General features: G+C 67.4%; 49 protein-coding genes (1 of these 49 running past the window's edge). 21 read left to right on the forward strand and 28 right to left on the reverse strand.

Annotation, left to right across the window (positions count from 1 at the left end; all coding sequences use genetic code 11):
• On the forward strand, positions 1-1,171 hold the 3' portion of the coding sequence (locus tag HBF32_RS14445) for a family 20 glycosylhydrolase (protein ID WP_166700297.1). The gene continues 1,106 nt to the left of window position 1, outside the view; only the last 1,171 of its 2,277 coding nucleotides appear in the window; the start codon falls outside the window, past its left edge; it ends in the stop codon at positions 1,169-1,171.
• A gap of 84 nt (positions 1,172-1,255) precedes the next feature.
• Here HBF32_RS14445 and HBF32_RS14450 read toward each other — a convergent pair whose 3' ends face one another.
• Entirely contained in the window at positions 1,256-5,545 is a 4,290-nt protein-coding gene (locus tag HBF32_RS14450) for a DEAD/DEAH box helicase (protein ID WP_166700298.1), read from the reverse strand.
• 146 nt (positions 5,546-5,691) lie between these two features.
• Here HBF32_RS14450 and HBF32_RS14455 point away from each other — a divergent pair, with 146 nt between their 5' ends.
• Positions 5,692-7,902 carry a glycoside hydrolase family 3 protein gene (locus HBF32_RS14455; protein WP_240147998.1) on the forward strand — a complete coding sequence of 737 codons (2,211 nt, stop codon included), beginning with the start codon at positions 5,692-5,694 and terminating at the stop codon, positions 7,900-7,902.
• A 321-nt stretch (positions 7,903-8,223) separates the two neighbouring features.
• Here the strand turns inward: HBF32_RS14455 and HBF32_RS14460 are convergent, their stop codons facing one another.
• The 3 genes from HBF32_RS14460 to mprF all read right to left on the reverse strand — a co-directional run bounded on the left by HBF32_RS14460 (position 8,224) and on the right by mprF (position 11,843).
• Entirely contained in the window at positions 8,224-8,400 is a 177-nt protein-coding gene (locus HBF32_RS14460; protein ID WP_166700299.1) for a hypothetical protein, read from the reverse strand.
• 126 nt (positions 8,401-8,526) lie between these two features.
• Positions 8,527-9,309: a virulence factor family protein gene (locus HBF32_RS14465; RefSeq protein ID WP_338039787.1), complete on the reverse strand. Its 783-nt coding sequence runs from the start codon at positions 9,307-9,309 to the stop codon at positions 8,527-8,529.
• 20 nt (positions 9,310-9,329) lie between these two features.
• Positions 9,330-11,843, reverse strand: a complete 2,514-nt coding sequence (mprF, locus tag HBF32_RS14470) for a bifunctional lysylphosphatidylglycerol flippase/synthetase MprF (protein ID WP_338039788.1) — start codon at positions 11,841-11,843, stop codon at positions 9,330-9,332.
• A 325-nt stretch (positions 11,844-12,168) separates the two neighbouring features.
• Between mprF and HBF32_RS14475 the strand changes: the two genes are divergently transcribed.
• On the forward strand, positions 12,169-14,130 hold the full coding sequence (locus tag HBF32_RS14475) for an LTA synthase family protein (protein WP_166700302.1): 1,962 nt from the start codon (positions 12,169-12,171) through the stop codon (positions 14,128-14,130).
• Positions 14,131-14,208: 78 nt separating this feature from the next.
• On the opposite strand, the gene HBF32_RS14480 is transcribed toward HBF32_RS14475, so the two are convergent.
• Together HBF32_RS14480 and HBF32_RS14485 are read right to left on the reverse strand one after the other, a co-directional pair.
• A complete protein-coding gene (locus tag HBF32_RS14480) occupies positions 14,209-15,645 on the reverse strand; it encodes a nicotinate phosphoribosyltransferase (RefSeq protein ID WP_166700303.1) in 1,437 nt (478 codons plus the stop codon).
• A 35-nt stretch (positions 15,646-15,680) separates the two neighbouring features.
• The gene (locus tag HBF32_RS14485) at positions 15,681-16,382 is read right to left on the reverse strand and encodes a pirin family protein (RefSeq protein ID WP_166700304.1); all 702 of its coding nucleotides are present in this window, start codon (positions 16,380-16,382) and stop codon (positions 15,681-15,683) included.
• 147 nt (positions 16,383-16,529) lie between these two features.
• On the opposite strand from HBF32_RS14485, the gene HBF32_RS14490 reads away from it, so the two are divergent.
• Both HBF32_RS14490 and HBF32_RS14495 read left to right on the forward strand, forming a co-directional pair.
• On the forward strand, positions 16,530-17,525 hold the full coding sequence (locus HBF32_RS14490) for an LLM class flavin-dependent oxidoreductase (protein ID WP_166700305.1): 996 nt from the start codon (positions 16,530-16,532) through the stop codon (positions 17,523-17,525).
• Between the two features lie 4 nt (positions 17,526-17,529).
• Positions 17,530-17,958 carry a putative toxin-antitoxin system toxin component, PIN family gene (locus HBF32_RS14495; RefSeq protein ID WP_338039789.1) on the forward strand — a complete coding sequence of 143 codons (429 nt, stop codon included), beginning with the start codon at positions 17,530-17,532 and terminating at the stop codon, positions 17,956-17,958.
• An 81-nt stretch (positions 17,959-18,039) separates the two neighbouring features.
• Here the strand turns inward: HBF32_RS14495 and HBF32_RS14500 are convergent, their stop codons facing one another.
• A complete protein-coding gene (locus HBF32_RS14500; protein WP_166700306.1) occupies positions 18,040-18,687 on the reverse strand; it encodes a DUF6348 family protein in 648 nt (215 codons plus the stop codon).
• 38 nt (positions 18,688-18,725) lie between these two features.
• A complete protein-coding gene (locus HBF32_RS14505) occupies positions 18,726-19,556 on the reverse strand; it encodes a DUF72 domain-containing protein (RefSeq protein ID WP_166700307.1) in 831 nt (276 codons plus the stop codon).
• Between the two features lie 98 nt (positions 19,557-19,654).
• Between HBF32_RS14505 and HBF32_RS14510 the strand changes: the two genes are divergently transcribed.
• Positions 19,655-20,275, forward strand: coding sequence for a response regulator (locus tag HBF32_RS14510; protein ID WP_166700308.1), 621 nt, complete (start codon positions 19,655-19,657; stop codon positions 20,273-20,275).
• Between the two features lie 96 nt (positions 20,276-20,371).
• Here the strand turns inward: HBF32_RS14510 and HBF32_RS14515 are convergent, their stop codons facing one another.
• Both HBF32_RS14515 and HBF32_RS14520 read right to left on the reverse strand, forming a co-directional pair.
• A complete protein-coding gene (locus HBF32_RS14515) occupies positions 20,372-20,869 on the reverse strand; it encodes a hypothetical protein (protein ID WP_166700309.1) in 498 nt (165 codons plus the stop codon).
• 68 nt (positions 20,870-20,937) lie between these two features.
• Complete coding sequence (locus tag HBF32_RS14520; RefSeq protein ID WP_166700310.1) at positions 20,938-21,912, reverse strand: GlxA family transcriptional regulator; 975 nt, start codon at positions 21,910-21,912, stop codon at positions 20,938-20,940.
• Positions 21,913-22,009: 97 nt separating this feature from the next.
• Here HBF32_RS14520 and HBF32_RS14525 point away from each other — a divergent pair, with 97 nt between their 5' ends.
• The 4 genes from HBF32_RS14525 (at position 22,010) to bla (ending at position 27,005) form a co-directional block, all read left to right on the forward strand.
• The gene (locus tag HBF32_RS14525) at positions 22,010-22,657 is read left to right on the forward strand and encodes an HD domain-containing protein (RefSeq protein ID WP_166700311.1); all 648 of its coding nucleotides are present in this window, start codon (positions 22,010-22,012) and stop codon (positions 22,655-22,657) included.
• Positions 22,658-22,807: 150 nt separating this feature from the next.
• The gene (locus HBF32_RS14530; protein ID WP_166700312.1) at positions 22,808-25,024 is read left to right on the forward strand and encodes a TonB-dependent receptor family protein; all 2,217 of its coding nucleotides are present in this window, start codon (positions 22,808-22,810) and stop codon (positions 25,022-25,024) included.
• 1 nt (position 25,025) lies between these two features.
• Positions 25,026-26,120, forward strand: coding sequence for a PepSY-associated TM helix domain-containing protein (locus HBF32_RS14535; RefSeq protein WP_166700313.1), 1,095 nt, complete (start codon positions 25,026-25,028; stop codon positions 26,118-26,120).
• Between the two features lie 90 nt (positions 26,121-26,210).
• Positions 26,211-27,005 (forward strand): subclass B3 metallo-beta-lactamase, encoded by a 795-nt coding sequence (gene bla / locus HBF32_RS14540; protein WP_166700314.1) that lies wholly within the window; start codon positions 26,211-26,213, stop codon positions 27,003-27,005.
• Here the strand turns inward: bla and HBF32_RS14545 are convergent.
• Positions 27,002-27,910, reverse strand: a complete 909-nt coding sequence (locus HBF32_RS14545; protein ID WP_166700315.1) for an acyltransferase — start codon at positions 27,908-27,910, stop codon at positions 27,002-27,004. The two genes, bla and HBF32_RS14545, sit on opposite strands and share 4 nt — an antisense overlap.
• A gap of 41 nt (positions 27,911-27,951) precedes the next feature.
• A complete protein-coding gene (gene ligD, locus HBF32_RS14550) occupies positions 27,952-30,501 on the reverse strand; it encodes a DNA ligase D (RefSeq protein WP_166700316.1) in 2,550 nt (849 codons plus the stop codon).
• Positions 30,502-30,637: 136 nt separating this feature from the next.
• Between ligD and HBF32_RS14555 the strand changes: the two genes are divergently transcribed.
• The 3 genes from HBF32_RS14555 (at position 30,638) to HBF32_RS14565 (ending at position 34,166) form a co-directional block, all read left to right on the forward strand.
• Complete coding sequence (locus HBF32_RS14555; protein WP_166700317.1) at positions 30,638-31,582, forward strand: fimbrial protein; 945 nt, start codon at positions 30,638-30,640, stop codon at positions 31,580-31,582.
• Between the two features lie 83 nt (positions 31,583-31,665).
• A complete protein-coding gene (locus tag HBF32_RS14560; protein ID WP_166700318.1) occupies positions 31,666-33,351 on the forward strand; it encodes a copper resistance system multicopper oxidase in 1,686 nt (561 codons plus the stop codon).
• Positions 33,348-34,166 carry a copper resistance protein B gene (locus HBF32_RS14565; protein ID WP_338039790.1) on the forward strand — a complete coding sequence of 273 codons (819 nt, stop codon included), beginning with the start codon at positions 33,348-33,350 and terminating at the stop codon, positions 34,164-34,166. The genes HBF32_RS14560 and HBF32_RS14565 overlap by 4 nt, the downstream gene beginning before the upstream one ends.
• Here the strand turns inward: HBF32_RS14565 and HBF32_RS14570 are convergent.
• Entirely contained in the window at positions 34,123-35,700 is a 1,578-nt protein-coding gene (locus tag HBF32_RS14570) for a DHA2 family efflux MFS transporter permease subunit (RefSeq protein WP_166700319.1), read from the reverse strand. The genes HBF32_RS14565 and HBF32_RS14570 overlap by 44 nt on opposite strands.
• A gap of 114 nt (positions 35,701-35,814) precedes the next feature.
• Between HBF32_RS14570 and HBF32_RS19520 the strand changes: the two genes are divergently transcribed.
• The 3 genes from HBF32_RS19520 to HBF32_RS14580 all read left to right on the forward strand — a co-directional run bounded on the left by HBF32_RS19520 (position 35,815) and on the right by HBF32_RS14580 (position 37,847).
• Complete coding sequence (locus tag HBF32_RS19520; RefSeq protein WP_275690420.1) at positions 35,815-35,949, forward strand: hypothetical protein; 135 nt, start codon at positions 35,815-35,817, stop codon at positions 35,947-35,949.
• A gap of 76 nt (positions 35,950-36,025) precedes the next feature.
• Positions 36,026-37,483 carry an alpha-L-fucosidase gene (locus HBF32_RS14575; RefSeq protein ID WP_205287741.1) on the forward strand — a complete coding sequence of 486 codons (1,458 nt, stop codon included), beginning with the start codon at positions 36,026-36,028 and terminating at the stop codon, positions 37,481-37,483.
• Positions 37,484-37,580: 97 nt separating this feature from the next.
• Complete coding sequence (locus HBF32_RS14580) at positions 37,581-37,847, forward strand: DksA/TraR family C4-type zinc finger protein (RefSeq protein ID WP_166700320.1); 267 nt, start codon at positions 37,581-37,583, stop codon at positions 37,845-37,847.
• A gap of 135 nt (positions 37,848-37,982) precedes the next feature.
• On the opposite strand, the gene HBF32_RS14585 is transcribed toward HBF32_RS14580, so the two are convergent.
• Entirely contained in the window at positions 37,983-38,693 is a 711-nt protein-coding gene (locus HBF32_RS14585; protein WP_166700321.1) for a DUF899 family protein, read from the reverse strand.
• A gap of 18 nt (positions 38,694-38,711) precedes the next feature.
• Positions 38,712-39,371 carry a glutathione S-transferase family protein gene (locus HBF32_RS14590; protein ID WP_166700322.1) on the reverse strand — a complete coding sequence of 220 codons (660 nt, stop codon included), beginning with the start codon at positions 39,369-39,371 and terminating at the stop codon, positions 38,712-38,714.
• Between the two features lie 232 nt (positions 39,372-39,603).
• Here HBF32_RS14590 and HBF32_RS14595 point away from each other — a divergent pair, with 232 nt between their 5' ends.
• Genes HBF32_RS14595 through HBF32_RS14600 form a run of 3 tightly spaced genes read left to right on the forward strand, consistent with a single transcriptional unit; the run spans position 39,604 to position 43,660 of the window.
• Positions 39,604-41,799: a TIR domain-containing protein gene (locus HBF32_RS14595; protein WP_338039791.1), complete on the forward strand. Its 2,196-nt coding sequence runs from the start codon at positions 39,604-39,606 to the stop codon at positions 41,797-41,799.
• 29 nt (positions 41,800-41,828) lie between these two features.
• On the forward strand, positions 41,829-41,957 hold the full coding sequence (locus tag HBF32_RS19525) for a hypothetical protein (RefSeq protein ID WP_275690421.1): 129 nt from the start codon (positions 41,829-41,831) through the stop codon (positions 41,955-41,957).
• Between the two features lie 17 nt (positions 41,958-41,974).
• Positions 41,975-43,660: a hypothetical protein gene (locus HBF32_RS14600; RefSeq protein WP_166700323.1), complete on the forward strand. Its 1,686-nt coding sequence runs from the start codon at positions 41,975-41,977 to the stop codon at positions 43,658-43,660.
• A 9-nt stretch (positions 43,661-43,669) separates the two neighbouring features.
• On the opposite strand, the gene HBF32_RS14605 is transcribed toward HBF32_RS14600, so the two are convergent.
• From HBF32_RS14605 to HBF32_RS14615, 3 genes are read right to left on the reverse strand one after another with little or no spacing between them, the layout of a single operon-like run.
• On the reverse strand, positions 43,670-44,434 hold the full coding sequence (locus tag HBF32_RS14605; RefSeq protein WP_166700324.1) for an SDR family oxidoreductase: 765 nt from the start codon (positions 44,432-44,434) through the stop codon (positions 43,670-43,672).
• Between the two features lie 17 nt (positions 44,435-44,451).
• Entirely contained in the window at positions 44,452-45,321 is an 870-nt protein-coding gene (locus tag HBF32_RS14610; RefSeq protein WP_166700325.1) for a hypothetical protein, read from the reverse strand.
• Positions 45,246-46,157, reverse strand: a complete 912-nt coding sequence (locus tag HBF32_RS14615; protein WP_166700326.1) for an ATP-binding protein — start codon at positions 46,155-46,157, stop codon at positions 45,246-45,248. Before HBF32_RS14615 ends, HBF32_RS14610 begins: the two co-directional genes overlap by 76 nt.
• A gap of 202 nt (positions 46,158-46,359) precedes the next feature.
• On the opposite strand from HBF32_RS14615, the gene HBF32_RS14620 reads away from it, so the two are divergent.
• Positions 46,360-46,860 (forward strand): OsmC family protein, encoded by a 501-nt coding sequence (locus HBF32_RS14620; protein ID WP_166700327.1) that lies wholly within the window; start codon positions 46,360-46,362, stop codon positions 46,858-46,860.
• Positions 46,861-46,897: 37 nt separating this feature from the next.
• On the opposite strand, the gene HBF32_RS14625 is transcribed toward HBF32_RS14620, so the two are convergent.
• The gene (locus tag HBF32_RS14625; RefSeq protein ID WP_166700328.1) at positions 46,898-47,476 is read right to left on the reverse strand and encodes a DUF4865 family protein; all 579 of its coding nucleotides are present in this window, start codon (positions 47,474-47,476) and stop codon (positions 46,898-46,900) included.
• Positions 47,477-47,493: 17 nt separating this feature from the next.
• Positions 47,494-47,892: a tautomerase family protein gene (locus HBF32_RS14630; RefSeq protein ID WP_166700329.1), complete on the reverse strand. Its 399-nt coding sequence runs from the start codon at positions 47,890-47,892 to the stop codon at positions 47,494-47,496.
• A 106-nt stretch (positions 47,893-47,998) separates the two neighbouring features.
• Here HBF32_RS14630 and HBF32_RS14635 point away from each other — a divergent pair, with 106 nt between their 5' ends.
• A complete protein-coding gene (locus HBF32_RS14635; protein WP_166700330.1) occupies positions 47,999-48,901 on the forward strand; it encodes a LysR substrate-binding domain-containing protein in 903 nt (300 codons plus the stop codon).
• Between the two features lie 6 nt (positions 48,902-48,907).
• Here HBF32_RS14635 and HBF32_RS14640 read toward each other — a convergent pair whose 3' ends face one another.
• The 8 genes from HBF32_RS14640 to pdxR form a co-directional block, all read right to left on the reverse strand.
• Positions 48,908-49,873 carry a GlxA family transcriptional regulator gene (locus HBF32_RS14640; RefSeq protein WP_166700331.1) on the reverse strand — a complete coding sequence of 322 codons (966 nt, stop codon included), beginning with the start codon at positions 49,871-49,873 and terminating at the stop codon, positions 48,908-48,910.
• 57 nt (positions 49,874-49,930) lie between these two features.
• Positions 49,931-50,335, reverse strand: coding sequence for an MAPEG family protein (locus tag HBF32_RS14645; protein ID WP_166700332.1), 405 nt, complete (start codon positions 50,333-50,335; stop codon positions 49,931-49,933).
• A gap of 165 nt (positions 50,336-50,500) precedes the next feature.
• The gene (locus HBF32_RS14650) at positions 50,501-50,905 is read right to left on the reverse strand and encodes a hypothetical protein (RefSeq protein ID WP_166700333.1); all 405 of its coding nucleotides are present in this window, start codon (positions 50,903-50,905) and stop codon (positions 50,501-50,503) included.
• Between the two features lie 83 nt (positions 50,906-50,988).
• Positions 50,989-51,567, reverse strand: a complete 579-nt coding sequence (gene dsbG, locus HBF32_RS14655) for a thiol:disulfide interchange protein DsbG (RefSeq protein ID WP_166700334.1) — start codon at positions 51,565-51,567, stop codon at positions 50,989-50,991.
• Positions 51,568-51,656: 89 nt separating this feature from the next.
• Positions 51,657-52,370, reverse strand: coding sequence for an alpha/beta fold hydrolase (locus HBF32_RS14660; protein ID WP_205287742.1), 714 nt, complete (start codon positions 52,368-52,370; stop codon positions 51,657-51,659).
• A 211-nt stretch (positions 52,371-52,581) separates the two neighbouring features.
• Entirely contained in the window at positions 52,582-52,872 is a 291-nt protein-coding gene (locus HBF32_RS14665; RefSeq protein ID WP_166700335.1) for a hypothetical protein, read from the reverse strand.
• 92 nt (positions 52,873-52,964) lie between these two features.
• Positions 52,965-55,184: an alpha-N-acetylglucosaminidase gene (locus HBF32_RS14670; RefSeq protein ID WP_166700336.1), complete on the reverse strand. Its 2,220-nt coding sequence runs from the start codon at positions 55,182-55,184 to the stop codon at positions 52,965-52,967.
• A gap of 47 nt (positions 55,185-55,231) precedes the next feature.
• Positions 55,232-56,695: a MocR-like pyridoxine biosynthesis transcription factor PdxR gene (gene pdxR, locus HBF32_RS14675; protein ID WP_240147845.1), complete on the reverse strand. Its 1,464-nt coding sequence runs from the start codon at positions 56,693-56,695 to the stop codon at positions 55,232-55,234.
• Positions 56,696-56,834: the final 139 nt, after the last annotated feature.

A 56,834-nucleotide genomic window follows, 5' to 3' on the forward strand; every position in this document is an offset into this window, starting at 1 on the left:
CGATTACCTGGAGAAACACGGCAGGCGACTGATCGGCTGGGACGAGATCCTCGACGGCAAGGTGCCGGCCAGCGCCACGGTGATGTCGTGGCGCGGGACCGACGGTGCCATCAAGGCCGCGAACGCGGGGCACGACGTCGTGCTGGCACCGTCGCCGACGCTGTACCTCGATCGCCTGCAATCGACGCTGCCCGACGAGCCGCCGGGCCGGCCGTCGGGGCAGACGATGAAGACCATCTACGATTTCGATCCGGTGCCGGCCGACATCGCGCCCGACAATGCGCAGCATGTGCTCGGCGCCGAAGTGACGGTATTCACCGAGTACCTCCCGAACTGGTATCGCACGCAACATGCGATCTTTCCGCGCATTGCCGCGCTGGCGGAGCGGACCTGGTCGCCGAAGGCCGACTGGAACGGCTTCCTCTCGCGCATTCCCGTGCAGATGTCGCGCTATCGGGCCGCGGGCATCGTGCCCTCCGACGGCGCGTTCGCCGTGGCCATCGCGGCGGAGCCGGCCGGCAACGACACGGCGAAGGTCACGCTGTCGAACCAGACCGGCTACGGCAAGCTGCGTTACACGACGGATGGCTCCGCGCCGACCGCGCAGTCCACGGCGTACGGAGGCCCGTTCGACGTGACCTTGCCCACGACGGTGCGGGCGAACGCCTTCGACGGCGGCTTCGGGCTGGCGGGTCCGCGCGATCGCGCGATCGACGCGAAGTCCCTGCTACGGCGTAGCAGCGACGAACTCGACACGTGCAGCGACAAGCTCGTGCTCAGGCTGGAATCCCCGCGCGCGGTGAACGGCCAGCGTCCTGTGTACAAGGTGGACATCATGGACACCTGCTGGATGTGGAAAGGCGTGAAGCTCGACGGCCGCTACGGCGTCGCGGTGACCGTCGACCGCCTGCCGTTCAATTACGCGCTGTGGAAGGATGCCAAGGGCGTCGTCTCGCGCAAGGCGCGTTCCGCGGCCGGCGAACTGGAAGTGCGTCAGGACACCTGCGACGGTCCGAAGTTGACCACGATCCCGTTGGCGAAGGCGAAGGACGGCCGCGCGACGCTCGACGGCATCCTGCCCAAGCGCGAAGGCACGCACGACCTGTGTTTCGTGATCACCGGGAAGCCGGGGCCGAAGATGTGGGTGTTGGGCGAGGTGCAGCTACGCTAGCCCACTGTAGGAGCCGCTATAGCGGCGAGAAGCCCATGAAGCGATGAAGCGGCGAGGCAGGTCCCCTCGCCGCCATAGCGGCTCCTACAGCGTTGCGGAGGCCCGCATATCCGCCTTGCGTTGCAAGGCCGAGCGCGCCTCGCGCTCGTCGTCGCCTTCCAGCGGCACCAGCGTCACGAACTTGCCGGCGACCATTGCCGCCAGCGGCACGCCGTCGCGGATCGCGATGCGGTTACCGAGGGTGGAGGGCACCTTCGCGCCGGACATGACGGTGCCGACCAGGTTCAGCGGATCGGTGCCGGCGATGCAGACGATCTCGCCATCGTGCGCGCGATGACGGATCTGCCGCAGCGCGGGCAACGCCTCCGGCAGCGCGAATTGTTCGCCGACGAGCCCGTCCACGAAGCGGCCGCCGCGGATCTCGCCGCGCGCCTCGAGCCGGTGGTAGACGCGGCGCAGGTCGCGCCAGGGCGGCAACCAGGCAGCCTCGCGCTCCAGGATCCGCCAGCTCACCACGCCGTACCGACGCAGCAGCGTGCGCGCGATGTGCTCCAGGCCGTCCGCGTCGTTGCGCTGTTCGCTCGGACGCCGTGCCAGCGACCAGCGGCCCGCATCCTCGATACCGCTCAGCATGTGGCGCCGTGTGCGGCGGTGACGGCTGCCGTTGCGCTTCGATGCAGGCAAGAGCAGCGCGCGCAATCCGGCGAAGCTGTCCGCGGTCACCCGGCCGGCGGCCACGAGTTCGCCGAGGGCGTCCTCGAGTTCCGTGCGCAGCAGGCGCGTGGCGGACGCCAGTTCGTCGAAGAACGAGGCGCCTTCGTCGCGCAGTACGTCCGCGACCGCCTCGGCACGCGAGGACAGCGATACCTCCCCGGCCGCGACCGGTGCCGCCGCCGACCATATGGGCAGCTGACGACGCGGCAGCAGCACGATGGGCGTCGCGCGGACAGGGCCGCCGCTGCCGGAACCCAGGCGCAGGCGACTCCACACGACGCGTCCGGCGCGGCAGAGATCGTCGAGCCAGCCGATCCCGTAATCGTTGACACGTGCCGGGAGCAGTTCCGACTCCCACGCACCGGCTGCCGCCTCGTAGCCTTCCAGTTGGGCGATCACGCCGGCCAGTGCGTCCGGACCCGATACCTGGGTGGCGTGCGTCACGTGCTGCCAGTCGAGCAGGAAGCGGTAGAAGTCGCGGCGCGTCACCGGCTCGATCTCGCGGCGCAAGCGGCCGATGGTGTAGCGGTGGATGCGCGCCAGGAGGTGCCGTTCGCACCATTCGGTTTCCGTCACGCCCGGCGAGAACGGACCGCGCATGACGTAGCCCTCGGTCTCGAGCGCGGTCAACGCCAGGCCGACATCGGCCCCGGACACGCCCAGCGCCGTCGCGATCGCCGCCGCGGGTACCGGGCCAAGACCGCCGAGCCGGCCGCGGACGATGTCCACCAGGGCCGATTCGACCGTCCATGCCTGCGCCTCGAACTCCGCCGGAGCCGCGATCGCCGGAGCCATCGAAAGCCCGGGACGGATCGCGCGCCATGCCGGCAGGCGCTCGGCGGCCACCCAGACAGGCGCCGCCGAATCGCTCCCCAGCAGGGTCGCGCGCGCGTCCCTGGACAACGTCTCGAGCAGCGTCGCCCAGCCCGGGTTGTCGCGCACCTCGCCGGGTGTGACCGCGCCGAGCTGGAGCAGGGCCTCGTGCATCTCGTCGGCGCTGCGCGCCTCCGGCCATGCCTCGCCCCGCACCGCGTCGATCGCTTCCGCATCGAGGCGGCCGAGGTCGTCGGCACTTTCCGCCTCGTTCCAGCGACGCGACTGCACGGCGTGCGTGCGACGTTCCTCGAGCGGGGCGTCGTCGAGGAAGGTGTAGGGCGCGGCGCTCAACACCTCGGCCGCCAGCGGCGAGGGGGTGGCGAGATCGCGCGCGACCATCGCGATGGTCCCGGATTCCAGGCCGCGCAGCACATCCAGCAGGCCTTCGCAGTCCAGCGCCTCGTGCAGGCAGTCGTCGAGGGTCTGCCGTACCAGCGGGTGATCGGGCACCTCGCGCTCGCCCACGAGGTTCTCCGCGCATGCCACCTGATCCGGGAACACGGTGGCGAGGAGGTCCTCGCTCTTCATGCGCTGGAGCGGCGGCGGCACCTTCTTGCCGCCGTTGAAGCGGGGCAGGGCCAGCGCGGTGGTGGCGTTCCAGCGCCAGCGCACGCCGAACAGGGGCGCATCGAGCAAGGCCTGGATCAAGACGTGTTCGGCCGAATGGGAATGCAGGTAACGCGCGACCTCCTCCAGCGGGAAGCTGTGGCTGGTGGACAGCGACAGCACGATCGCGTCCTCCGTGGCCGCGGCTTGCAGTTCGAAGTTGAACTTGCGGCAGAAGCGCTTGCGCAAGGCCAGGCCCCAGGCGCGGTTGATCCGGCTGCCGAACGGTGTGTGGATGATGAGCTGGGTGCCGCCGGATTCGTCGAAGAAGCGCTCCATCACCAGCGTCTCGCGCGTGGGCAACGCGCCGAGCGCGGCATGGGCGCGGAAGAGGTAGTCGACGATCTGCTCGGCCGCGGCCTTCGCCAGCCCCAGCTCGCCCGTGAGGTGCGCGAGCGCCGCCTCGCGACCGCCGGCGGAGAGGGCCGCCGCGACCTCGGTACGCAGGCGCGACACGCCGAGCGACAACTCGTTCGTCCGTCCCGGCGCCTCGCCCAGCCAGAACGGAAGGTTCGGCGGCGCGCCCTGGGCGTCCTCCACGCGCAGGCCGCCCATCTCCACGCGCAGGATGCGATAGGAGCGGTTGCCGAGCTGGAAGACGTCGCCCGCGAGACTTTCGATGGCGAAATCCTCGTTGACCGTGCCGATGAGGGTCGCCTGCGGTTCGAGCAGCACGTTGTAGTCGCCGGTGTCGGGAATGGTGCCGCCCGAAGTCACGGCCGTGAGGCGCGCGCCGCGCCGCTCGCGCAGGCGGCGGTTCACGGCGTCGCGGTGGATGTATGAACCGCGCGGGCCCACGCGCGTGGTGAAACCGTCGGCCAGCATGCGTACGCTCTCGTCGAAGGTCTCGCGCGTCAGTCGACGGTAAGGGTATGCGCGGCGCATGAGATCGTAGAGCGCGTCCTCGTCCCATTCCTGGCACGCCACTTCGGCGACGATCTGCTGGGCCAGGACATCGAGCGGTGCCTCGGGGACGACGAGCGTGTCCAGCTCGCCGCGCCTCACGCAGTCGAGCAGGGCGGCGCATTCGACGAGATCGTCGCGCGAGGTGGGGAACAGGCGCGCCTTCGGTGTGCCGCCCACGGCGTGGCCCGCGCGTCCCGCGCGTTGCAGGAAGGCCGCGATCGAACGCGGCGAGGCGATCTGGCAGACGAGGTCCACGTCGCCGATGTCGATGCCCAGTTCCAGCGACGCCGTGGCGACCAGCGCGCGCAGTTCGCCGCGTTTCAGGCGCTGCTCCGCGTCCAGGCGCTGTTCGCGCGAGAGGCTGCCATGGTGCGCGGTGACCGCGTCCTTGCCGAGCCGCTCGGACAGGTGTCGCGCGGCGCGCTCCGCCATGCGCCGCGTGTTCACGAAGACCAGCGTGGTCCGATGTTCCTCCACCAGGTTGGCGAGCCGGTTGTAGACCAGCTCCCACATGTCGTTCGACATGACCGCCTCGAGCGGCACCGGCAGCACCTCGAGTGCGAGGTCGCGACGGCGCGCATGGCCGATGTCGACGATCGCGCAATCCTCGCGTTCGCCGCCGGTCAGGAAGGCGGCCACCTTCTCGATGGGTTTCTGCGTGGCGGACAGGCCGATGCGCGTGATCCGCCGCTGCGCGATGGCCTCCAGGCGCTCCAGCGACAGCGCGAGGTGGCTGCCGCGCTTGCTGGCGGCCACCGCGTGGATCTCGTCGACGATCACCTCGCGGATGTCGCGCAGGATCGCGCGCCCGGATTCCGAACCGAGCAGCACGTACAACGATTCGGGCGTGGTGACGAGGATGTGCGGCGGCCGGCGTTTCATCCTTTCGCGCTCGGACGACGGCGTGTCGCCGGTGCGCACCGCGGTGCGGATCTCGAGGTCCGGCAGGCCCTGCTCGCGCAGTTGCGCGCGGATGCCCGCCAGCGGCGCCTCCAGGTTGATCCGGATGTCGTTCGACAGCGCCTTGAGCGGCGATACGTAGAGGATCGTGGTGCGATCGGGCAGGCCGCCCCGCTCGACGCCCTCGCGCACGAGCGCGTCGATGGCCGACAGGAACGCCGTGAGGGTCTTGCCCGAGCCGGTCGGCGCGGCGACGAGCGTATGCCGCCCCGACCGGATGGCCGGCCATGCGGCCACCTGCGCCTCGGTGGGCGCGGAAAACGCGCTGGCGAACCAGGCGGCGACGGCGGGATGGAAGGCGGCGAGCGGCATCGACTTTTGTGAATTCGTTGAATCACTTAAGTGGGGGCTGGCGGCCCCGGTGGCAAGCAAGGCTACTCCCTCACGGTCTCGTGGGTTGCGATAAAAGCGGGACTTGGCGAAGGTGTGTGCCTTTCTCACCGGATCGAGACGTGACCATGCCCCCTATCGCCCGTCGCAGCGCCCTCGCCCTCGCCCTCGCCCTCGCCACCGGGCTTGCCGGCTCCGTCCAGGCGGCGCCACCCGCCGAACGTCCCTGGATGGACCGCTCGCTCTCGCCGGATCGCCGCGCCGAACTGATCGTCGCGGCGATGACCGACGACGAGAAATTCCGGATGATCCGCGCCGATTTCGGCCAGGTGAAGGAGAAGGGCCCGAATCCGCCGGGCGCGCTGAACGGCGCCGGCTTCATCCCGGCGATACCGCGCCTCGGCCTGCCCGTGCTCAACGAGACCGACGCCGGGCTCGGCGTGACCCGCGACGGTAACGACGGGCTGGGCGCCATCTCGCTGCCGGCCGGCCTTGCCACGGCGGCCAGCTTCGATCCGGCCGTGGCCCACGCCGGCGGACGCATGATCGGCGGCGAGGCTCGCGGCAAGGGATATGGCGTGCTCCTCGCCGGCGGCGTCAACCTCACCCGCGATCCGCGCAACGGCCGCAATTTCGAATATGCCGGCGAAGACCCGGTGCTCGCCGGCACGATCGTCGGCGCGACCGTCAAGGGCGTGCAGGAACGCAAGGTGGTCGCCACGGTGAAGCACTTCGTCATCAACGACCTCGAATCGGGCCGCAACACGCTCAGTTCGGATATCGATCCCGTCGCGCTGCGCGAGTCCGACCTGCTGGCGTTCCAGCTCGCGATCGCCAAGGGCGACCCCGGCTCCGTCATGTCGTCGTACAACCGGATCAACGGCACGTATGCGGGTGAGCACGACTGGCTGCTCAACCAGGTCCTGAAGCAGGAATGGGGTTTCAAGGGTTACGTCATGTCCGACTGGGGCGGCGTGCACAGCGGCGCCAAGGCGGCACTCGCCGGCCTCGACCAGGAGTCCGCCGGTGAGTTCTTCGACAAGGAGGTGTACTTCGACAAGCCGCTGCGCGCCGCCTATGCGTCCGGCGAGTTCCCGAAGGCGCGGCTCGACGACATGGTGAAGCGCATCATGCGCAGCCTGTTCGCGCACGGCGTGATCGACGAACCGTTGAAGAAGAGCAAGGTGCCGTACGAGGCCGATCGCATCGTGGCGCGCGATGCGCTCGAGGCGGGCGCGGTGCTCCTGCGCAACGAAGGCGGGCTGTTGCCGTTGTCGGCGAAGCAGTCGGTCGCGGTCATCGGCGGGCATGCCGACAAGGGCGTATTCGCCGGCGGCGGTTCCTCGCTGGTGACGGACGTGGCGGGGGATCCGGTGCCGGGCCTCGAGCCGCAGAAGTGGCCCGGCCCGATGAAGTACCACGCGTCGGCACCCCTCGGCTTCATGCAGAAGCTCGGCGGCAAGGTGAGCTTCGATCCGGGTACCGATCCCGCGGCGGCGGCGAAGGCCGCGGCCGGCGCGGACGTGGCGGTGGTCTTCGTGACCAAGTGGGCGGCGGAGTCGTTCGATGCGCCCGACCTCGCCCTGCCCGACGGCCAGGACGCGCTTGTCGAAGCCGTAGCCAAAGCGAATCCGAAGACGGTGGTGATCCTCGAAACCAACGGGCCGGTGAAGATGCCGTGGCTGGCACATGTCGGCGCGGCGATGGAGGCCTGGTATCCGGGGTCGGGTGGCGGTGACGCCATCGCGCGACTGCTGTATGGCGTCGCGGCTCCCTCGGGCCGCCTGCCGCTGAGCTGGCCGAAGGACGAATCGCAGCTGCCGCGCGCGACCATCCAGGGCGCGGGGCTGTATGCGAAGGCGAAGCCGGCCGACAACGTCGACTACGACATCGAAGGCGCCGACGTCGGCTACCGCTGGTTCGAAAAGACGAAGCGCGAACCGCTGTTCCCGTTCGGCTACGGCCTCACGTATACGAACTTCGCCTATAGCGACTTCGCGGTGGACAAGGACGCGAAGGGCCGTCCCGTCGCCCACGTCACCGTGAAGAACACCGGCAAGGCCGCCGGCGCCGACGTGCCGCAGATCTACGTCACGGCTCCCGGCGCCGCCACGCGTCGCCTGGCCGGCTGGTCGAAGGTCGCACTGAAGCCCGGCGCAAGCCGCCGGGTCGACATCCCGCTGGAGCCGCTCGCCCTCGCGCGCTACGACGATAAAGCCGGAGGCTGGCATGTCGCGGCGGGGAGCTACGCGATAAAGCTCGCACGCTCCGCGTCCGACGTGGTCGAGGAGACGAACGTGACCCTTGGCGAAAGCTTCCCGGTAGTGAAGGCCCCGTAATCGCGTCCTGCCAGCCAAAAAAACATGGCCCTCGCGCTCACGCGGAGGGCCATGGCGACCGTCCCTGGGGTCCAGTGGCCTGAGCCACCCTACGCGGCCCGGCAAAGCCGGCGCAGCGTCATCGCCGATGAAGGGGGGATCGATCCTGAAGCTAAGGGACGGACGGCATCCTGCCGTCGGATCGGTCACCGGCGATTGCTTGGCCTCGCCCAGGTGACCGGGCGGGGCTGGACCTCATCTTGCGTAGGTCGGCCGCCGGCGGATATAGGAGGATTCTTAAAATTGGTGCGGATTTACCTCGATCGCGTCGAAAGGCCGTTTTCAGGCGGGCGCGTGGCTGTCCTGGGGGCTGCGGCGGCGCTCGGAACGCGGGCGGTCCGGGTGCGCCTGGCGCGGCGGCTTGGCCGGCTGGGGAACGATCACCCCCCGACTGGCCAGACTGCGCAGGTAGGCACAGTCGAAGGAGCCGTAATCGCGTTTACCGGGTTCTCTTTGCATCGTCTTTCTCCTGCCGTGCCTAGCCCGCCCCGAAGGTACAGCGTGGGCGTCGGAGGAGAAATTTTCGGTGGCACGCCGGTGAACGTTCCGTGACAGTCCTTCACGTTCGTCGGACCCCTGGCGACGTTAAGGCCGCGTGGACGTCTCCGGCGGCTTTCCGGGCATGCGCTGGATGAGTTCCGTCGCCAGCGTTTCGTAGTTTTCGTCGAAGTGGTGCGAGCCGGGTTTGCGATAAACCTCAACGAACGAGGGCAGCTTCGGGTCGGTGCAGCCGCTCTCGTCCGCGTCTTCCGCGCCGTAATAGCAGGCCATCGGCGGCCTGCCGCTCAACGCGGCTATCGGTGGCATGGCATCCGTATGCACCACGGGATTCAGCCATTGCAGGAAATTGTGCGTGTGGGTGGTCCACCAGCCCTGCTGCATGTAGCCCTCGAGCTCGATCTCGAAGTTCACGTCGCGGCTGGCGGAAAGCAGCACGAGCTGGCTCAGGCGCGCACGGTTGGAAGGCCTCAGCCTGCCAACGATGGTGGGCAGCACGTCGGCGCCGAACGAGTAACCGATCAGCAGCACGCGGGTCTTGTTCCACTGGCGCGTATAGCGGTCCAGAAGGCCGTCCAGGTCGTGCGCGGATTCCTCCGGCGAGCGATAGCGCCAGAAATACTTGAACGTGCTGACACCCGCGACGGGGATCCCGCGTTCCGTGAACACGGCACCGAGGCGCTGGTCGAGGTCCCACCAGCCGCCGTCGCCGGAGTAGATCACCACCAGCAGGTCTTCCTCGGCCGCCGGGGCCTCCTTCAGGGCCGGAAGCTCGATGGTGGATTTCTCCATGGACGCATGGGTCCATGGATGCCATGCGAGGATACCCAGCAGCACAAGCGCCAGGACGGACCACAGGGTGTACCGCACCCCCTTCCTTATCGCGGGCTTCATCGACGCATCACCCCGCCGATGCCGCCGGAGATCAGGCTGGCGACATTGGCCAGCGCGAGCGGAAGGGCGATGCCGCCGGGCACCGCGATGTACCGCGGTTCCCACTCGGGATCGAACTTGTCCTTGTAGCGGTGCAGGCCGCGGAAGTTGTAGAAGCGTTCGCCGCGGCCGAACACGATGGCGCCGAAGCGGCTCCACAGGGGTGCCGCGCGGCGGTTCCGCAGGCCCGAAAGGGGGGCCATGCCGAGGTTGAACCAGCGATAGCCCTCGGCTTTCGCCCAGACCATCAGTTCGATGAACAGGAAATCCATGATGCCGGAAGGGCCCTCGGGAACGTGACGCATGAGATCGACGGAGGCTTCCTCCTTCGTCGCGGTAACGAAAACGTTGGCGAAGGCCACGGGCTCGTCGCCCTGCCAGACCACCGCCATGGGCGTGCGCGAGAGATAGCGCTCGTCGAACAGGCCGAGCGAGAAGCGTTTTTCGCGTACTTTCTTGTCGCGCATCCACGCGTCGGAAATGACCTTCAGTCTCGGCAGCAGCGCCGGGACGTCCTCGACGGGAACGATTTCCATGCGCAGGCCTTCGCGCGACAGCTTGTTGACCGTGCCCCGCAAGGTCTTCTTCGACTTGCCGTCGAGGTTGAAATCGGCCAGGCGTACGCGCGCCTCCTCGCCCACCTTGAGCAGCGTCATGCCGACTTCGAGATAGAGGTCGAGGTCGCGCGGCCGCACCTGGTAGAACAGCGGCCAGCCGCCCGCACGCTCGCAGCCCTCGCGGAACGCCCAGACCATCTCGCGCCGGGCATCCTCGTCGGTGCCCACGGGATCGCCCATGGCGACCCAGCTGCGCCCTTCCACGTCGTACATGATGAAGGCGCGGTCGCCCGGCGCGAACATCAGCATCTTGTCGCCGACGAGCGCGAGGTGCGCCTGGGCCGAATCGAACCCCTTCACCAGGGGCATGGCGCGGGCCAGTTCGGCTTCGCCGGGGAGCGCGCGGCGCGGCCGCGCAGGACGGATGAGGTTCGCCAGCGCGAACAGCATCACGACGGCGGTAGCGCCGACCAGCGCGCGCAGCGCACGCGGTGCCCCGCCGTGACGGAAGCTGAATTCCCACCAGAGGTTGTTGCTGTATTCGACGTGCTTGAAGCTGAAGAACACCAGCCAGGTGGCGCAGGCCAGCACGGAGGCGATCGCCAGCACCCAGCCCGGCGAGAATGTGGCGCGGAACAGCGAGGCCCGGCGGTAGAAGTGCCGGTGCGCCGGGGCCAGGGCGAGGGCCAGCAGGGCGAGGAGTGTCGCTTCCTCGTAGTCGATGCCCTTGAGCAGCGAGAAGACCGCACCGAGGATCAGCAGCACCAGCGTCAGCACATAGGCCGCATCCAGCCGCCGTTGCAGGCCGCGCGAGAGGATCAGCAAGAGCATGCCCACCACGCTGGACAGGAAGTGCGATACCTCCACCAGCGGTAACGGCACGAAGCCGCGAAGGATCTCCATGCGGCCGGGAATGGCGAGCGTGGCGCCGGAGAACAGCAGTACGGCGCCGCAGACGAGCGTGAGCCCGGCGAAGAACGGCGGAAGCAGGCTGCTGAACCACGGGGTGATCAGTGCGGCGTGACGCAGGGCACGCACCTCGCGCCCGATCACCAGGAGCGTGGCCACGCCCAGCGGCAGCAGGTAATAGACAAGGCGGAAGGCGGCGAGCGAACCGAGTATGGGTGCCTCGAGGCCGTGGTTGCCGGTGGCGCCGAAGCCGGCCAGCATCACCGCCTCGAACACACCCAGTCCGCCGGGTACGTGGCTGATCAGGCCGGCCATCTGCGCCAGCACGAAGATCGCAAGGAAGTGCCCGAAGCCGCCCGCGATCGCCTCCGGCATCAGCACGTAGAGCACGCCGGCGGCCAGGCCCCAGTCGAGCGCGCCGACGACGATCTGGCGTGCCGCGGCGGCGGGTGTGGGCGTGTTGATCGACCAGCGCCAGAGCCGCACCGGATGGCGCACCGCCACCGCGATGCCGAACCAGGCCAGCGGCACCAGTGCGAGGACGATCGCCAGCGGAAGGCGCAGCCCGGAGAAAGGCACCTCGGGCGGGATCGGCACCAGGAGCAAGGTGACGCCGGTAAGCGCGGCAAGCCCGAGCCAGAAACTCAGCGTGGTGTACAGGACCACGCGCGCCACCTCGCCCGTGGTCAGCCCCGCCTGGACGTAGAAGCGATAGCGGATCGAGCCGGAGACCAGCAGCGACATGCCCAGCGCGTTCGAGAACGCGTAACTGATGAAGGAGATGAAACCCACCCGGGGCGCGGGCAGGCGCTTCCCGATGCTGGTCAGGCCGAACCAGTCGTAGAGCGTCATGACCGCAAAGCCCCCGGCGGTCAGCAGCACGGCCACGACGATGTCGGTATTCGGCAAGGAGTGCACATAACCGGCGATCTGCCGGTAGGTGACCTCGCTGGCCATGGCATGCAGCGCCCATAAGGCCAGGCAAAGGAGGACGACGGACAGCACCGGGCCCCCCGCGCGCCGCAGGAGGGTCGCGTAAAGGGCTCGCCGGGTACTGGCAGGGTCGGTCGACGGGAGCTCCGTCCGGGTCTCGTGCTCCACGTCCGCCGTGGCTCCGATGGGTTCGTAAGGCCGTGTAGGGTGCCACAGAGCGAAGGCCGGCGGCATACCGCGATTTCTTGCCGGACCGTCGCCGTAGGAGCCGCCATGGCGGCTGCTTCCCAGGAACGAAAGCTTGCGCTAAGGAAGAGGAAAGCTTGATGTAAGCACCGGTTCTTACCCTGCCATGACGCCGTGCTCCATTCCGAAGCCGGCCTGCCCGTGAGGTTTCATGCATTCCGCTTCCCCGGCCGCCGGCGCTCTCCGTCAGCGCTTCAGGCCCCTGCTCTGGTTCGGCGTTCTCTTCGTCGGTGTCGCCTTCCTGGTCCGTCTGATCCTCCTGGTGAAGACGCGCCACGAGGTGCCTTTCGACCTGGGGCAGTGGGCGTACCTGTTCGCCGTCGGCTTCGGCTACGACGTCGTCACCTTCATCTACTTCTCCTGGCCGCTGGTGCTGGCGCTATGGCTGCTGCCCCGCCGTGCCTACCTCTCGCGCTGGGGGCACGGGATCTTCTTCGGCCTGTGCGCCGTGCTCGCATTCGCCGTCCTCTACCTGGCGGCGGCGGAGCTCGTGTTCTGGGGCGAGTTCAGCGCGCGCTTCAACTTCATCGCGGTGGACTACCTGGTCTATACGCACGAGGTCGTGGGCAATATCCGCGAGTCCTACCCCATCGTCACCTGGACGGCGCTGCTGGTGGCGGCCGCCGTCGCCGTGATGTGGTTCAGCCGCCGCGTCCTCGCGGCCCGCGACGACGGTTCGCGGTTCCTTGGCCGCAGCGCCGTGGCCGGGGTCTGGCTGGTGCTTACCGTGGCCGTGAGCTTCGCGGTCAGCGGTTCCATGAAGGACCGTTCCAGCAACAACTACGTGAACGAACTGGCCGGCAACGGCATCTACCAGTTCTTCGCCGCCTTCCGCGACAACGAGCTGAACTACGCGAAGTACTACCCCACCCTGCCCGACGACCAGGCCTTCGCGAACCTGCGCGGCCTGCTGAAGACACCCGACGCGACCTTCACCAGCGACGATCCGCACGACATCACGCGCACGATCGTGGCCGACAAGCCGGAGCAGAAACTCAACGTCGTGCTGATCAGCGTCGAGAGCCTGTCCGGCGACTACGTGGAAGGGCTGGACGTCAGTAAGCACAAGCACCTGATGCCGAACCTCGACGCGCTGGCGTCGAAGAGCCTGTTCTTCACCCAGCTGTATGCGAACGGCACCCGCACGGTGCGTGGCCTCGAGGCCTTGTCGCTATCCGTGCCGCCGACGCCCGGCGAGTCGATCGTGAAGCGGCCGGACGACGAAAACCTCTGGTCGCTTGCCGACGTGTTCAATGCGAAAGGCTATGTCTCCGAGTTCCTCTACGGCGGCTACGGCTACTTCGACAACATGAACCACTTCTTCGCCAGCAACGGCTACACGGCGGTGGACCGCAACGCCATCGCCGACAAGGACATCCACGCGGAGAACGTGTGGGGCGTGGCCGACGAGGACCTTTTCACGCTCGTGATGAAGCGGATGGACGCGGCTTACGCGAAGGGCAAGCCGTACTTCGGTCATGTGATGACCACCTCCAACCACCGCCCATACACGTTCCCGGAGGGCCGGGTGAAGCTGCCGCAGGGTTCGCGCCGCGCGGCCGTGCAGTACACCGACTGGGCGATCGCGGATTTCCTGAAGCGCGCGGCGACGAAGCCGTGGTTCGACGACACGATCTTCATCATCACCGCCGACCATTGCGCCACCAGCGCGGGCAAGACCAGCCTGCCGGTGGACCGCTATCACATTCCGCTGTTCATCTACTCGCCCAAGCACGTGCAGCCGGGTCGGGTGGACCGCCTGATGAGCCAGATCGACATCCCGCCGACGCTGCTCGGCATGCTCGGCTTCAGCTACACCTCGCGGTTCTACGGTTACGACCTGTTCCGCCTGGAGCCGGGCCGCGAGCGCGCGTTCCTCAGTACGTACCAGGAACTCGGCTACCTGCACGACGACCGCCTCACGTCGCTGATCCCGCGCATGCCCGTGAAGCAGATGCTGCCCGAGCGCACGACCGGCGATGCCACGCCGCTGGCGCATCCGGACCCGGTCGACGCGAAGGACGCCATCACGTATTACCAGACGGCGTCGTACCTGTTCACCAACGGGTTGATGAAGCACACCGTCGTTCCTGCGAAGGCCGGGGCCCAGTGACTCGAGCGCGCGGCTGAATCGGCGCGCTGAAGACGCCGGGTTCCTGCCTTCGCAGGAACGACGAGCCCGGGCCGGGGTTCAACGTCCGGCGGCGGCGCGTTCGCGGACTTCCGCGAACGTCCACTCGCGCTTCAGTTCCCCGTTCTCCCACACGGTGACCATCGCCTCCTCCCAGCCGGGTTCGATGGCGCCGGCCGGGAGCGACACCGCATCGCCCGGTAGCGGTACGGTGCGATAGCTGCCGTACTCGCGATGGCGCAGCAAGGTCATGCGCCCGCGCTTGGACATCTTGCCCTGGTCGGTCACGGGATCCTTCCAGACGTCCCGCCACTGCCCGTCGACGCGCGCGGCGGAGCACTTCAGCGCGAACTTCTGCGTATCGCGGGTGAGCTTCTGCAACAGCGCGCCGCCCATGCCGAAGGCGAGGTTGTCGGCGGCATAGCCGGCACAGGTGATGCGCTCGAGGATCGCGCGGATGCTTTCCGGGTTCACGCCGTCACCCTGGATCACGCGAACGTGGTTCAGCACGCGGTACCCCTTGCCGTTCACCGTGCTGCCGAAAGCCTCGTTGAGCAGGCTCACGCAGCGATGCACGACCTCGACCGGGTCGCCCGAATCCGGACGCACCACCACGGTGGCGCCCGAGGCGATCACCTCATCGCGCAGCGTCTTGCCCCAGTGTTCCGAAATGGCGTGGAAGATGTCGTAGCTGTCCGACACCACCGCGACCAGCGAACCCGGTCGCGCGAAACGCCTGAGCATGTTGCGGTAGGCGTCCACCTCATGGTCGCGCCCCCAGCTGGTGATCGTGCTGTGCTCGGCGGCCGGAATGGAAAATCCCGCCATGGCCTCGCCGTAGTACGCGCGTGCGGCAAGCACGCCGGACACCGTGTCGGTGCCCATGAAATTGACGAGGTGCGCCATGCCGCCAAGGCCGGCGGATTCCGCGCTGGATACGCCGCGCGCGCCGAAATCGTGCAGCTTGAAGGCGATCTGCCCGGCCGGGTCGTCGGAGCTGCGCTCCAGGTAATGCAGGATCGTGCGCCGCGCCTGCCAGCTGATCGTGGACACCGTCACCGGATACCACAGCCGAAGCAGCAGTGTTTCCAGGTAGGAGGGAAGCCAGTAGGCCCTGGGATCGGTCGACTCGATGGTCACGAGGGCCTGGTGCGTGGGTACGACGCTGCCTTCGGGCACGGCGCGCACGCGTACCGGCAAGCGTCCGGCGTGCGCGTCGACGATGTGGCGCCAGCCTTCTTCGTTGAAGGGCTCGCCGTGCGCCGCGAAGAAATCGCGCGCCTCGTCCACGTGAGCATGGGTGACGGGGTGGCCGAGGCGCGCCTTCAGGATGGCCTGGAGGCCGAAGAACACCGTGCTTTCGTAGCTGCCGCCGCGCGACTCCACGTAGAAGAACGTGGTATCGGTGCCCGGCGGGTATTGCAGCCAATGGCTGGCCTTGTAGCTGTCGGTGTCGAGGATCGGGTTGTCGAGGTAGGGCGTGCCGTGGGTCGTCATGACCCACAGCATACCCCCGGCATGCCGCCGGCCGGTCAGGCGGCGGTGTCGACCAGTACCAGCTCCGCATCCGCGCTCGCGGTGACGCGCAGGACCGTCTCGTCGTGGATCGCCGCGCCGTCGCCCTTGTTCAGGACGGTTCCGTTCACTTCCACGGAACCGGCGGCCGGCACCATGTATGCGAAGCGGCCCGGGGCCAACGTGTACTCCACCGTGTCGCCCGCCTTGACGCTGGCGCCGAGCACGCGGGCATCGGTGCGGATCGGCAGGGCGTCCCCGTCGCCGGCGATGCCGCTGGCGAGGGTGACGAAGTGGCCCGAGCGCTCGCCCTTCGGGAAGGGTCGGGTACCCCACGAAGGTGCCTTCCGCTCGCCGTCGGGAATGATCCAGATCTGGAAGATCCGCGTCGTTCCCGGCTCGGCGTTGTATTCGGCGTGACGGATGCCGGTACCGGCGCTCATTACCTGGACATCGCCCGCTTCCGTACGGCCCTTGTTGCCGAGGCTGTCCTCATGGGTGATCGCGCCTTCGCGGACGTAGGTGATGATCTCCATGTCCGAATGCGGGTGCGGCGGGAAGCCGGTGCCCGGAGCGATCGTATCGTCGTTCCACACACGCAGCGCACCCCAGCCCATGCGCTTGGGGTCGTGGTACGAGGCGAACGAAAAATGGTGCTTCGCATCGAGCCAACCGTGATTGGCTCCACCGAGGCTGTCGAAGCGGCGAACGTCGATCATGTGGTACTCCCCGGGATTACCGGACTGGATGAGTGGATGGGTGTATTTTCCTCTTTTCATCCGATGGTGGCGCATCGTTCGCCGGAACGGATTGTTTCCTCCAGGCACCGATCCCATGTGGAACGGATCCCCCGAAGGCGCTCCCTCATGATCCCATTCTCGGTGCTCGACCTCTCCCCCGTCGTCCGCGGCGCCACGCCCGGCGACGCGCTGCGCAACTCGCGCGACCTGGCCATCCATGCCGAGGCGCTGGGCTTCCATCGCTACTGGCTCGCCGAGCACCACAACATGACCGGTATCGCCAGCGCGGCCACGTCGATCGTGATCGGCTACGTCGCGGAAGCGACAAAGACGATCCGCGTCGGCTCCGGCGGCATCATGCTGCCCAACCATGCGCCGCTGGTGATCGCAGAGCAGTTCGGAACGCTCGCCTCGCTGTACCCCGGGCGCATCGACCTCGGTCTGGGCCGTGCGCCGGGCACCGACCAGGGCACGGCGCGCGCCCTGCGCCGGGCGCTCGGCCCGAGCGACGACCGCTTCCCCGACGACGTGCAGGAACTGCAGTTCTTCCTGGGCCCGCAGCAGCCGAACCAGACCGTGCGTGCGGTGCCGGGCATGGATACCAATGTACCCATCTGGTTGCTCGGCTCGAGCCTGTTCAGCGCGCGGCTGGCCGCGGAACTGGGCTTGCCGTTCGCGTTCGCCTCGCACTTCGCGCCCGACCTGATGATGAAGGCGCTCGAGGTCTACAGGACGATGTTCCGGCCTTCCGAAGCGCTGGCGAAGCCGTACGCGATGCTCGGCATCAACGTCGTGGCCGCCGATACCGACGAAGAGGCGCGTCGTCTGTTCACCTCGCAACAGCAGGCGTTCTGGAACCTGCGCCGTGGCGCACCGGGCCAGCTGCCGCCGCCAGTGAATTCCATGGACGGCGTGTGGACGCCGATGGAAAAGGCCCAGGTGGACCACGCACTGTCCTGCGCCGTCGTCGGTTCGCCGGATACCGTGCGCGAGGGACTGGCGGCCTTCATCGGGCGTACCGGCGCGGACGAAATCATCATCACCGCGCAGATCTTCGACCACGAGGCGCGCAAGCGTTCGTACGGCATCGTGGCCGGGCAGCGCGCGAAGCTGGCTGCCTGATCCGGTGCGGGTCGTCCTCGACACGAATGTCTGCCTGGATGCGTTCGTCTTCGACGATCCGCGTGCCGCGACCCTCGTCGCGGCACTGGCGTCGGGCGACGTGCAGGCGGTGACACGCGAGGATTGCCGCGACGAGTGGCTGGCGGTACTGGCCTATCCGCTGCTGAAGCTGGACGACGCGCGCCGTGCGGCCGCCATCGCACGGTTCGACGCGCTGGTGACCTTGCTGCCTGCCGCGGAGCCGGTGGCGAAGCCGCCGCGCTGCCGCGATCGCGACGACCAGAAGTTCCTGGAGCTCGCCGCTGCCGCGGGTGCGGCGGTGCTGTTCTCGCGCGACGCCGAAGTGTTGCGTCTCGGCCGCCGCACACGGCGCGACGGCCTCTTTGCCATCATGAAACCCGAAGACTGGCAAGGAGCCGCCGCGTTCTCGTAGGAGCCGCTACAGCGGCGAGGCAAGCTCGCGACATCGTGGCAGGAATACCTCGCCGATATAGCGGCTCCTACGACGTCGTCGTCAGTCCGCCGGCAGCAGCGCGATGAAATTGCGCAGGCTGTAATACCGTTCGTGCTGCGGCCAGTCCACGGAGGCGATGGCCTTGTGCCCGGCCGCCCAGGGTTCGTTGTCCAGCAGCACTTCCACCTGGTTCTTCCCGTCGCCGACGTTTCCGTAGAACACGCGTATCCAGTGCACGTCGCCGGTGAGCGGCGCCGTGGCGATGGCGGCTTCCAGCGCCGACAGGCCGTCCTCGGGAATCTCCATCGGCGCGTCCTTCTCGCCGCGCAGCGTGAAGTCGCCGATATAGGCGGTGAAGCGCTGTCCACCCGCGACGAGTTCACGCACGCCGAGCTTGCGGCCGTTGACCGTATGCCAGCAAGCCGCGAGCACGACATGGAAGTCGTTGCGCGCAAAACTGTCGAGCGCGTCGCGGCAACCTTCCTTGCCCTTGCCGATACCGCCGAAGCTCTCCTCGATGGTGCGTTCCTCGTCGAGAACGATGTCGATGTCGAGACGGCCCATGCCACCTTCCTTGTCTTCGTGCCAGATGCCGCGAATGGCGGGGAAATCCTCGCCTTCGGTGAGCAGCCAGTCTTCGTCGGCCTCGAGGGCGATGCCGTTGTCGGCGAAAAGATCGATCAGGTAGTTCTGGATGAGGCGGTCCATGGAGCGTCCGTCGGGAGGAAAGGGGTGAGTCGGGTGTTTCAAGCGGTGCCGGCGTGCCGCGCGAGCGCGACCGCCGCGGCCGGATTGCGTTCCTTCGCTGCGGAAATGAAGTAGATGAACACGTCTTTCGGCGCGCCGTCGCGTTGAACGGCCCCGATATGCGGCAGGTCCGCGGGATCGCCGCCCTCGGCCCAGGTCTTCGCGCGCGCGGCCCATTTCTTCAGCTCGGCGGCCGGGTAACCGTTGGTTTCCGACGACACGCTGCGCATCAGGCGCGCATAGACGAAGGGGCCGGTGAGATCGGCGAGCGAGGGGTATTTCGGCGAGTCGGTGAACACCGTCGCCACGCCCCGCTCGCGCGCGAGATCCAGCCAGCGCTCGTCCATGAAGCTCTCGTGGCGCACTTCCACGGCGTGTCGCAGCGCGACGCCGCCGTGCTTCTCCGGCAGGAGGTCGAGGAAAGCGGCGACATCGTCCGGATCGAAGCGGCGCGTGGGCATGAACTGCCAGAGCAGCGGCCCGAGGCGCTCGCCCAGGGCGACGGCACCGTCGAGGAAGCCGCGCACGCGCGCGCCCGTCCCGGCGAGGGCGCGCGCCTGCACGATGAGCCGTGGCGCCTTTACCGAAAAGATGAAGTCCCCGGGCGTCTGCGCGGCCCATTTCTCGTAGGTGGACGCATCGGGGGCGCGATAGTAGGTGCCGTTGATTTCAATGGCGCCGACTTTCCGGCTGGCATATTCCAGTTCGCGCTTCTGCACGAGGCCTTCCGGATAGAAGACGCCGCGCCAGGGCGGGAAGACCCACCCGCCCATGCCGGTGCGGATGTCTCCGGTTGCCCCGTCGTCGCTTCGAACGTGTTTCGTCGCCATGGCCGCGATGCTCGCAGGAGTGGAGTGGAGGGTGTGTACAAGCGGACCGTCGAAAGTTTGCGCGATACTCGCCGTTCCGAGTTTCCCGTGTAGCGACCATGCCGTCCATCCGTATCCTGACCGTCGACGACCATCCCCTCCTGCGCGAAGGCATCGCCGCGGTGATCGAGGGGCACGAGGGTCTCGAACTGGTCGCGGAAGCGAGCACCGGCGAGGAAGCGATCGAGCGCTACCGGGAGCACCAGCCCGACCTTACGCTGATGGACCTGCAAATGCCGGGCATGGGTGGCATTGCGGCGATCGAGGCCATCCGCGCGGAGTTTCCCGAGGCACGGATCCTCGTCCTCACGACCTACCGGGGCGACGTGCAGGCCCTGCGCGCATTCCGGGCCGGGGCCCAGGGCTACCTGCTGAAGAGCGAGCTGCGCAAGGACATGCTGGCGACGATCCAGCAGATCATGCAGGGGAAGAAGCGCATTCCCGAAGAGATCGCGCAGGAGATGGCGGGTCATGCCGACGACGATGAGCTCACCCCGCGCGAGACCCAGGTCCTGACCCACGTGGCCCGCGGCGAGGCCAATCGGGACGTCGCCAGCGCGCTCGGTATCGCCGAGGAAACGGTGAAGGCACACATGAAGAGCATCCTGGCGAAGCTCCAGGCCAACGACCGCACCCATGCCGTGGCGATCGCCCTGCGCCGGGGAATCATCGAACTCTGAACTGCCCACACACTTGCAGGAGCCGCTATAGCGGCGAGAAGCCCACGGAGCGATGAAGCGGCTCCCACGAAGACAGTTGCTACGGGGCGAGTGGATTCAGGAAAGGGTCGTCGGCTGCGCGAACGGCAGCGGGGCGGCCCCGGTCGCCACCACGGCCGTATCGGCGCGCGGGCCGGCGTCGCCTTCGCCGTCCACCACGAGCAGGATGCGGCCGGCCTCGATCTCCGCCTCGAACTTCTGCCGGACCGGATCCGGCGCGGCGGACCCGGTGAGGGCGCCGGTCCAGCCACCCATGAGCGCGGCGGCGGCGGTCACTCCCAAGGCCCCGGCGAAGGTCACGCCGAGCGGAGGTATCGCCATGGCCACCAGCCCCGCCAGCAGGCCGGTGGCGCCGCCCTGGGCCAGGCCCCGCACGGCGGCGGGCATGAAGTCGCTGTGCTCGTCCTTGCGGCCCTCGGGAATCTTGTCCAGTTCGATGTCGTGCCTGGCGATCAGGGACAGGTCCTCGTCGGCCACGCCAGCCTTGCGGGCCGCCGCCAGCGCGTGGCGGGCCTGGGCGAGGTCGGTCGTGCTGTAGACGCGGCGGGTTTTCATCGCGGCTCCTGGGGGACGGATTCGAAGGCCATGGTTTCCTCCGCCCGGTCGATCCGGTGTGAACGGCGTCAGGCGCGTGCGTGTGCGTGGCGTTTGCGATAGTCCGCCGGGGTGACGCCGAGCCGGCGCACGAAGGCACGCCGCAGTCCGTTGGTATCGGCGTAACCGAGGCGCGCGGCCACCCGCTTGGGCGATTCCTGCCCGTCCTCCAGAAGGCGCCGCGCGGCCTCGATGCGCATGGCCTCGACGAAATCCCCCGGGGTCATGCCGACGTCGTGGCGGAAGATCCGGGCGAAGTGCCGGGCGCTCATGCCCATCCGCGCCGCCATCGAGGCGACCGAATGGTCGTCCCCCGGGTGTGCCGCGACGTAGCGTTGCAGCTCCTGAAGGGCACCCCGCCCCGCGGGTGCCGCCGCGCCACGCCGGCTGAACTGCATCTGCCCTCCTGGCCGGCGATAGAAGACGACCAGTTCGGCGGCCACGGCCATGGCGACATCCCGTCCCAGGTCCTCTTCGACCAGGGCAATGGCCAGGTCCATGCCGGCGGTGACACCGGCGGCCGTGCAAACCGGGCCGTCGCGCACGACGAAGGCATCCGCCTCGACGGTGAGCGACGGGTGGCGCCCGGCGAGCAGCTGGGCCACCTTCCAATGGGTCGTGACGCGGCGGCCGTCGAGCAGGCCGGTACGCGCGAAGAGCAAGGCTCCGCTGCAGATGGAGCCATACCGCCGTGCCCGGCTGGCCTGCCGCTGCAACCAGGCCACGACGCTCAGGTCCACCGCCGCGTTCGCGAGATCGGGCGATCCCGCCACCAGGAGGGTATCGAGGCGGTCGGGTTCGTCGTGGATGCTGGCATCGGGCAGGAACCGCATGCCGGAGGAAGCCGTGACGGCCAAGGGCGCGGCACCCACCGTCACCACCCGGTAGACCTCGCGACCCGTCTGCCGGTTGGCCTCCGCGAAGACGTCCGCCGGCCCGGACACGTCGAGCATCTGCACGCCCGGTGGGGCGAGGATGGCGATGGTGAGTGGCGGCGTCCGCATGGGCTGCGATATGGCTGAAATTGCTACTTCACGTCAAATTATGCCGAACCGGGGCGGGGATTCAATAGGTCCACCTCATCCACCACGGTCCACCGTCATGCAAACGATCGAACGCGTCGCCGGCATCGCCGTACCCGACAGCGCCCTGGCCCGCGAAATCACCGAATGGGTCCGCGATACCGAAACCGAGCTGCTGTACCACCATTCCCGTCGGGTCTTCTTCTTCGCCGCCCTCACCGGCGAGGCGAAGGCGCTGAAGTACGACCCGGAGCTGCTCTATGCGGCCGCCATGTTCCACGACATGGGCCTGATGCCCGCGCACGCGAGCAAGGACAAGCGCTTCGAGGTGGACGGCGCGGACACGGCCCGCGATTTCCTGCGGGGCAAGGGCGTGTCCGAAGCCGACATCGACACGGTATGGACGGCGATCGCACTGCACACCACACCGGGCATCCCGACCTACATGAAGCCGGAAATCGCCCTGCTGACCGCGGGCGTGGAAATGGACGTGCTCGGCCTGGGCTTCGCGAACGTCGACAGTGCCGCCCGCGAGACGGTGGCGGACGTCCACCCGCGTGGCACGGCGTTCAAGCAGGGCATCGTCGATGCCTTCTACAACGGCATCCGGAACAAGCCCGGGACGACCTTCGGCAACGTCAAGGCCGACGTCATGGCGTACAAGGAGCCGAACTTCCAGCGCACGGACTTCGTCCAGTGCATCCTGCACAACCACTGGCCGACCTGAGTTCCAGGAGCCGCCATGGCGGTTCCCGCAGCCGGCGCGGACTCGGGGCGGTGGCGGGGACGGGCGCCGGAAATCGGACGATGTATTTGATCTGATAATCATTCGCACTTACGATTGGCGATCTTTGCTCGTCCTCAGGTTGCCGTCTCCATGCGTTTTCGCCCCACCGCGCTCGCCCTGGCCCTCGCCGGTGCCTTTTCGGCGCACCCTGCCCTGGCCCGGGCCCAGCAGTCCCCACCTCCCGCCGCCGAGCTGGAGGGGGTCAAGGTCGTCGGCAACTGGCTGGGCGACGCTGCCCTGAACACGGTCGTCGACCACCCCGGCGCGCGTACCGTCGTACGCCGCGAGGACCTGCGCGAGGCCGGGGCGGTGAACCTGCGCGACGCACTGCGTCGCATCCCGGGTGTGCAGGTGCAGGAAAGCAACGGGACGGGCGGCAGCGACGTCTCGCTGAACGTGGGCGTGCGCGGCCTCACCGCGCGTCTCTCGCCGCGGTCCACCATCCTGCTCGATGGCGTACCCATCGCCGTGGCGCCGTATGGGCAGCCGCAGGTCTCCATGGCGCCGGTGGGCCTGGGCAACATCGAGGCCGTCGACGTGGTCCGCGGCGGCGGTTCCGTCCGCTATGGGCCGCAGAACGTGGGCGGGATCATCAACTTCGTGACGCGCGCGATCCCGGAGACCTTCGGGGGCAGCGCCGGCGTGCAATTCCAGGGCTCCGAACACGGCGGCATCCGCACGAACACGAATGCCTTCGTCGGCGGTACCGCGAGCAACGGCCTCGGCGTGGCCCTGCTCTACAACGGGCTGCACGGACCGGGCTTCCGCGAGCGCGAAGACAACGAGAGCATCGACGACGTGATGTTGAAGGCGAAGTACGCCTTCTCCCCCGAAGACACGCTCACCGGCAGCATCCACCATTACGACGGACAGGCAGGCATGCCGGGCGGCCTCAACCAGGCCGACTACGATGCGGACCCGTTCCAGTCGCGCCGCCCGTTCGACGATTTCCACGGTCGCCGGACCGATTACGTGCTGAAGTACAGCCATGTGGACGACCGCCGCAGCTTCGAGGTGCAGTCGTACTATTCGGACAGCTTCCGCGGCAGCCATATCGAAACGATCGCCCGTAACGCCGACGACAGCTACACGCACCAGCTCAACGCCTATCCGCGGAACTACCACGTGTTCGCGATCGAGCCGCGCTATTCGCAGCTGTTCGACTGGGGACAGGTCACGCACGAGATCGGCGTGGGCTACCGCTACACGAAGGAAGCGATGCACGAGCGCACGCTGCGCAACAACAAGTACGTCTCCGACCTCCCGTATACGCCCTACGACAGCTTCCCTTACGGCGGCCCGTACGTGCTTTCCGGCAACAACACCGGCAGCAACGAGGCGCATGCGTTCTACGTCGACGACACGATCAACGCGGGCAACTGGACCATCACGCCCGGCATCCGTTACGAACGGATCGACAGCGAGTGGCAGGCACATCCCGGCCGCACGGTGGTGGTGAAGGGTCCGACCGAGCGGCGGAAGAGCTATTCGAAGCCGCTGCCGTCGCTGAACGTGATCTACCACGTGACCGATGCCTTGAGGGTCTACGCCAATGCGGAAACCTCGTTCGGTTCGTTGCAGTACTTCCAGATCGGCCAGAAGGATTCGAACAACCGGTTCGCCGCTGGCCTGGAGCCGGAGACGGCGCGCACTTACGAGATCGGCACGCGCTACGACACGAAGGCCTGGGGCGGCGAGATCACCCTGTTCCGCATCAACTTCGACCACGAGTTGCAGCTCGTCGGCAAGCTGCCGGGCGTGGCGGATTCGCACGACGGCTGGACCAGCCTCGGCGCGACGACGCACAAAGGCATCGAGTCCGCGGCACATATGGACCTCGGCGAGTTCAGCGATGCGCTGCATGGCCTCACGCTCTGGGGAACGGCCACGTATACGCACGCCTTCTACAGGCACGGCTCGTTCGAGGGACGCGACCTTCCGTTCTATTCGCGGCGCACGGCCAACCTCGGCCTGCGTTACGGCATCGCGCAGTGGACGTTCAACCTCGACGCATTCTCGCAGTCGCGGCAGCACTCGCCGGGTTCGCCGAGCTTCGATCCCGCGCATCCCACGGAGTACGTTACCGAACCCTCGCCGGAAGGCGATCTCGGCGACATTCCCGGCTGGACCACGTGGAACGCGCGCGCCGAATACGCCTTCGGCCCGAGCCTCTCGAACCTGCGCCTCGGCGTGGGCGTGAAGAACCTCGCGGACAAGCGCTACTTCACGCGCTCCACCGACAACAACGACGGCATCTACGTCGGCATGCCGCGCACCTGGTTCGTCCAGGCCTCGGTGGATTTCTGACATGACGCCACGGCCGCGCCGACTGCGCCACGCGCTGAAGGCCCTGCACCTGTGGCTGGGCCTCAGTCTCGGCCTCGTGCTGGCGCTGGTGGCGCTCACGGGCAGCGTGCTCCTCTGGGAGCAACCGTTGCTTCGGGCGGGGCATCCCGAACTGGCGGCCCGGCCGCTACCGGATCTCGCCACCCAGGGACGGTCGCTGCAACGGATCCTCGCGTCCCCGGAGGGAAGGAAGGCGCGCGGATTCGCCCTGCCTGACGCGGAGCTGCCGGTATGGCAGGCCTCCGAACGCGGAGGAGGCCGCCGCTATTTCGACGCGGGCACCGGCGAACTCCTGCTGCATCGGACGACGTCGAGCGACGGCTTGCTCATGTTGCTCGACTGGCATACGCACCTTCTGTCGGGCCAGGTCGGCGAAACCGTGCTGGGTGCTGTCGCCTGCACCGGCCTTTTCATGCTGTTCTCCGGGGCATGGCTCTACTGGCCCGGTCGCCGGCGCGCACTCAAGCACCTGAAGCCTCATGCGAACCCGCCCGTGCTGCGCTGGGCCAGCCTGCACCGCTTCGTCGGCGTCGTCGCCCTGCCCTTGCTGATCGTGACGATCGGCACCGGCACCACGATGGCGTATCGCGGCGCGGTACGCGGCGGTCTTGCCTCGGTCTTCGGCGAACCCGCGCCGGCGCGTCCTCCGAAGATACCCCCGTCGCATGCCGCGATCGACTGGCCCGCCGTGCTCGCCGCCGCGCAGGCGGCCGCTCCCGATGCGCGGCTCACGCGCCTCACCCTGCCCTCGAAAGACAACGGCACGCTGGTGCTGCGTATCCGCCGCCCCGGCGAATGGAACCTCGCGGGACGCAGTTCGCTGTGGATGGACCCGGTCACCGCCACCGTGCTCGGCGGCGACGATGCGACGAAACTGGGCCCCGGCAGTCGCCTCGCCAATGCGTTGTTTCCCATCCATTCCGCGGCGGTAGGCGGTCCGGCCTGGCGAATCGTGGCGTGTGTCGCCGGCACCCTGCCGATGTTCCTGCTGGTCACCGGCTTCCTGTTCTGGCGTGCGCGCAGGCGCCGCAATCCGCCCCACCCGGGCGCGCTGTAGCACGACCGTTCCCGTGGGAGCCACATTCCCGCCTTTCCCCTGCCCTTGAACCGTGCCTATCCTGCGGGCCCCTGATAAGGAAGCCAGCACATGCGTCGTACCCTCCTCGCCCTCGCCGCCTTCACCGCCTTTCCCGCACTGGCCATCGACACCGCCAGCTGGACGCAACCGGTGAAGCCGCACGCGATCTATGGCAACACGTATTTCGTGGGCACCAAGGGCGTCTCGTCGATCCTCGTCACCTCGCCGCAGGGCCATGTGCTGATCGATGTTCCGCTCAAGGAGAATGTGGCGCTCGTCGAGGAGAACATCCGCAAACTCGGTTTCCGTGTCGAGGACATTAAGATCATTCTCAACTCGCACGCTCATTTCGATCACGCGGGCGGCATCGCGGCGCTCGCGAAGGACAGCGGCGCGACCGTGCGCGCGACGGCGGCCGGCGCCAGGGAATTGCGCCTGGGCGGCGACGATGCGAGCGACCCCCAGCACGGCGATATACACCTGTTCCCGAGGGTGGATGCCGTGGGCGACATCGCCGACGGCACGGTGGTGAAGGTGGGCCCGCTGGCGTTGACGGCGCACGTCACGCCGGGACATACTGCCGGCGGCACGGCGTGGACGTGGGAGTCCTGCCAAGGCGAGGCCTGCAAGTCGATCGCCTATGTCGACAGCCTTACCGCCTATTCCGCCAAGAGCTACCGTTACAGCGATCATCCCGACTTCGTGGCCGCGTTCCGGAAGACTTTCGACCGCGTGGCGGCCCTCCCCTGCGACATCCTCGTCGCTCCGCATCCCGAGCAGGCCGAAGGCAAGACCTGCAAGAGCTATGCGCAGGCGGGACGCGAGCGGCTGGAGCAGAAGCTCGCGGAAGAAAAGGGTCGCTAGAGCGGCTCCTTCTGTGCCGCTTGCTGCATGGCCGTTATCCGCGAGTCCTTCTCCGCCCAGAGTTCGTTCACCCAGCCCTGGAACCGCTCCCGGAACACCGGATCGTTTTCGTAGTCGCCGCGCATCTCCGGTGGAATCGCCAGTCGTCGCACGTGGATGCGGATCTCGCGGATGCGTCCCGCCAGCATGTCCATCGTCGTCCCCGGCCCGTCCGGATAGACGATGGTCACGTCGAGCATGTCGCGGATGGCGTCGCCCATCGCGTCGATGACGAAGGCCACGCCGCCGGCCTTCGGCTTCAGCAGGTGGGTATACGGCGAGCCCTGCGCGTCGTGCTTGGCCTGCGTGAACCGCGTGCCTTCGGTGAAATTCATGATCGACACCGGCAAGTGCCGGAATTTCTCGCAGGCGCGCCGCGTGGCCTCGCGGTCCTTGCCGCGCAGTTCGGGGCGTGTCTCGAGTTCCTGCCTCGAATGCCGCTTCATGAAGGGGAAATCCAGTGCCCACCACGCCGGACCGAGCAACGGCACCCAGATGAGCTGGCTCTTCAGGAAGAAGCGCATGAACGGGATGCGCCGGTTGAACACCTTTTGCAGGGCCGGAATGTCGACCCAGCTCTGGTGGTTGCAGACGACGAGGTAATTCCCCCGCAATGCGAGGCCGTCGACGCCTTCCACCCGCCAGCGCGTGCGCGTGAACACGCCGAACAACCAGCCGTTGATGCTCAGCCAGCTCTCCGCGATCCGTACGAGCCCGACGCCGATGACGCGTTGCGCGGCCGCGAGCGGGATCGCCAGCCGGACCAGCGTCAGCGCGAACAGCGGCAGCACGTGCAGCAGGGTGCTGACGATGAGGAGAGCGCAGACGAGCGGAACGCGAAGGAAAACGGGCAGGGAAGCAAGCATGTGTCGCAGGCCGGGAGGGGATGCCGCAGTTTACAGGCCTCTCACGCCCCCAGCTTCGCGTTCACGGCGGCGAGGTCCTGCCTGACCTTGTCGATGCCTTCCCAAGGGTCTTTCTTCAGCCTCGCGAGGCGTCTGGGCACGCTTCGCAGGTCGAAGGCGTCGCCGGACCCGATCCTGCCCAGTTCCTCCCAGCGCAACGGGACCGCCACGGGCGCGCCGGGCCGCGAGCGGAGCGAGTACGACGCCACGGCCGTTGCGCCGCGGCCGTTGCGCAGGTAGTCGACGTAGATCTTTCCCCGGCGGAAGCGCTTGCCGGCGGTCGCGACGAATTCCAGCGGATGCAATCCCGCCATGGCCTCCGCGAAGCCGCGGGCAAAGGTCTTCACCGTGTCCCAGTCGGCCCCTGGGTTGAGCGGCACGACCACGTGCAGGCCCTTGCCGCCGGTGGTGCGCACGAACGAGACCAGGCCCAGCTCGTCGAGCAGGCTCCTCACCTTGCGCGCCGCCGCGACCACGCGCGGCCACGCCACGTCCTCGCCCGGATCGAGGTCGAAGACGACGCGGTCGGCGATGTCGGGAGCGTCGACATGCGAGCCCCAGGGGTGGAATTCCACGGCACCGAACTGCACGAGTTCGATCAGTCCGGCCTCGTCGCGCGGATAGAGGTAGACCGCCGCCGCCCCGGTCTCTTCCTTCAGTTTCGCGGTGCCGACATGGTCGAGACCCGCCATGACGTGCTTCTGGAAGAAACACGGCGCACCGATGCCGCCGGGGCAGCGGATGGTGGAGGTGGGGCGGTCGGCGATGTCCGGGAGCATCCAGGGCATGACGGCGCGGTAATACGCCACGACGTCCTGCTTGGTGATGCCGTCGTCGGGGAAGACGACGCGGTCCGGATGGGTGATGGCGATGGCATCGGCGCCGGCCGCCCGGGCGGCGGCTTTCGTCGTGCCGCGCGGCGTCTTCTTCGCGGGCGGTGGATCGCGATCGGAGTCGCGCAGGTCGTCGGGCGACTTGTCCACGCGCAAGGCCTTCAGGCTGGGCTGGCGGAGCAGGTCCTTGTTCCCGATGCCGCGGTAGTACACCTCGGCGACGACGCGCGGCGGAACCCATAGCGCGCCGCGCAGCATCGGGTCCACCGCCCCGATGCGCACCGTCGGCTTCTTCGTCCCGCCCTTGGCCAGCGTCTTGCCCAATTGTCTCAGCATCTCGTCGGTGAACCCGGTGCCGACGCGGCCGACATACGTCCAGCCGCCGGCCCTGTCCGGCTTCGCCAGGAGGAGGGAGCCGAACGACAGGCGCGAGCCCTTCGCAGGCGTGTAGCCGACCACGGCGAACTCGTCGCTCTCGAGGCGCTTGATCTTCTGCCAGTCGTCGCCGCGCCCGCTGTGGTAAGCACCATTGGCGCGCTTGGAAATGATGCCCTCGAGCTCCTGCTCCATCGCCATCGCGAACACGTCGTCGCCGTCCCCCACATTGTGCGAGCTGTACGACAGATGCGGTGGCGCATGCGCCAGCAGTCGTTCGAGCAGTGCCTTGCGCTCGACGAGCGACGTGCGCGACAGGTCGTAGCCCTGCAGGTAGGGCATGTCGAAGATCATGTAGACCAGCGGCGCCTGCGCTTCGCCCGAAAGCGTGCGCTGCAGGGCATTGAAGTCGCTGCGGCCCTCCGTGTCCAGGGCGATCAGTTCGCCGTCGAGGCGCGCGCTGTCGAGTTCCAGGGCTTCGATGGCCTGGGCGATCTCGGGCGCGCGGTCGTTCCACGGCAAGGCGTTGCGCGACCACAGCAGCACCTCGCCGTTCGCCACGCCGGTGAGGATGCGGTAACCGTCCCACTTCACCTCGTGTACCCAGTCGTCGCCCTGCGGCGGCGTTTCGCGAAGCCGGGCCAGCTGCGGCGCGAAAAAGCCGTTGCCCGGCTTCGCCTTGCGCGCACCCTTCAGGGCCGCGGCGTTCTTGGTCAGCGTGGCCAGGGGCACGCGGCGTGTCTTCGGCGGTGCCTTCTTCCGCACCGTGGATTTCTTCGCCGCCGCGCGCAAGCTGGGCGTGGTCGCGGCGCGGCGGGTGCTTTCGCGCATCTTCGCATCGAGGAGATCATCGGCTTCGACGTCGCCCGCGTAGGCGTCTTCCGCCTTGATGAGGAACCAGGCCGGCTGGCGCTCTTTCTTCGCACCGCGCACGAGATGCCATGCACCTTTCAGCCGTTCGCCGAACAGCTCGAATTCGAGATGTCCCTTCCGGAGCTGCGCCTCGGGATCGCCGCGCGTGGCCCAGACGCCGCGATCGAAGAGATCGACGTGGCCCTTGCCGTAGCCTTCCTCGATATCGCCTTCGAAGCTGGCGTAGGACACGGGATGGTCCTCGACCTCCACCGCCAGCCGTTTCACCTTCGGGTTGTAGCTCGGCCCCTTGGGTACCGCCCAGCTGCGCAGCACATCGCCCACCTGAAGGCGGAAATCGAAATGCCGCCGGGAGGCGTGGTGCAGCTGCACCACGAAGATGGCGCGACCGCCGCCCGGCGCGGAGTCGTCCGGTGCCGGTTCGCGTGTCTTCGCGAAGTTCCGCCTGCGACGGTAATCCTGGAGGCTCATGGCGGGATGGTTGGGCAGGAAGGGTGAATATGCTGTCGAATGCAGGCGCGCTGTCAGCGCACTTTCAGATTCGTGGGATGGGTTTGGCGGGGCGGTGCGGGCAGACTCGGTAGCCCCACCCGAAGGAGGTTCCGCCATGCCACGATCCCTTGTCTTGCTCCTGCTGTTGCTCCCGGGGCCGGCCTGCGCAACCTTCCCCCTCTGCAAGCTGCCTCCGGCACAGAACGGCCCCCAGCAGGTTTCGTTCGGCATCGTCAGGGTGCCTGCCGATGCGCCGCTAGGGGCGATCCTGGCACGACGCGTGACATCGCCCTGGACACCGTCCTACGGCTACCTGTGCAAGAAGTACACGTCGACGTTCACCCTCGGCCTGTTCGGCGGAACCGCCCTCGGCGAAGGTACCCATGCCACCAACCTGCCCGGCGTGGGCATCCGCATCCGTTTCCACCACAACGGCGAATGGGTCGTCCTTCCCTACGTGCGCAGCCACGACCACGGACTCTTCAAGCCAGTCCAACTGGTGCTGATCAATGCCCATTTCAGCGTTGAGCTCGTCAAGACGGGCGCCATCGTGAGAGGCGGCAACCTGAGCCAGGGCATCCTCGCCCAGGCCGGCTTCGACAACCGCCCCCTGGTGCAGCTCGCCCTGCTCGATGCGCGGGTGGAGCCGCAACGTCCCACCTGCGCCTTCCTCTCCCGGCAACTTGTCTTCGACCTGGGCAAGGTCGACGGCGGCGTCCTGCGTTCGGAGGGGCACAGCCGGTGGGCGACCCAGCAACTGGTTTCCACGGGTTGCAGCAACGTCACCGAAATGCTGATGACCTTCACAGGCGCGGCCGACGAAGCCGACCCCTCGCTGTTCAAGCTCAATGGCGGCGATGCCGCCAAAGGCGTCGCCGTGGAAATGCGCAGCGACCATCCGGACACGCAGGCCATTCCCAATAGCAGCGTACCGATGGTGCTGCCTGCGTGGTCGGAGGGCCGAAGTCACGGTTTCCGCGCGCGCTACCGCACCACCGGTGGATCGCTCATGCCCGGGTCCGCCAACACGAGCATCACGGTCAACGTCACCTACCGCTGACCCTGGCCGTCCCCCGCGGGCAAGGCTGATAGAGCCTAGTCCAGAGTTGTCGCATAGGGGACGGTTTCATTACGCTCCGCGCCATGCACGACGACGCCCATTCCATCCACCTGTCACGACGCCGGTTCATACAGGGACTTATCGTTGCCGGCGTCGGCGCGGGTCTTGGCGTGGTTCGTCCCGCAGTAGCAACCGCCTCCATGCCGCGCATGCGCGAGCTTTCCGGCAGCGAATTCGACCTGAACATCGGTCGTTCGGCGGTGGACTTCACCGGGCGTGCGCGTACGGCGGTGACGGTCGACGGCGGTGTTCCCGGTCCGGTCCTGCGCTGGAAGGAGGGCGACATGGTCAGTCTGCTAGTGCGTAACGGGCTCGACGTCACCTCGTCCATTCACTGGCATGGCCTCATCGTGCCGGCCGACCAGGACGGCGTACCGGGGTTGAGCTTCGACGGCATACCGGCGGGCGGCAGCCACACCTATCGTTTCGCCGTGCGACAGTCGGGCACCTACTGGTACCACGCCCACAGTCGCTTTCAGGAACAGAGTGGCCTTTACGGCGCCATCGTCATCGAGCCCCGGGACGGAGAACGCTACCCCGCCGATCGCGAGCACGTCGTCCTCATCAGCGACTGGAGCGACGAGGACCCGGAGCGCATCTATGCGAACCTGCGCTCACGCAGCGGCATGTACAACTACGGCCGCCCCACGCTGGCCGACTTCCTGCGCGATGCCCGTGCGAAAGGTTTCGACGACGCGATGGCCATGCGGCGTATGTGGAACCGGATGCGCATGGATCCCACCGATCTCGCCGATATTTCGGCGGCCAGCTACACCTATCTGGTCAACGGCAACACGCCCGCCGCGAACTGGACGGGGCTCTTTCGGCCGGGCGAGCGCGTGCGCCTGCGTCTCATCAATGGCTCGTCGAACTCGATCTTCGACCTGCGCGTCCCAGGGCTCCGCCTGCGTGTGATCGCCGCCGACGGACAGGACGTGCTGCCGGTCGAAGTGGACGAGCTGCGCCTGTCGGCTGCCGAGACTTACGATGTGCTGGTTGAACCCACCGAAGATCGCGCCTACACGATCTTCGCCCAATCCATCGATCGCTCCGGTTACGCGCGCGCCACGCTGGCTCCGCGCACGGGCATGAGCGCGGCAGTGCCGTCGCTCGATACCCGCCGGCGCCTCGCGATGCGCGACATGATGGGCAGCATGGCCGAGGACTCAGGCGACCATGGCGCCATGGCGATGGCCAGTCACGCACGCACGGAATACGGCCCAGGTGTCGACATGCGCGTGGACATGCCGCGCACGAACCTCGACGACCCCGGCGTCGGCCTTCGCGAGCGCACGCATCGGGTGCTCACGTATGCCGATCTGCGCACGGTGGGAGGCGCGCTCGACCCACGCGAGCCCGCCCGCACCATCGAGCTGCACCTCACCGGCAACATGGAGCGCTACGCGTGGTCGTTCGACGGCCTGAAGTTCTCGCAGGCGAAACCCATGCACTTCCGGCAGGGCGAGCGCCTACGCCTGCGCCTCGTCAACGACACGATGATGAACCATCCGATCCACCTGCATGGCATGTGGAGCGAGGTGGAATCGCCGGGCGGCGCGTTCCAGGTGCGCAAGCATACGGTGAACGTACAGCCGGCACAGCAGGTGAGTTATGCGGTCACCGCGGACAACCCGGGACACTGGGCCTTCCACTGCCACATGCTCTACCACATGGAAGCAGGCATGTTCCGCGAGGTGGTGGTGTCGTGAGGTGCGCCGCGATCCTCATTCTGGCGCTCGTTCCCTGCGCGGCCTTCGCGCAGTCGATGGAGGGCATGGACCACTCGGCCATGCAACACGCCGCCCACGAGGCGCCGGCAGGCGCACGCAGCGGCGATTGGTCCGACGGGGTGGCGTCTTCGATGCACGGCATGGACATGATGGACATGGACGACGCGGCACCCGTCGGCATGCTCCTGCTCGACCGGCTCGAGTCGTTCGCCGGACAAGGAGGGCACGGTCAGTCGTGGGAAGCCGAGGGCTGGTACGGCAACGACACGGACAAGCTCTGGCTGCGCAGCGAGGGCGAGCGCGAAGGCGGCCGTCCGCGCGACGGCGACGTCGAAGCCTTCTGGAGCCATGCCGTGGCGCCATTCTGGGATGCGCAACTTGGCGTTCGCCGCGACGTGGGCGAGGGGCCGAAGCGGACCTGGGCCGCCTTGGGCCTGCAAGGCCTCGCGCCGTACTGGTTCGAGGTGGAAGCCACCGCCTATGCCGGTAGCGGCGGACGAACGGCGGCGCGCGTGCGCGTGGAGTACGAACTGCTGCTCACCCAGCGCCTGATCCTCCAGCCCGAACTCGAGGTCAACGCCTACGGCAAGGACGATCTTCGACGCGGCATTCGCTCCGGCGTCTCCAGCCTCGAGGGCGGGCTGCGCCTGCGCTACGAGATTCGCCGCTCCATCGCGCCGTACGTAGGTATCGCATGGGACCACCTCGTAGCCGGCACGGCCGGCCTCGCCCGCGGCAACGGCCGTCGCGTCACCGATCGTCGCTGGGTGGCCGGGATTCGTCTTTGGTTCTGACGCCGCCTTTCAGGGCGAGAGCCGTGACGATGGCCGACAGCACGGCGAGTCCCGCCGATACCAGCATCACCGCGCGAAAGCCCGCCACGAAGGCGTCGGCGATGGCGCGCCGGGCCGCGGGATCCGTCACCTCGATGCCGGCCATCTTGGGTTTCTGCGCGGCAATCTGATTCATGACGTCGCCGGGCAGGGCGAGTTCGGCAAGCCGCGCAGCGAGAGTGGTGTCGAAGGCCTGCGTGAGGATGACGCCGAAGACGGCGATGGCGAGCAGGCCCGCCGTGCGCGCCACCGCGTTGTTCACCCCGGAGGCGGTGCCCGCGAGGTCCGGCGACAGGGCATTCATGACCGTGGTGGTGAGCGGTGCCACCACGATGCTCATGCCGAGTCCGAGCACGCAACTGGCGGGGAAGAAGGTGGTCCAGTAGTTGTCGCCCACGCCGGGCACGGCGTACAGGAGGAAGCCGACGGCCGAGATCACCGGTCCGACCACGAGCGGCAGCGTCGCGCCCACGCGGTCGACGAGCTGTCCTGTCCAGCGCGACAGCGAGAACATGATCACGATGATCGGCAGCAACGACGCGCCGGCGCCCGTCGCGCCATACCCCTGCACCTGGATGAAGTTGAGCGGCACGAAGAACAGGCTGCCGCCGAGCGCGGCGTAGAGCAGCAGGGTGAGCGCGTTCGCCGCCGAAAAGTCGCGATTGCGAAACAGCGAAAGGGGAAGCATCGGTGTGGAAGAGCGCTGCTCGACGGGTATGAACGCGACCAGCGCCGCGATGCCGACGCCCGCGGCGACGAGCACCGGCACCGACGTCCAGCCCTGCTGCGGTGCCTCGATGAGTGCGAACACCACACCGGCGAGACCGACGGTGGCGAGCAGCGCGCCGCCGAGGTCCAGGCGCCCCGCATGCGCTCCGTGGCTCTCCGGCACGCGCCACAGGCATACGGCAATGAGCGCGATACCGAGCGGAAGATTGATCAGGAACGCCCAGTGCCACGACACGTACTCGACGAGGTAACCGCCGATGACCGGCCCGGCGGCCGCGGTGATGCCGCTGAAGGCCGACCAGGTACCGATCGCGGCGCCGCGGCGCTCCTTCGGATACGCGCTGCTGATCAAGGCCAGGCTGCCAGGCACGAGCAGGGCGGCACCGAAACCCTGTACCGCGCGTGCGCCGATGAGCGCGCCGACGGTGGGCGCGGCGGCGCATGCGATCGAGGCGAGCGTGAATACGACCGTGCCGATGACGAACACGCGCCGGCGCCCGAAGCGGTCGCCGAGCACGCCACCCACGAGGATCAGCGCGGAGAGCAGCAGCGCGTACGCTTCCATGACCCACTGGGTGTCGGCCGTCGTGGCGTCCAGCGCCTGCTGGATGGCCGGCAGCGCCACATTGACGATGGTGCCGTCGACGAAGGCCATGCCCGAACCCACGATGGCGGCGACGAGCGTCCAGCGGCGGGCGGATTCGCTACACTCGACCGTCTCGTCCTCGGCGATGGCGTCGGGGGGCAGGGAAGGGGTCGAGGTCATGGTCGACGAGCGTACCGCGTCGCGCTCCCGCGTGCCCATACGCGACGGACGCGGTGCGACGCCACCTGAATGCTTGCCGCGGCAGACTTTGCCGCTCCGACGGAGGTCATGCCCATGAAAGAGCGCGACACGTACGACGATCCCACCACCGGCAGCGGCGATCCCACCCACGGCGAAGGGCCGAAGCCCGAGGAGCCCGTCACGACGGGCTCGGGCGATCCGCAGCACAAGCGTTCACAGGAAGACTGAAGGAGAGCACCATGTCCCGCTCCAAGCGCATCGATCCGTCCCTCCGGCTCATCGCCGCGGTCAAGGCCGTGGCGAAGTGAACCGGCGCGACTTCGCGAAGGCACTGGCGGCGACGGCCGCGATCGGCGGCGGCCTGTGGCCCGTCGCGAGAACGGTGGCGACGACGGTCGCCGCGTCGCCGAAGCGGCACGTGGCGGTGGACCCGGAACGCCTGCGTACCCTCCAGCAGGCGTTCCTCGACCTGCGCTTCGGCATGTTCATCCACTTGAACATGGCCACGTTCGAGGAACGCGAATGGGGCGACCCGACACTGTCGCCGACGTTGTTCGATCCGAAGCACCTCGATACGGACCAGTGGGCGCGCGCGGCGAAGTCCGCGAACATGGGCTACGCCTGCCTCACTACCAAGCACCACGACGGCTTCTGCCTCTGGCCCACGAAAACCGGCAGCGCAAACGTGATGCAGTCCTCGTACCCGCACGACGTGGTGCGTCGGTACGTGGATTCGTTCCGCAAGGCGGGACTCGGGGTCTGTCTCTATTTCTCCATCCTCGATCTGCGCCAGGACATCCGCGCACGCACGGTCACCCCGGAGAAGATCGCGCTCATCAAGGCGCAGATCGCCGAGCTGCTGACCGGCTACGGTCCGCTCACGGCATTGATCCTCGACGGGTGGAACGCGTCGTGGTCGCGCATCTCCTATGCCGAGTTGCCATACCGCGAGATCTACGACCTGGTGAAGTCGCTGCAGCCGGACTGCCTGCTCACCGATCACAACGCGGGCAGCTACCCCGGCACGGCGCTTTACTACACGGACATCAAGCAATACGAGCAGCATGCCGGGCAGAAGATTCCGCCCGACAGCCCGGTGCCGTCGCAATCCGGCACCACGCTGCAAAGCGATTGGTTCTGGAAGAAGGCCTATCCCACCTCGGAGCTGGCCTCGGCGCGGACGATCGTCGAGGACTGGCTGAAGCCGTTCAACGAGAACCACTGCAACCTGATCCTCAACGTGGCGCCGAACCGCGACGGGCGTTTCGACGACAACGCGGTGGCGCGCCTGGCGGAAATCGGCCGGCTCTGGAAGAACACGGGGCCCGCGCCGAAGATCGGCCGTTCCGTCACGATCACCACCCCCGATCTCGCCGCCGGCAGGCCGGCCTGGGCCAGCGCGAGCGACGAGGCCGTCGGACCCGACCAGGCCTTCGACGACAACTTCCGCAGTTACTGGCTGGCGGATCGCGGCAAGGAAGACGCCTGGATCGAGGTGCGCTTCGACGAACCCGTTTCGTTCAACACGCTCTCGATCGTCGAACCTCTGCATGCCGAAGGCTATGGCGACACGAGCCGCATCGCGTCCTACAAGGTGGAGGTGGAGCGTGATGGCGGGTGGGTGGAACTCGTCGCCGGAACGAAGCCCGCGCCTTATCAGTTCCACGAGTTCCAGCGGACTGCCACAAGACGCGTCAGGCTGAGCGTGCGCGGGAAACAACCGGGTATCACCGAACTTGGCCTTTACGACGAGCCACGCTGAGGGCAGGTGCCGTGCAGGGGGTATTCCATGGCTGCCCGCAACGGGTTCCCCCTCGTCACACCTTTAAAACCAATGGTTTGCCACTATCTTTCCCATTATGGCTACCGGATGGGCGGGCGATACCGCCGTACAAGACCAGATCGACGCCACCGTGGAAGACGCGGTGAAGCGCGCGCGCAGCCGCATGGCCAAGGGACCGAGCCTCGAACGCTGCGAGGAGTGCGACAAGCCGATCCCCGAGGCACGGCGCCAGGCCGTGCCGGGCGTGCGCCTGTGCGTCGCCTGCCAGGAAGCGGCCGACCGGGAGGAGGCCCGCTTCAGCGGTTACAACCGCCGCGGCAGCAAGGACAGTCAGCTGCGCTGAGAGCCGCGGCGGCCTTGTAGGAGCCGCTATAGCGGCGAGAGCCGGCTTGCGAGGCCGTCGCGAGGTTTCCTCGCCGCTATAGCGGCTCCTACAGGATGACGGCGGCTCCCACACAAAGCCGATATCCGGAAGGATTTACGGCGCCGGATAGTCGAGGCTCGGATACCACGTCGGCGAACGTCCCTGCGGAAGGCAATCGATCACCGTCCACAACGGCATCAGGTCGGGCGCGCCGCGCGGATCCTGTCCCGGGTCCATCGTGTTGCCGTCCATCTCGCCGGACCAGAAGTGCCGGATCGTGCCGTCGCGGCGGGTGAAGACGTTGAAGGCGGGCTCGTCACCGCCTTCCTTGCCGATGGCGAAGTAGTCGCGGCTGAAGTTGCCGTTGGCATCCGAGTACAACTTCAGGTGTCTCCAGCCACGCTCCTTCGCGAAAGCGACCATCCGTTCGATGGGCGAGCGTGAAATGACCGCCAGTGACGTGTTTTGCTCGATGTCGCGCGCCTGTCCATCCCATGCGCTCAGCAACGAGGTGCACATGGGGCAGGGGCGGTCGCGCTGCGGGCCGAACATCCAGCTGTACGTGGCGAGGGTTGGCTTGTCGCCGAACAGGCCGGCGAGATCCACCGGTCCATCCACGCCGACGAAACGATAGTCGCCGCGGACTTCGCCACCGGGAGGCAGTGCACGGCGCATCTCGGCCACCCGCTCGATATGCCGGCGCAATTCGATCTCCTCGGCCAGCAGGGCCGTGCGCGCCTTCCGGTAATCGACGCTCTCGTTGGGAATGCGAAGTGTGCTGCGCGCCGCCAGCTCGGCGGCGGGGACAAGGGGTTGGCTGCTCATTCGGTTGTCTCCTTGGTATCAGTCGCGGTCGGGCGCGCCGAGGGGGAAGAACGCACGAAAGGGGCGGGCCTCGTCCACGGCGCGTGCGAACGAGGGGCGTGCGAGGAGGCGCCGGCGATAGGCATGCACGTGTTCGAAGCGCGGATCGATCGCGTGCGTCCAGTCGGCGTAGAAGAGGAAAGGCGCCGCACCGCAGTCGGCGAGGGTGAAGCGGTCCAGGGCGGCCCATTCGCGCCCGGCCATGTACGTGTCCAGCCAGGCATAGGCCAGCTCCAGCATCTCCCGCGCATCCTCCACACCCTGTCTGTCGCGCCGGCCTTCCGGCCGCAGCGCGTCGAAGACGACTTTCTGCTGGGGCGTGGAGATGTAGTTGTCGAAGAAGCGATCCATGCGCCGTACCTCGAGGGCCTCCCTGGGGTCCGCGGGGAGCATCGGGGCCGGCCCCGGATGGTAGAGGTCGAGGTATTCGACGATGCAGGTGGCCTCGGTGATGGTGCGCTTGCCGTCGACCAGCACCGGGAACCGCTTCAGCGGCCAGAGTTCGGCGAACTCCGCGTAAATTTCCGGATGCTCCGGCGAAAGCATCTTCCACTCGAACGGCGTGCCGTTCTCGTAGAAGGCGATGAGGGCCTTCTGGCAGTAGGACGAGAACGGATGGGCGTAAAGCTTCAGGGTCATTGGCATCACCACTTGGGGGTACTGACTATGCGTCGAACGGTCGACCCGAAAATCGACACGGTTCCCGCCAAACCGGGGACGGTCCGTACTCGCGAGCCTGGCCGGCCGGGCGCTAACGGGTGCGTAACCCTCTGTCGTGCATGTGAAAACCTCGTGAAAACGTGACACGCATCACATTATTGGTGCTAGCGTAGCCCGCGCAGGAAACCCGCGTGCTTGGGGAGTACCTCGCGTGACGGCCCAGATTCCAGCGGTACCGGCATTCCGGTATCGCGCCTTCCTCAGCTACAGCCACCGGGACGAACCCTGGGCACGGTGGCTGCACAAGGCGCTGGAAGGTTACGTGGTGCCGCGACGCCTGGTGGGGCGGTGCACGCCCTTCGGGCCCGTGCCGCGACGGCTCGCCCCCATCTTCCGCGACAGCGACGAACTCGCGACGGCGGGCGATCTCGGCGGCAAGGTCAACGAGGCGTTGGCGGAATCCGCGAGCCTGCTCGTCGTCTGCTCGCCCAGCGCCGCGACGTCGCACTGGGTGAACGAGGAAGTGGCTGCTTTCAGGAAGCTGGGCCGTGGCGAGCGCATCTGTTGCCTGATCGTTTCCGGCGAGCCTAACGCAAGCCTCGTGCCCGGAAAGGAAGCGGAGGAATGCTTCGCTCCCGCGTTGCGCACGCGCTGGCGGAAGGACGGCGCTCTCGAAGAAGAGACCGTCGAACCCGTCGCCGCCGACGTGAGGCCGGGCAAGGACACACGGGCCGAAGCGAAGTGCCGGATCGTCGCCGGCATGCTCGGCCTCGATCTCGACGTGCTGAAACGACGCGATTACCAGCGCCGCGCACGCCGCGCCATGATCTTTTCCGCCGTCGCCCTTTTCGTCACGGCCATCACCGGCGCGCTGGCGGTCGCGGCGCTCGTGGCGCGCGACGCCGCGCAACGCAGGCAGAAGGAGGCCGAAGACCTGGTCGCCTTCATGCTCGGCGATCTCAACGACAAGCTCGCCCAGGTTTCCCGTCTCGACATCATGGCGGCGGTGGACGACAAGGCGATGGCTTATTTCCAGGCACGATCCGACGAGGATCTCGGCGACCGGGCCCTCGCGCAGCGCGTGAAGGCACTGGAGAAGATCGGCAGCGTCCGTCTGGACCAGGGGCAACTGGCCGCGGCGATGACGTCCTACCAGGCCGCCCTCGCCATCGCGGCGAAGCTGGCAGCGACCACGCCCGATGCCGCGCACCATCTCGCGCATGCCGAGGTCGAGACCCTGGTCGGCCTGGTGTACTGGCGGCAAGGAAAGCTCATCGAGGCACAGGCCACCTTCGCTTCGGCGAAGTCGATCCTGGAGCGCGCCGCGGGATACGCGCCGGCCGACCTCGAGATCGCGTTCCAGCTGGCGCTGATCGACAACAACATCGGCTACGTGCTGGAGGCGCAGGGACGACTGGACGAAGCGGACGCCCAGTACCGGCGCATGCTCAGGTCGATGCAACGCCTCGTGGCGGCACAACCCGGCAATGCGGAATGGAGCGAATCGCTCGGCTCCGCCTACAGCAACCTCGGCAAGCTGGCCCTGCTGCGCGGCGACCTGGCGGAAGCCATGCGGAAGTACGCCGAGGACGAACGCATCCAGGTACGGCTCGCCGCGGAGGCGCCGAAAGACGCCAACCGCCTCGGCCGGCTGCTGACCGCGCATGCGATCCTCGGTCGCACACAGGCGCTGGTGGGGGATCCGGCCTCCGGCATGGAGCGGCTGCAGCGTGCCGTGGATATCGCGACGTCGCTGACGGCGATGGACGCCAGCAATGCCGAGGCGCAGGAGCAGGTCGCGCTGTATGGCACGCAGCTCGCGCGTCTGCGCCGGCTCGACGGCGACCTGCTGGCGGCCAGCCGCCTGACGACGAAGGCGGAAGCGATCTTCGCGCGCCTCACCGGCATGGATGCGGAGAACGCGACATGGCGGCGCGAGTACGCCGAAACGTTGACGGAACATGCGGCGCAACTTCGCGCCGTCGACGACAGGGCGGGGGCCCGTCGCCAGGCCGCCGCCGCCTCGCGCATGCTGGCTCCCTTGTTCGCGAAGGCGCCCGACGATCGTTCCCTCCTCCTTGCCACGGCGGCCGGATGGCTTGCGCAGGCCGACGCCGAGGTCGACGGCAGCGTCGCGCGCGCGTTGCGCGAAAAGGCGCTTGCCGCGATGGCGACGACAAGAAGCGGCGAGACCGATCCGCGCCTGCTGGCGCTTCGGACGCAGGCGCTGCTGGCCCTCGGGCGCGACGCCGAAGCGGCATCGTCGATCGGGCGTCTCTGGGACGACGGTTACCGCGACGCGGCGCTGCTGGCCAGCCTGCGCGACCACGGTATCGACTATCCCCCCAACGAGGGTTTCCGGCACCAGTTGATGGCCGCCGAGGGAGAGGTGGCGACAGACCGGTAAGGACCGTTCCACATCCACGGGAGAACACCATGGCCAATACACCCACCGACAAGACACCCGACAAGCAGACGGCTCCTGCCGAGAGCAAGCCGTCGGAGCCAACCAAGACGGTCCCCGGCGCGGACCTCACGAAGAAGGGAGGAATCAAGCCGAGCTGACCGCCGTGAAGGCTCCCATGATTCCCCTGGTCGTCGGTGTCACGAGCCATCGCGATATCGCACCCGGCCAGCTCGAGGGCATCCGCCAGCGCGTCCGTGGCTTCTTCACCGGCTTGCAGGCGCGGTTTTCCGGCGTACCCATCGTGCTCTTGTCGTCGCTTGCCGAGGGTGGCGACCAGCTCGTCGCACGGGAGGCGCTCGCGTGCGGCGTGCGCCTCATGGCGCCGCTGCCGCTGCCCCCGGATCTGTACATGGACGACTTCGACGATGCCGACGTGCGCCGCACCTTCGAGGCGTTGCGCGACCAGGCGGAGGTGGTCCTGCTGCCGCGCCTCATGGACAAGCCGCGCCACGTCATCGCCACGCCGGGCATCGAGCGCGACCGTCAGTACGCCACCGCCGGCGTCTACATCGCCAGCCACTGCCACGTCCTGCTCGCGTTATGGGACGGCAACGATGCCGGCGGTTTCGGGGGAACGGCACAGATCGTCTCGTACCACCTCACCGGCATGTTGCCGGGACTGGTCGTGCGTCATCCGCACAAGCGCCATGTGCTCGGTGGCGGCACGGAAAGCCTGCTTTACCATATCGTGTGCTCGCGCAGCGACGGCGCCCTGGCCAGCGGTTTGCTGCCTCTGGACGCCGGATGGCGCACCGGCGACGACCCGGCGATGCACGCGCGCATGCCGGAGGATTTCGAGCTCATGTTCGCGCGCATGGCCGAGTTCAACCTCGAATGCCGTCGCCACGCCGCGCGCATCGAGGCGGCGCCGGCGACCCTCCACGGCACGCCCTGCGCCGCCACGGCGACGATCGAGCAGGTTTTCCATGCGGCCGACTGGCTGGCGGTGCACTTTCGACAGCGCGTGCTTCTGGCGCTGCGCATCACCTATACCGTGGCGGCACTGATGGGCATCGCCTTCACGTTCTACGCCCACGTGCCCACGCATGACTCGCTGATTTATCTCTTCCTCCTGCTCTTCGCCACGGGCGGTGCGGTGGCCCTGCTGGCACGCCGTCGCGGCTGGCACCGCAAATACCTCGATTACCGCGCGCTGGCCGAGGGCCTGCGCATCCAGTCGTGCTGGCGCCGCGCCGGCATCGCGCCCGATGCGGACCACGAATTCGCCCACGACAACTTCCTGCAGAAGCAGAACATCGAGCTGGGCTGGATCCGCAACGTGATGCGCGCCGCCAGCCTGTATCCGTCGACGCATCCGGAAGAACCGGGCGACGCGGCGCTGAAGGAAGTCATCGAGGAATGGGTGGGCCGGTCGGGTACGTCGGGGCAGCTCGAGTACTACGAGCGGAAGACGGCCGAGCGCACCGCGCTTCACCGCATCACGGCGGCGGTTGGACACGTCAGCCTCTGGGGCGGCATAGGGATCAGCGTTTTCCTCGCCGTGTTCGCGACCCGGCTCGGCCTGGAAGCCAAGGTGACGCTGGTGACCGCCATGGCCGTGCTCTCCATCGTGGCCGCCGTGCGCGAGGCCTACGCCTACCGCAAGGCCGATCGCGAGCTTATCCGCCAGTACCGCTTCATGCAGCGAATCTTCGCCAGCGCGCGCGCCGCGCTGGATCGCACCGACGATCCCGGCAGGCAACGCGCGATCCTGCACGCGCTGGGCGACGCGGCCTTGACCGAACACGCGGAATGGACCCTGATGCAGCGCGAGCGCCAGGTGGAGCACAGCAAGCTGTGAGGGAGGACGTTACCAGCGCGCGCGCGCGAACTCGGAGCGCTCGAGCCACTGCTGGAAGCCGGTCTGCGCCTGCCGGGCACCCGCACCGGGCACGAGGCTGCGCTCGTCGAGTATCGCGCCGAAATAGGGCGCGGCCTTGTCCGCCCGCACCTCGCAGGGTGCCTCCATGTCGATGACGAAACGCTGGATCAGTTCGGACATGCGTTCCCGCTCGGGCCCGGCGATCTCGATGGAACCGTTCAACGGCTCGCCCACCGCCAGCGACGCCATCAGTGCGGCGACGTCGTCGGATGCCACCGGTTGGATGTATGCCGGCGAGAGGCGGACCGTCTGGTCGCGTACGGCATCGACGATGATCGCGACGAGGAATTCATAGAACTGCGTGGCGTGGACGATCGTGAACGGAATGCCGGAGGCCCTGATGAGGCGGTCCTGCAGCGCCTTGCCGCGAAGGTAGTGGCTGTCTTCCAGGCGCTCGGTACCGACGATCGAGAGCGTGAGGTGATGCCTCACGCCCGCGGCGATCTCCGCCGTCAGCAGGTTGTCGATGGCCGTGCGGAAGAAATCGTAGGCCGCCTCGTCGTCGAAGGTCGGGGAATTGGTGACGTCGACCACGACCTCGGCGCCGGCCATGCACTCGGCCAGGCCCTGGCCGGTGATGACATCCACGCCGGTCGCGCGGGAGACGGCCGATACCTCGTGACCTTCCGCGCGAAGTCGCTCGACGATGTTCCGCCCTACGAGTCCTCTTCCGCCCACCACTACGATGTTCATGCCTCGTCCCTCGTGATTTACGCCCGGCCGGCCAGCCAGAAGGCGATGTTCTGTACGTAACGCTTGGTGGACCTCAGCGCCTCGGGAAAGCGCAGCAGCCCGTCGCCCGGCGCCTCCGAGACGAACGGCGGGCAACCGGCCGACGTATCCCAGTTGTAATCGGCGAAATGATGGAAGGTGGATTCGGCGATGGCGCGACCGCCCGCCTCGGACTGCTCGAAGGCCACCGCGATGTTGAAATCCCTGCCGCTGCACTGGCTGCATCCCTTGAGGATCACGCGGCTGCTCGGGTCGTCGGGCGGCGCACCGACAGCGCCTTCGTGCGGATGCGAAGGAAGGAATTCGATCACTCCCGTGGCCGATCCGGGATCACGCAGCACCGGATGCACCTCGCCGACCGCCTCCACGCGCTGGTAGTCACCGTTTGCGCCGGAGTGGTAGTTAGGCCAGGAAATGTCGGTGGTGACATTGTCGTCGATGCAGTGCCGGCTCGTATCCGGCTCCTGATTGTGCGAATGGAAGTGGTGGGCGGCGCCGATGCCGGCGAGATTGCAGATGGAACTGCCGAGGTCCATGTGGTCCCGCGTGACGAGCAGGCCGCCGCCTTCGCGGCGGAACCGGCCGATGCCTGCGCAGTCGTCGCCGGTGAGGCCGTTGCCGACGTCCACGGCGAAGAGCCAGAGTTGCTGGTAGCCGGACTCGCCGAGACGCGAGAGCACCGAATCGTTCCGGCCCACGGGGTCGCGATTGCGCGCGGTGACACGGAACGCCTGTTCGCCGTTCTCGTCGCGGATTCCTTCCAGGAACGCTTTCAGGTGACCAAAGCGCCCGACATGCCAGTCGTCGCTGTCGCCTTCAATGGTGGTCTGCAAGAGGATGTGCTGCATGATCGTCTGCCCTGGGAATGGGGTGCCGGCCTATCTAAACAGGTCGTTGTTTCATAGGCTTGTACGTACCGTGCGGGGGCCAGCGGCAGCCATACGCTGAAGGCCGCTCCCTTGCCCACGCCTTCCGAGTATGCGCGTACGCGCCCGCCATGGGCGCTTGCCAGCTCGCTCACCAGGGCAAGGCCGATGCCCAGTCCCGCACAGGCGCTGCCGGGCACTTCCGGGCGGTCTTCCTCCTGGCCGAAGAGTTCGAAGAGCCCTTCGACCGCTTCCGGCGCGATGCCGCGACCGTTGTCCGCCACGGTGATCCGTGCGAATCCCGCGTCCGCGGCGACGCTTACCTCGACGACGCCATGGACGCCCGCGAACTTCAGGGCGTTCTCCATGAGGTTGCTGACGATCTGCTCGATCCGGACGCTGTCGGCGCAGAAGGGCAACGCGCCCGCCGGGGCGATGTCGAGCCGCAGGCGTACGGAGGGCACGGTTTTCGCCATGGCGCGCGCGACGCGCGTCACCAGCGCACCCAGGTCGAGCGGTTGCACCTCGAGACGAAGCTTCCCGACGCGCGCACGGGAAACGTCGAGCAGGTCGCCGACCAGTCGCGCCTGCCGGCGTACCATGGCGCGGATCTCGTCGCCCAGTTCGCGCAACGTCTCGTCGTCGCGCTGCGTGCCCAGCCGCCGGATGAGGTCGGCCTGCATCATCATGGCCGCCAGGGGTTGCCTGAGTTCGTGCGCGGCGACCACGACGAACCGGTCCTTCGCCGCGGCGACTTCGAGGGCCTGGTCGCGTGCCGCCCGCAGAGTTCGACGAGTACTGGACTGTTCCTGCCTCACGGTCCCACCTCATACGACGCATGCCATGCGTGAAGAGTAGGCACGCCCCGGTCACCCCGCTAGCCAGCGGTTGCGGACCATGGTGTTGCCCGGCCGGCAACAATCCTTCGTTCGGGATGCGCATCGCTTATTTCGTCGGCCCGTGTGCACCGGTGCCATGACGGCGCTAATCTCCCGTCATCCCCCCTACGGAGCATGCGTCATGGCGTCGAACCCGGTGGTTGTCGAGGAAACAGGGCAGGGCACGTTCCAGGTGAGGGCGCACGGCCAGGGGCCGTCGTTCTTCATCGACGAGCCGCTTGACCTGGGTGGGCTGGCCTCCGGGCCGACACCTTATGATCTTCTCAGTGCGGCGCTCGGTGCATGCACGGTGATGACGATACGCATGTACGCCCGCCGCAAGGGCCTCCCGCTTGCCCACGCGCAGGCGTCGGTCACGCATCGCCGCGACGAAGTCACCTCGCGCGACATCTTCGAGCGCCACGTCTTCATGGACGGCGACCTCACCCAGGCGCAGAGGGATCGCCTGCTGGCGGTCGCCGAGGCCTGCCCGGTGAGCAAGACGTTGCATGCCGGCGCGGAGATCGTGACGCGCCTCGCGCCGCAGGCGATGCCCGTGGTCGACGACCGGCCATGCGACCGCACCCATCCCAAGGCGATGGACGAGTCCTGCCGGCAGGTGGACCCCACGGCCGTCGCCTGACGGCCGCCACGCACTGTAGGAGCCGCTATAGCGGCTCCTACAACGGCTGCGCGGGTGAGTGGGGTTTGGAGACGTGCCTCACCTCGTAGCACTGGCCGGCGGAACCTTCGTCGGGGATGCGGTCGCGCCACAGCCGGAACCGCAGCAACGTCCATGCCGTCGGATCGAACGCGACGACCGTGGCGAGGGCGCCTCCGCGTACGTCGTCCCGCGTTTCCGAAACGGTACGGGTCTTTAGCGCGGCGAGGTCCGCATGGGGTTTGATCGCTTCGATGGCACGACTCGCGAACGTCGCCGTGGCAAGATCGGCAGCCAGATCGGCGTGCCACACCATCCACGTCCGTACCGGGGGCCAGCCGAAATCGCGCGCGAGCGTGGCGAAGCCGGGTCCGGTGAGGAAGTCGTTCAACCCTTCCGGCTCGTCCCAGAGGTAGAAGGGTGCGTAGAGATTCTCGGCACTCGAAACCGCTCCGTCTTCCTTCCGCGCAACGAGGTACGCCTTGAAACGCAGGTGCGGAAAGCCGTCGAGCATGGGGCCCTTGTCGCGAATGCGCCTGTCGACGATCGACATGTCGTAATCCGCCGGAAGGGTGAAGCTGTACTGCATGGCGATCATGGAAACCTCCGAAGCCTTCAGGCGTCCGGTGGGACGGGAGCCGCGGCGGACACCCCGGACGCGAACGACCAGTCCTCGAATTCGGAGTTGGCGACGATCACCATGACGTCCTCGGGACGGATACCGGGTGTCTCGGACAGTCGCGCGACCAGCGCCTGGAAGAAGCGCTCCTTCGTGGCGGGCGAGCGCCGCTTGCCGGTGGTGATGTGGAAGAGGACGAAGTCGTCCGAGCGGGGGCCGCCGCGGTAGGTACGGTCGAACACGAATTCGCCCGGCTGGAGCTGGTCGAATGCCATGAAGCGATCCGCCTCGGGCACCCCGAACCCTTCGACGAGCGCACGATCGAGACTGTCGGAGATGGCGGCGAGGTAGGCGGGGGACTTACCCGCCAGCAGCGATACGCGAGTGAACGGCATGACGGCTTCCAGGGCGAGTGATTTGACACCCCCACTATCGCGCGCCACCATCATCCCGACAATCGAATTATTCAGGACAAACATTCCTGAAAGACGGGACGATTTCATGCGAACCACCCACCTCGATATGGATGCCCTGCGCAGCTTTGTCACAGGCGTGGACGCCGGCTCCTTCGCTCGGGCGGCCGACAGGCTGGGCCGTTCGACGTCCGCGGTGAGCGCGCAACTCAAGAAGCTCGAGGAACAGACCGGCACGTCGCTGGTCCGCAAGGCCGGACGGGGGCTCACCCTCACCGACAGCGGCGAGTCGCTGCTGTCGTATGCGCGCCGCTTGCTGGAACTCAACGACGAGGCCGTGAGCGCCGTGCGCGGTGTGGAACTGGAGGGCTGGATACGGCTTGGCTTGCAGGAAGACTTCGGCGAGACGTTGCTGCCGAGGGTGCTCGGCCGTTTCGCGCGCGCGCATCCGAAGGTACGCATCGAGGGACGTATCGCGCGTAACGCGGAACTCCTCGAGAAGGTCGCTTCGGGACAGCTCGACCTCGCCCTGGCGTGGGACATGGACCCTGCGCAGACGACCGGACAGCGCATCGCTTCGCTTCCCCTTTGCTGGCTCGGTGCCGCCGATGCCGAGCCCATGTGGCGCGCCGACCAGGGCGAGCCGCTGCCGCTCGCCGCCCTCGAAGCACCTTGCCTGCTGCGCACCATCGCCTGCGAGCAACTCGACCGGCACGGGCTCTCGTGGCGCATCGCGTTCGTCAGCCCCAGCCTGGGCGGTCTCTGGGCGGCGACGGCCGCCGGACTCGGCATCGCGTTGCGAACGACCATGGGAAAGCCCGCTTCCGTGAGGCCGCTGGATGCACCGGCCTACGGCCTGCCGGCACTGCCCTCGCTTGGGCTCGCGCTCCACCGCGCGGACAAGGACATCGGGTCGTCCGGCGAGCAGTTGAACGCGATCATCGTGCAGACCCTTCGTGAAACGCTGCCGGCCGACTGGTTGCTGCCGTAGCGGTCTTCAGCGGAGATCCGCGCGAAGTTCCCTCACGCCGCGTCCGAGGCGTTTCCGGAGCAGTGTGCGCAATGTGGCGCCATCCTCGTAACCGACCTCCGCCGCGATGGCATCCACATCCATGTTGCTGCCATGGATGAGCGACCGCGCGCGCTCCACGCGAAGGTCCTGGAAATAACCGAGCGGCGACTTGCCGAGAATCGCTTCGCACCTTCGCTGCAGCGTGCGGGAACTCGTCGCAAGCGCGCTGGCGGCTTCCTGCAGCGAGAAGCCGCCCTTGAGGTTGTCCCTCGCCCAGCGCTCGAAACGCTGGATGAGAGGGTCGGCCATGGCCAGGTGGTTGGGGATGATGTAGGGCGCCTGTCGCGCACGGAGATCGGCCAGCAGGTAACGCGACACCATGGACGCCAGTTCCGGGCTCGCCCTGCCGATCAGCCACAGCGCCAGGTCGAGGTGGCCCATGGCCGCACCCGCCGTGATACCGATGTCGGTGGGCACCAGCATGCGCGATTCGTCGAGCGCGACCTGCGGATAGCGCTGGCGGAAGAGGGGCGCGAGCGACCATGTGGTCGTGGCCTCGCAGCGGTCGAGGAGACCCGCTTCCGCAAGGAGGAACGTGCCCATGCAGGACGCGGCGATCTTGACGCCTTGTGCATGCCATCGGAGCAGTTGCGCACGGGCGTCGAGGACATCCGGCCGCCCGAGTTGCCGGATCAACTGCTCGGGCGTCCCGGGCTTTGGCGCCGGCAGAACGATCCAGTCGGGTGTGAGGCCGGGATCGATGGCTTCGACGGGAACGGTGAAGCCTTGGCCGGATCGGACTTTCTTGCGCACGCCGACCAGCGACACGTCGAAACGCGGCTGGCCGCCCATGGCACGCTCGGCGATGTGGTTCGCCACGTCCATCGCATCCAACGTCACGGCAAGGCCGGTATCGAACAGGCCGTCGAGTGCGAGAACCAGGATGCGCATGGCGTAATCGATCCTAACGTCGTCGTTCAAGACGATACCGGCATTGCCGCCGGGCGCCTAGGTCGCTCCGAGGATCGCCCCCGCCATCGCCAGCGTCGCCGCGAACCCCGCCGCGAATGCCAGCGAGCGCAGCACGGGAATGCCGAGCGTGTAGACGACGAAATGGGCGATGCGCGCCCAGAGATAAATGTTCGCCGCCATGACCGTGGTCGGCGTGCTCACGCCGATCGTCGCGGCGACGATCGCCAGCGGGGCGAACACGGCGAGGTTCTCCACGGCATTGGCATGCGCCCGGCGTGCCCGCTCGGCCCATGCCGGATCCGGCTTGAACGACGGATCGGGATTGGCCATCGTCTTCACCAGGCCGCGCGTGAATATCCGCGCCAGCATGTACGGAAGCCACATCAGGGCCGTCACGATGGCGACGAGGACCAGGACATGGAGTTCGGGAGTGAGCTTCATAGGGAACGGCACCTCGTCTGCGCGCTGGGCGAAAACCCCGAGTCTGCCCGGGCGGCGCACGCGCCGATATGGCCGTACATGCCAACTTTGGCATCATTTACGCCACGAGTCCCTCCATGCCGATGCGCCCGCAGGCAGAGCACCACGCTTATTCCTCAGGCGTGCCTAGGGCGTTCCCGGGGCAGGCTTGTACGGAACGAACGGCCCGAGGATCGCGAAGCCGCGCGATCCGCCGCCGTACCGGTCCACCATGTTCACCGTGTCCATGTCGCACAGCTGCGAACCGAAGGTATGCGTGACCGGAACGTTGTCGGCATCCAGCGAGTTGGCTCCGGATTTGAGCTGGTTGACGTAGTAAGTGTTGCCGACCCGGTAAACGATGGTCGTCTTCTCGATCACCTGGGAATCGTTGACGTCGGAAAGGCTGATGCATCGCTGCGGCTTGCCAGCGACGCGACCCTTGGTGATGTTGGCCAGCTGGGTGGCCGGATCGTCCTTGCGGGCCCAGGCGGGTCCGACGATGCCGGCTCCCAGAGCCAGCGCGATCAGGAAACGGGCAGGCGAAGTCATGGGGGAGACTCCTATCGCTTAGTGACGCCAGCGGTCGCAATTGTGCCGCGGGCGCGAAGGTCCGTTCAAGCCGGACGCCGTACTCACTTGGGCCCGAAGAGACCCTCCAGGTTCCCGTCCCGCGGCAGACCGTTGAGCCGCACCAGCTTGCCGTCAGGTCCCGTCGTGATGATCCCCGGCGTGCCCTGGAAGCCGAGGGCGAGCATGAGCATCTGGTTCCGGTCGAGCTGGCCCTGGATCTTCGGCGAAATGGACGGGGCCGGTGCGATGCCTCCCTGGGAAAAGGTCGTTTCGTTCTTCGTCAGGGCGGCGGACGGATCGGCGGCGCCAAGGATGGATGCGACCTTGTTGGGACTGTCTTCGCTGATCACCCCGACGAGGAGATTGCGGATCTGTACCTTGCCCGCCTTTACCCAGGGCTGTGCCGCGACCCAGAAATCATGGCAATACGGGCAGTTCGGATCCGTGAAGGCATACACGATGCGGGGAGCGTCGGCCTTTCCATCGCGGACCCAGTCGGCGTCGGACAGCGTCTTCATGACCTGGTCCGCCACCGATGCTACCGGCGGCTTGGCCGGACGTTCGGCGGCGAAGCCGCCACCCGCCATCAGGAGGGCGGCGACGGCGAAGAGGGATCGGGCACGGAGCCGTGCTTTGGTCATGGCAATGCCTTTCGTTTCATCCTGGGAGGAACACAAGCAGACCGGAGCGCCCGTCCATTCCTTTCAAACTTGCCTGTAGCCCCGCGGGATCAGGGCCCGACGGCCACCGACCTGGCGGCTCGTTCGATCAGGTCGGCGACGTCCTTCGGGCGCGATCGGTAGACGGCATGGCTGGCGCCCGGAACTTCGACGGTGACGCTGCGAGCCCGCCGGGCATACATGCGCTCCAGGTCGGGACTCAGGACCTTGTCCGCGCCGGCCACCATGTACCAGCTCGGCTTGTCTTTCCAGGCCGGTCGTGTCGCGGGCGTCTCGAAGACGCTTAGCGCCGTGGGAACCTGCGCGTTGGCCTCGAACCGGGCCGTCGCAGGGTCGAGGTCGGCCGCGTAGTCTTCCATATACATCGCGGGTTCGAAATACAGGAAGCCGTCGGTCGTCTCGCGCACGTCCTTGCCGGCGTGGCTGGTGGCGTTGACGAATCGCCGATCGTTATCGAGGGGCGTCTCACCCTCGTCGAGCGCATGCGCCGCGATATAGACCAGGGCCTTGACCTTGGGATCGTTACCGGCGGCGGTGACGATCGCGCCGCCGTAGCAATGGCCAACCAGTACGACGGGGTCCGTCTGCAGGGCCACTATGCGTTCGACCGCGGCGAGGTCCGCTTCGAACGAGGTGAGCGGATGCTGTGCGACGACCACCCTGTAGCCGGCATCTATCAGTCGGTCATGGACCGGACGCCAGCCGCTTCCGTCCACCCAAGCGCCGTGCACGAGGACGATGGTGGGTTTGCTGTCGGCCTGCATGCGTGCTCTCCGGATCGTCCACATCACGAACGATCAACCAGAAGGCGAACGCTTGCTAGCCGCATCTTGCGAACCACGACGGTGATCGCGTTGCACCAATGGCCGGATCACCGTGTTCGAAAAGGCGACGTCTTGCCATCGCAGCATGCTGTGAGCGCGGGTAACGCGCAGTCGTTGGCCGCGCCCTGCGCGCAGCCAACGACTGCCTTATTTACTTGCCCTCGGGAACGAGGTTGGCCAGCTTGCCCTTCTTGTCGAACTGGCAGGTGAAGTTCTTCTTGCCATCGATACCCGCATCGGCGGTGCCGGAAATCGAATAGCCGGAATCGCCCGCCTTGATCGGCTGCAACTGGATGTAATCGTTCTTCACGTCGAACTTGTCCGCGGCGGCGTCCAGGCAGCGGTTGGTCAGCTTGCCCGGGTCGGGCCGGTCGGAAGCAAAGGCTTGCGAGGTGAGGGCAAGGCCGAGGGAGGCGGCAAGCAACAGGGTGGAATGGCGCATGGATCTTCTCCTAACAGACGCGTGACAGGGATCACTGCCGGATCGAGTCTGCCTTGCAATTCCTTGCGGCAGGATGAATCGGAGAGGCAGTGTCAGCGAACTTGAGACAACCGCGCATCGCGGTCTTTCGTGAGTTCACGCAGGATCTGCCCGGCCATCGCATGGATATCGCCGCTCGGCTCGGTGGGGTACGCCTTTTGCCCGCGCGCCCATGTCTCCCCAAACGCGTACCAGTCGATCCTCTCCGCTTTTCCACCCGTGTCCAGTGCTTTCTTCAGGGAGTCGAAATAGAGTTTCCATCGGGCGTAGTAATAGTCGCCGACAAGGCCCTGCCATTCGCGGCGGGCGTAGTCGGCGACGTCCGGCCGACCCCAGATCGTGATGAGCGAGCGTGCGTCGTAGTTGATCGCAGCCCACTCGTCGGGCGTTTTCGCATAGGTCTTGGCGCGAGCCAGCCAGGGACCGAGCATGAACTGCCGGTTAGTGCCCAGTACGGCGTCCAGCCGCTGCATCCAGTGCAGCCACTGCGCGGTGAGCCGATCGAATCCGGCCTTGTCGCGGGCTTCGAATGCCGCATTGATCTCCGGCAGGAGGACCCGGCTGCGCACCGCGAGAGCCTGGCGCGTGAGATCGGTCAGGTCGTGACGATAGGCGCTGCTGTTGCGCAGCGCGGGAGCGACCTGGAGCAGTTCCGCCAGGGCATGTTCGATGCGATCGGGTGCATAGTCCAGCGGCAGCGTGTGCGCATACAGGCTTGGCGCCAGTTCGAAATACCCGGTCTGGTACTTGCTGTCCCAGGTGGCCGGCAGGTCGTAGGCGGAGGTCTGCAAGATATGCCATGCCGCCACGGCATGTGGATCGGGTCTGGCACCGCCGTACCGGCGCCACGCCCACTGCCTGAACCATTCGTCGAGGTTCGCGGGTTCCTTGCGCCATGCCAGTTCGGTGAAGAAGGCCAGCGCCGCCGGATTGTTGTCGCTGGCTTCCGGCATCAGTGCCACGCCCGTCATCGCGTTGCGGGGCTTCTTCTTCCATTGCCAGAACCGCTCGTTCCACACCGAGAGGTTCGCGCCGATGTTGGTATGTCCGCCGAAGTTCCAGATCGTGCCGAAGGCATACGGCGTGTCCTTCCATTCGGTTTCCCGGTCGGTATCGGCCAGGGTGGCCTCGGATTCGCCGTCCACGATCAGTGCATGGGACTTGTCCAGGCCTTCGACGATCGGCGGGAGCGGATTGGTTTCCCATCCGAGCAGCACCCAGATGGCATCCGGATGGGCCCGGTTGAGCGCCGCCTGGATGCCCTTCGTGGCCGCGACGAGATCGATGCCGCCGTGGTCGCCGCCTTCGATCCCTTCATGCAGCGGGTCCATCTTGTACATCCGGCTTTCGCCGAACAGCGCCGTCTGCGCGCGGTAGAACTCGGCCGCGACCCTGGCGAACCAGGGATCGTTCGGATCGAGCCAATCCGGCCGCTGGTAGCCGTCCCACTCGCCGGTGGGAACCACGTGGGCGCCCTTGTTACGTTTCGCGAAGCCCGGTGGCACCGTGCCGTAGAAGCCCGGAAACACCGGCATCATCCCCAGCTGGCGCAACCGGTCGGCCATCTTCCGGGCCAGCTCGGCCCGCCGGTCGATGACGCCCTGCGCGATCGGCTCCGGCGAGCAGCACAGGTTTTGCAGCAGCCACCATGGCTGGTGAGCCGCCTGCGGAATCCAGCGAACCAGTTCGTCGCGGCCATAGCCGAATGTCTGGAAGGCTTCTTCGTAGACTTTCTCCTGGCCTTGATAGACGAGCACCTGGTTGATGCCGTGCAATGCCAATACGTCGATCTTGTGTTCCCAGTACTCCCAACTCGCGTAGGGTTCCGTGTAACCCTCGTCGACGTCGTTGAGGGCGAAGCGGTTCTGGCCGTTCGCCTCCTGGACGATCGGCTTCGCCGGAAGAGGCAACGTGTCGGGAATATCCCGTTGTTCGCCGGCCAGCGTGATGTTGGCGTGCGCCACGTAGGCCAGGTACCAGCCGAAGCCGGCGATCAGGGTGGCGGGACTCGTGCCTTCGATGACCAGGCGGCGGTCCTGGCTGGAAATGCGGAAGAAGTCGCCTTGCCGGGGCCGGGCCACGGCGCGCAGGTCGACCTGGTTCGCATGGGCTTCGCCGATCAGGCGTACCAGGGCGTCGTGCGCCGGCGTCGTGTCGAAACTGGCGTATGCCGCCGCGGTCGGTACCACCGCAGGTTGCGCCTGGGCCGACAGTGGCGATGCCAGCCACAACAGCGTGACCAGGCAAGAAACAGGTCCGAAGACCCCACGCATTCTCGAAAGCATTGTCGCGCGCACCCTTTGCGAAGCCGACCGACACCTTAGCCTGACGGCGATGGAGAGGTTGTGTCCGACCTCTCGATCGCCAGATAGGCTTCCGCGAGCCGTTGTCCGGCTCTCCTGAGACTGGTCTCGGGCATCCCGGCGTAGCTGAGCACCAGCGTGACATGATCCGGCGGAATCCGGTGGAAGCGCTCGGCGGAACGAACGCGCACCCCCCGCGCCAGCGACTCGGCCACCAATGACCCCGTGGCACTCCGCGGCAATCGTGGGAACTGCACGAAGAGCGATCCACCGGCCACCGAGCCCGTCACCGTCATGGCGTCGCCGAGGCGCACGTGCAGCGCGGCGTGCAAGGCGCGGTGGCGGGGAGCCAGGCCATGTGCGATGCGCCGCAGGTCGCGCAGGTACTGGCCGCTGGCGATGCATGCGGCGAGCACGTGCTGCTGCATCGAGATGCTGCCGCGATCGGCGAGCCATTTGATGCCGAGGAAGCGCTCGCGCAAGGACCGGGGAATGAGCATGTAGCCCAGCTGCAGCGCCGGAAACATCGAGCGTGCGAAGCTGCTCACGTGGATCACCCGGCCGTGGCGGTCCAGCGACCACAGCGACGCGCAGGTGCGCACGCCGAAACGGTGTTCGCAGTCGAAGTCGTCCTCCACCAGGCACGCGTCCTGCGCATAGGCCCATTGCAGGAGGGCCCTGCGCCGCCCCTCGCTCATCACCACGCCCGTGGGAAACTGGAAGGACGGCGACACGTTCATCAGCCGAACGCCGTCCAGGGCCGTGGCATGATCGTCGATATCCATGCCTCGAGGCCCCACCCGGCAGGGCACGACGCGCACTCCCATCGCCTCGTAGGTGTGGCGCACGCTCCAGTGGCAAGGTTCCTCGACACCCACGGCATCGCCTTCGTCGAGCAGCACGCGGGCGATGAGGTCGCGCGCCTGCTGGGCACCGCTCACGATGAGAATGTCTTCCGGATCGACGTCGATAGCGCGCTCGACGCGCAGATAACCGGCCACGGCTCTGCGCAGGTCGGCGGCACCTTGCAGTTCGGGGAAGTCGGGTGCGCTTCGACGGCGCAGCAGCGCCATCAGATTCTGCACCCACGCCTTGAGGCTGCGGGGGTCGGACTTCACGCGGGGCTGCGCAAGATCGATCACATCGCCTCCGGTCGAGGCCGTGTCCGCCTCCGGCGCGTCCGGAAGCCCGGCTCGCAGGGCGAGGCGGGACAGCCGCGGGCGCCCGGGTGGCTCGGCCCGTTCCTCCGCGAGCGTCTCGTGTGCGGACGTGCCGTGCGGGCGCGCGCTCACGTAAGTGCCGCTGCCCGAACGCGTTTCCAGGTAGCCCTCGCTTTCCAGCTGGTCGTAGGCCATCAGGACGACCGTACGCGACACCCCCAGGGCGATCGCCATCGAGCGGCTTCCGGGCAGGCACGCACCCACCTGGAAGCGCCCCGCCTCGATATCCCTCCGGATCGACTCGGCGACCTGGACGTACATCGGTTCGTCGTTTTCGCGGGATGGCTCGAAGTGGTCACATCGAAAAAGCTCGCGACCGGTCATTTACGTTCCCCGTGACCCTGTCGACCATCTTGCCATGGCCGACCAGGGGAGCAACAAGATGAAGGCAATTACGTTA

Origin of the sequence: Luteibacter yeojuensis (genome assembly GCF_011742875.1) — a bacterium.
Taxonomy (GTDB): Bacteria; Pseudomonadota; Gammaproteobacteria; order Xanthomonadales; family Rhodanobacteraceae; genus Luteibacter; species Luteibacter yeojuensis.

Excerpts from the sequence above, each read along its gene's own strand:
- HBF32_RS19525 (WP_275690421.1), top strand. The coding sequence starts at position 41,829 with ATGGCCAATACACCCACCGACAAGACACCCGACAAGCAGACGGCTCCT.
- HBF32_RS14500 (WP_166700306.1), bottom strand. The coding sequence starts at position 18,687 with ATGGACCGCCTCATCCAGAACTACCTGATCGATCTTTTCGCCGACAAC.
- HBF32_RS14485 (WP_166700304.1), bottom strand. The coding sequence starts at position 16,382 with ATGATCGACGTTCGCCGCTTCGACAGCCTCGGTGGAGCCAATCACGGT.
- HBF32_RS14605 (WP_166700324.1), bottom strand. The coding sequence starts at position 44,434 with ATGAACATCGTAGTGGTGGGCGGAAGAGGACTCGTAGGGCGGAACATC.
- HBF32_RS14570 (WP_166700319.1), bottom strand. The coding sequence starts at position 35,700 with ATGACCTCGACCCCTTCCCTGCCCCCCGACGCCATCGCCGAGGACGAG.
- HBF32_RS14600 (WP_166700323.1), top strand. The coding sequence starts at position 41,975 with ATGATTCCCCTGGTCGTCGGTGTCACGAGCCATCGCGATATCGCACCC.
- HBF32_RS14670 (WP_166700336.1), bottom strand. The coding sequence starts at position 55,184 with ATGCGTGGGGTCTTCGGACCTGTTTCTTGCCTGGTCACGCTGTTGTGG.
- HBF32_RS14455 (WP_240147998.1), top strand. The coding sequence starts at position 5,692 with ATGCCCCCTATCGCCCGTCGCAGCGCCCTCGCCCTCGCCCTCGCCCTC.
- pdxR (WP_240147845.1), bottom strand. The coding sequence starts at position 56,695 with ATGTACGTCCAGGTCGCCGAGTCGATCCGGAGGGATATCGAGGCGGGG.
- dsbG (WP_166700334.1), bottom strand. The coding sequence starts at position 51,567 with ATGACCAAAGCACGGCTCCGTGCCCGATCCCTCTTCGCCGTCGCCGCC.
- HBF32_RS14590 (WP_166700322.1), bottom strand. The coding sequence starts at position 39,371 with ATGACCCTGAAGCTTTACGCCCATCCGTTCTCGTCCTACTGCCAGAAG.
- HBF32_RS14580 (WP_166700320.1), top strand. The coding sequence starts at position 37,581 with ATGGCTACCGGATGGGCGGGCGATACCGCCGTACAAGACCAGATCGAC.
- bla (WP_166700314.1), top strand. The coding sequence starts at position 26,211 with ATGCGTCGTACCCTCCTCGCCCTCGCCGCCTTCACCGCCTTTCCCGCA.
- HBF32_RS14665 (WP_166700335.1), bottom strand. The coding sequence starts at position 52,872 with ATGCGCCATTCCACCCTGTTGCTTGCCGCCTCCCTCGGCCTTGCCCTC.
- HBF32_RS14560 (WP_166700318.1), top strand. The coding sequence starts at position 31,666 with ATGCACGACGACGCCCATTCCATCCACCTGTCACGACGCCGGTTCATA.
- HBF32_RS14510 (WP_166700308.1), top strand. The coding sequence starts at position 19,655 with ATGCCGTCCATCCGTATCCTGACCGTCGACGACCATCCCCTCCTGCGC.
- HBF32_RS14490 (WP_166700305.1), top strand. The coding sequence starts at position 16,530 with ATGATCCCATTCTCGGTGCTCGACCTCTCCCCCGTCGTCCGCGGCGCC.
- HBF32_RS14520 (WP_166700310.1), bottom strand. The coding sequence starts at position 21,912 with ATGCGGACGCCGCCACTCACCATCGCCATCCTCGCCCCACCGGGCGTG.
- HBF32_RS14530 (WP_166700312.1), top strand. The coding sequence starts at position 22,808 with ATGCGTTTTCGCCCCACCGCGCTCGCCCTGGCCCTCGCCGGTGCCTTT.
- HBF32_RS19520 (WP_275690420.1), top strand. The coding sequence starts at position 35,815 with ATGAAAGAGCGCGACACGTACGACGATCCCACCACCGGCAGCGGCGAT.
- HBF32_RS14475 (WP_166700302.1), top strand. The coding sequence starts at position 12,169 with ATGCATTCCGCTTCCCCGGCCGCCGGCGCTCTCCGTCAGCGCTTCAGG.
- HBF32_RS14635 (WP_166700330.1), top strand. The coding sequence starts at position 47,999 with ATGCGAACCACCCACCTCGATATGGATGCCCTGCGCAGCTTTGTCACA.
- HBF32_RS14460 (WP_166700299.1), bottom strand. The coding sequence starts at position 8,400 with ATGCAAAGAGAACCCGGTAAACGCGATTACGGCTCCTTCGACTGTGCC.
- HBF32_RS14480 (WP_166700303.1), bottom strand. The coding sequence starts at position 15,645 with ATGACGACCCACGGCACGCCCTACCTCGACAACCCGATCCTCGACACC.
- HBF32_RS14450 (WP_166700298.1), bottom strand. The coding sequence starts at position 5,545 with ATGCCGCTCGCCGCCTTCCATCCCGCCGTCGCCGCCTGGTTCGCCAGC.
- HBF32_RS14525 (WP_166700311.1), top strand. The coding sequence starts at position 22,010 with ATGCAAACGATCGAACGCGTCGCCGGCATCGCCGTACCCGACAGCGCC.
- HBF32_RS14610 (WP_166700325.1), bottom strand. The coding sequence starts at position 45,321 with ATGCAGCACATCCTCTTGCAGACCACCATTGAAGGCGACAGCGACGAC.
- HBF32_RS14585 (WP_166700321.1), bottom strand. The coding sequence starts at position 38,693 with ATGAGCAGCCAACCCCTTGTCCCCGCCGCCGAGCTGGCGGCGCGCAGC.
- HBF32_RS14515 (WP_166700309.1), bottom strand. The coding sequence starts at position 20,869 with ATGAAAACCCGCCGCGTCTACAGCACGACCGACCTCGCCCAGGCCCGC.
- HBF32_RS14620 (WP_166700327.1), top strand. The coding sequence starts at position 46,360 with ATGGCGTCGAACCCGGTGGTTGTCGAGGAAACAGGGCAGGGCACGTTC.
- HBF32_RS14535 (WP_166700313.1), top strand. The coding sequence starts at position 25,026 with ATGACGCCACGGCCGCGCCGACTGCGCCACGCGCTGAAGGCCCTGCAC.
- HBF32_RS14650 (WP_166700333.1), bottom strand. The coding sequence starts at position 50,905 with ATGACTTCGCCTGCCCGTTTCCTGATCGCGCTGGCTCTGGGAGCCGGC.
- HBF32_RS14555 (WP_166700317.1), top strand. The coding sequence starts at position 30,638 with ATGCCACGATCCCTTGTCTTGCTCCTGCTGTTGCTCCCGGGGCCGGCC.
- HBF32_RS14625 (WP_166700328.1), bottom strand. The coding sequence starts at position 47,476 with ATGATCGCCATGCAGTACAGCTTCACCCTTCCGGCGGATTACGACATG.
- HBF32_RS14660 (WP_205287742.1), bottom strand. The coding sequence starts at position 52,370 with ATGCAGGCCGACAGCAAACCCACCATCGTCCTCGTGCACGGCGCTTGG.
- HBF32_RS14545 (WP_166700315.1), bottom strand. The coding sequence starts at position 27,910 with ATGCTTGCTTCCCTGCCCGTTTTCCTTCGCGTTCCGCTCGTCTGCGCT.
- ligD (WP_166700316.1), bottom strand. The coding sequence starts at position 30,501 with ATGAGCCTCCAGGATTACCGTCGCAGGCGGAACTTCGCGAAGACACGC.
- HBF32_RS14630 (WP_166700329.1), bottom strand. The coding sequence starts at position 47,892 with ATGCCGTTCACTCGCGTATCGCTGCTGGCGGGTAAGTCCCCCGCCTAC.
- HBF32_RS14640 (WP_166700331.1), bottom strand. The coding sequence starts at position 49,873 with ATGCGCATCCTGGTTCTCGCACTCGACGGCCTGTTCGATACCGGCCTT.
- HBF32_RS14505 (WP_166700307.1), bottom strand. The coding sequence starts at position 19,556 with ATGGCGACGAAACACGTTCGAAGCGACGACGGGGCAACCGGAGACATC.
- HBF32_RS14645 (WP_166700332.1), bottom strand. The coding sequence starts at position 50,335 with ATGAAGCTCACTCCCGAACTCCATGTCCTGGTCCTCGTCGCCATCGTG.